This is a genomic window from Herbaspirillum sp. CF444 (genome assembly GCF_000282135.1).
Lineage (GTDB): Bacteria > Pseudomonadota > Gammaproteobacteria > Burkholderiales > Burkholderiaceae_D > Herbaspirillum.
In genome coordinates, this window is record NZ_AKJW01000088.1 from 56,298 (window position 1) to 113,968 (window position 57,671).

Sequence of the window (57,671 nt, forward strand, 5' to 3'; positions counted from 1 at the left end):
CCATGCGCTGGTGCACGGCATCACGCAATGGATCGTCGAAGACACCGAAGAAGCGCGCCAGAATCTGTTGAAGAGCGGCGGCCGTCCGATCCACGTGATCGAAGGCCCGCTGATGGACGGCATGAACGTGGTCGGCGATCTGTTCGGCCAGGGCAAGATGTTCCTGCCGCAGGTGGTGAAGTCGGCGCGCGTGATGAAGCAGGCCGTGGCGCATCTGATTCCCTTCATCGAAGAAGAGAAGCGTCTGATTGAACAGGAAACCGGCGTGGTCGCCAAGCCCAAGGGCAAGATCGTCATTGCGACGGTCAAGGGCGACGTCCACGACATCGGCAAGAACATCGTCTCGGTGGTCCTGCAATGCAACAATTTCGAAGTCGTCAACATGGGTGTGATGGTGCCGTGCTCGCAAATCCTGGCCAAGGCCAAGGAAGAGAACGCCGACATCATCGGCCTGTCCGGCCTGATTACGCCGTCGTTGGAAGAGATGGCCTACGTCGCCAAGGAAATGCAACGCGACAGCTACTTCAGCGGCGTCAAGATGCCTTTGCTGATCGGCGGCGCCACCACTTCGCGCGCACACACTGCGGTCAAGATCGCGCCGAACTATTCCGGTCCGGTGGTCTATGTGCCGGACGCTTCGCGCGCCGTGTCGGTGGCGCAGTCGCTGCTGACGCCCGAGAGCAAGGATCAATACATCGCCGACATCGCGACCGACTACGAACGTATCCGCGAGCAGCACGCCAACAAGAAGGCGGTGCCGCTGGTACCGATCGCGGCGGCGCGCGACAACAAGATGCAGCTGGAATTCGCACCGGTCAAACCGAAGTTCATCGGCCGTCGGGTGTTCAGGAACGTGGACCTGGCGACGCTGGCCAAATACATCGACTGGGGCCCGTTCTTCCAGACCTGGGATCTGGCCGGTCCGTATCCGGCGATTCTGAAAGACGAAGTCGTGGGTGAAGCCGCCACCAAGGTATTCGAAGAAGCGCAGGCGCTGTTGAAGAAAGTCATCGACGGCCGCTGGCTCACCGCCAACGGCATCGTCTCGCTGTTGCCGGCCAATACCGTCAACGATGACGACATCGAGATCTATACCGACGACACGCGCACGCAAGTAGCATTGACTTACTACGGCGTGCGCCAGCAGACCGAGAAGCCGGTGATCGACGGCGTGGCGCGTCCGAACCAGTGCCTGGCCGACTTCATCGCGCCGAAGGAATCCGGCATCGCCGACTACATCGGCATGTTCGCGGTGACTTCCGGTCTCGGTATCGAGAAGTACGAGAAGCGTTTTGAAGATGCGCACGACGACTATTCCTCGATCATGCTGAAGGCGCTGGCCGATCGCCTGGCCGAAGCCTTCGCCGAATATCTGCACGAGCGCGTGCGTACCGATCTGTGGGGCTATGTGTCGCAGGAGTCGTTGACTGCCGAAGAGCTGATCAAGGAAAAATACGTCGGTATCCGTCCTGCCGCCGGCTATCCGGCGTGCCCGGAACACACGGTCAAGGCCGAGGCCTTCAAGGTCATGCAGTGCGACGAGATCGGCATGAGCGTCACCGAGTCGTATGCGATGTTCCCTGGCGCATCGGTGTCGGGCTTCTACTTCGCGCATCCGGAATCGAAGTACTTCGTGGTCGGCAAGATCGGCGACGATCAGGTGACCGACATGGCCGAGCGCCGCGGCGTCGCCAAGGAAGACGTGGAACGCTGGCTGGCGCCGAACTTGTCCTGATGGCTGTTGTTACGTACTCTTTTATTTAATTTTCTATTTCGTTTCCTCATTTTCTTTTCTTGCGCCATGATCGATTCCGCCGACAACGTCACCCACATGTTGCCCGTCACCGGGCCGATGCGCCTGAATTTTCATACCGATCAGCCGGATGCGGCACGCGTTTTCGTCGCCGATCTGAATCAGGACTTGCTGGGCGACTGGATCGTCACGCTGAGCTGGACCGGCAAGCCGCAAGTCCGCGGCGGCGGCCGTGTCACGGTGGTCAACGATCAGGAAGCCGGCTTCAAGATGATCCAGAAGATCGCGCAGAAGAAAGAAAAAAGCGGCTATCGGCTGGTATGAGCGCCACAAGAATGCACGTCGGAAATACACCGTCATTCAGCTAAAAACGCGCAGGAATATTCCTGCGCGTTTTCGCTTTCGGGGCCTTGGCAGCACCCTTGTTCGTCTCGTGTTAGGCTGTCCCCCGCCGTGTTCTGACGAAAGCGTTGTCGTATTGATCAATATCGCATTGCTCATCCCGCGCTGACCGCTTCATCATCTCCACGGCAGGAGACCAGGACAATCAACGAGACGGAGAACCCGCGCGTGACTTTCACCCCAACTGCACCACACAATCATCCACCGTCGGAAACCGACTCCTCCTACGCCGTCGTGCGCCTGCTGATCACGCTGGTGCTGATGGTCATCGGCGCCAGCGGCATGTATGTCGTGGCCGTCGTGCTGCCGGCCGTGCAGGCGGAATTCGGCGTCGCACGCGGCGTGGCGTCGATGCCTTATACCTTGTCGATGATCGGCTTCGGCATCGGCGGCATGCTCATGGGCAAACTGGCGGATCGTTTCGGCGTGATGATCCCCTTGCTGGTGGGCGCAGTCTGTCTGGGACTCGGTTTCATCCTCGCGGCCATGGCGCCGAACATTATTGTCTTCACATTGGCGCATGGTTTGCTGATCGGTTTATGCGGCAGCTCGGCGACGTTTTCGCCGTTGATCGCCGACACCTCGCTGTGGTTCGTGCGCCGTCGCGGCATCGCCGTGGCAGTCTGCGCCAGCGGCAACTATCTGGGCGGCGCCATCTGGCCGCCTGTCGTGCAGCACTTTGTCGAGACGGTCGGCTGGCGTCAGACGTATATTGGCTTGGGTATCGTCTGCTTCATCGTCATGGGCGGCCTGGCCTTGCTGATGCGTCGTCGTCCGCCGATTGCTACGATGGCGGTAGCGCGCGGTGCTGTCGATCTGTCGTCCGAGCGGCCCTTCGGTTTGACCATGGGCAAAGCGCAGCTATTGCTGTGCGTGGCCGGCGTGGCCTGTTGCGTGGCGATGGCGATGCCGCAGGTGCATATCGTCGCGTACTGCGGCGACCTTGGCTACGGCGCGGCGCGCGGCGCGCAAATGCTGTCGCTGATGCTGGCCTGCGGCGTGGTCAGCCGTCTGATCTCGGGGCTGATCTGCGATCGCATCGGCGGCCTGCGCACGCTGTTGCTGGGTTCGGCCTTGCAGGGCATTGCCTTGCTGCTGTTCCTGCCTTTCGACGGATTGGCGTCGCTGTATGTCATCTCGGCACTGTTCGGCCTGTTCCAGGGCGGCATCGTGCCGTCCTACGCGATCATCGTGCGCGAATACTTCCCGGCGCGTGAAGCCGGCGGCCGGGTGGGCGCCGTCATCATGTGCACCATGCTCGGCATGGCGCTGGGAGGCTGGATGTCGGGACAGATTTTCGATCTGACCGGCTCTTACCACGCCGCCTTCCTCAACGGCATTCTCTGGAATTTGCTCAACTTCAGTATCGGTTTCTTCTTGCTGAGGCGGACATTGCGCAAGAATGACGACAGCAGCGGCAGTCTGCAAGGCGCAAGCGCATGAGGATCAGGCGAGAAACATGCGTTTGATTTAGCGGCGCGCCTGCATTACGCTATCGGCATTGCAGGCAACCGCCTGCGAGCGTTTGCCTTTCTCTGCTGGTCTTCGCGCCGGAAAGCTCCTTCATGCTGATCATTTTTCTCAAGGCCGTCCTGCTGATTCCGGTGACCTTGCTGCCGATCCTTAATCCTTTCGGCATTGCGCCGGTCTTCGCCAATCTGCTCGGCGATGTGCCGCGCCAGGTGGAGAAGCGCGTTGCGCGCCAGGTCGCCATCAATTGCTGGTTCCTGCTGGTCGGCGCCATTTTCATCGGCTCGCATGTGCTGACTTTCTTCGGCATCTCCTTGCCTATCGTGCGAATCGGCGGCGGACTTTTGGTGGCGGTGTCGGGCTGGCGCCTGCTGAGCGACAACGAGCATGAATCGTCGATCAAGACGCAGGTCGCCAAAACCTATGACGACGAATCCAATGAAGAACTCAAGGCGCGCAGTTTTTATCCGATCAGCTTCCCGCTGACGGTCGGCCCCGGCACGATTGCGGCTTCGATCACCCTGGGTGCGAACACGCCGGCGCGGCTGGTGGACTGGGTCATGTCGATCGGCAGCGCTGCGCTGGGATCGGCGCTGACGGTGCTGGTGGTGTATCTGTGTTACCGCTCGGCCAACAAGATCGTGAGTTTGCTGGGACGGTTGGGCACCATGGTGGTGCTGCGTTTGTCCGCCTTCATCCTGTTGTGCATCGGGATACAGATTTTCTGGTCCGGTTTCACCGGCCTGCTGGTCGAAACCGGCTTGCTGCCGCCCTGAACAAATCCAAGAATCTCAGTGCAGCAGGCCGCGCTCGCCGAGCAAGTCTTGCACCAGTTCCAGACGCAGCACCGGATTGTCGAGCGCGAGCAGGTTTTGTTTTTGTTCCACGCTCATCGGCAGCATCTCGCTCCAGCGATTGGCGACCCAGCCGCAATCGTCGAGCCGGTAAGGCGATGCGACCGGGATGTCGCTTTCCGGAATCGAATGATTCTTCAGCGACGCCAGCAGGTTCATCAAGGCCGTCACGGTGTTTTGCAATTCTTCCGGCACGGCCACGGTCTGGTCTTTTTCCAGCGGTTCGACCTGGGCCATCCACAGACCGTGCTTGAGCTGTTCCTTGGAGGTCACGCGAAAACGCGTGGTGCCGCTGCAGGAAATACGCAACAGGCCCTGCACCGGCGCCGACCATTCATTGATATGCGCCAGCGTGCCGACGGAGACGAAGGTTTCCACCTGGCCGGGCCGGCGTACTTCATTGCCCGACGTCAGCGCGACGACGCCGAACGAGGTGCCGTTGGCGATGCACTTGTTGATCATGTCCAGATAGCGCACTTCAAAGATCTGCAGTGGAAGACGACCGTCCGGAAAGAGCGCAGAGCCCAGCGGAAAAAGCGGGATGGTGTTCATGAACTGGATTTGCCGGATGATGTTCAAAAGCGCACCTAAGTTCGCAAGACATAACGGTTGTCGCTGATGCATTCATAGCGCTGCACGATGTAGCCGTTGTCGTCGACGCTTTCCAGGTAGACGTCGAACTGCCACAGCCGCGCCATGTGACGCAGGACTTCATTGGTGCTGTCGCCCAGCGAGCGGCCGTCGCTGCGGAAGTGGCGCAAGGTCAGGCTGCGGTTGCCGCGCGTATTGACCGACCACACCTGGATATTGGGTTCGCGATGGTTGATGTCGTACTGGCGCGACAAGGCTTGCCGCACATATTGATAGCCGCTTTGATTGTGAATCGCCGAGACTTCCAGCTCGCTGCGGCTCTCATCGTCGAGCACGGCGAACATGCGCATGTCGCGCATCAGCTTGGGCGACAGGTATTGCGCGACGAAGCTTTCGTCCTTGAAGTTGCGCATGACGTAGTGCAGCGTGTCCAGCCAGTTGCTGCCGGCCATGTCGGGAAACCATTCCTTGTCTTCGTCGGTCGGGTTTTCGCAGATGCGGCGGATATCGCTCATCATCGAAAAGCCCAGCGCATACGGATTGATGCCGTTGTAATACGGCTTGGTGATCGGCGGCTGGAACACCACGTTGCTGTGCGAGTGCAGGAATTCCATCATGAAGCTGTCGGTCAGCTTGCCCTGGTCGTACATGGTGTTGAGCAGGGTGTAATGCCAGAACGTCGCCCAGCCTTCGTTCATGACCTGGGTTTGTCGTTGCGGGTAAAAATACTGACCGACCTTGCGCACGATGCGGATGACCTCACGCTCCCACGATTCCAGCAGCGGCGCATTCTTTTCGGCGAAATACAGCAGGTTCTCCTGCGGTTCCGGCGGAAAGCGTTCTTCGACCTGGGCGGCGGCGGTTTCCTTCTTCGCCGGCAAGGTACGCCACAATTCATTGACCTGGGATTGCGCATAGGCTTCGCGTTCTTGCTGCTGGGCGCGCTCTTGCGCCAGCGACAGCCGTTGCGGGCGCTTGTAGCGGTCGACGCCGTAATTCATCAACGCATGGCAGGAATCGAGCAACTCCTCGACGCGGTCGAAACCATGGCGTTCTTCGCATTCGGCGATATAGCTCTTGGCGTAGACCAGGTAATCGATGATGGCGCTGGCGTCGGTCCACAGCTGGAACAGATAGTTGCCCTTGAAAAACGAATTGTGCCCATACGCCGCGTGCGCCACCACCAGCGCCTGCATGGTCATCGTGTTCTCTTCCATCAGATAGGCGATGCAGGGATTGGAATTGATCACGATTTCGTAAGCAAGACCCATCTGGCCGCGCTTGTAGTCGCGTTCCGTGGCGAGGAAGTGCTTGCCGAACGACCAGTGGCGATAGTTGACCGGCATGCCGGAGGAAGCGTAAGCGTCCATCATCTGCTCGGCCGAGATGATTTCCAGCTGGATCGGATAGATATCCAGTTTGTAGCTTGCCGCCACCTTGGCGATTTCTTCGTTGTAGCGCTCGATCAGCTCGAAGCTCCAGTCCGAAGGGCAAGGCAGGGGATCATGTTTGATCGGCGTGTTCAGTCGCGTATTCATGCATGGACCTGCTTTTCAAAAAGTTCGCGGAAGACGGGATAGATTTCAGCAGCCGATTGCACTTTCTTCATCGCAAAATGCGGATGTTCGGCCAACAGTTGCGTGTACTCGGTCCACAGATTCTGTTCCGGTTCGGCCACCTGGATATAGGCGAAGTAGCGGCACATCGGCAGGATGGCTTCTTCCAGGATGCTCCGGCATTTCGGCGAATCGTCGTTCCAGTTGTCGCCGTCGGATGCCTGGGCGCCGTAGATATTCCATTCGCTGGCCGGGTAGCGCGTCTTGATGATGTCCTGCATCAGTTCCAGTGCGCTCGACACCACGGTGCCGCCGCTTTCCTGCGAATGGAAGAAAGTGTCCTCATCGACCTCGTCGGCACGCGTGTGATGGCGGATGAAGACGACTTCGATGTGTTCATAGTTGCGTGTCAGGAACAGGTAAAGCAGGATGAAGAAGCGTTTCGACAGATCCTTGCGCTGTTCGTCCATCGAGCCCGACACGTCCATCACGCAAAACATCACGGCGCGGCTCGACGGTTGCGGCTGGCGCACGCGATTGACGTAGCGCAGATCGAACGGATCGATGAAAGGGATGCGCCAGATGCGGCCCTTGAGGTGATGGATTTCTTCTTCCAGCAGCAGGATTTCCGGGCGCTTGTCGGCGGGATCCTTTTGCAGGTCGCACAGTTGTTCTTCCAGTTCGCGCAGTTTGGCGACAAGGGGGCCGCCCAGCGCAATGCGCCGGCCCAGCGAGCTGCGCAGCGAACGCACGATGTCGATGTTGTTGGGCGAACCGTCGACCGAATAACCGGCGCGCATGTTCTTCCAGTTGGGGATCGACATCAGATTGGTCTGGATCAGGCGCGGCAATTCCAGGTCTTCGAAGAAGTACTGCATGAATTCTTCGCGCGACAACTCGAAGGTGAAGTCGTCCTGGCCCTCGCCCTCATTGCTGGCGGTGCTGCCGCCATCGCCGGAACCGCCGCTGCGGCGCGGAATGCGGTCGCCTTGCAGATAGTCCTGATTGCCCGGATGCACGATTTCGCGCTTGCCGCCGCGGCCGTGGTGGAAGGCCGGTTCGGAAATATCCTTGCGCGGAATGCTGATGCTCTTGGAGTTTTCGATATCCTTGATACTGCGGTCGCGCACCGCTTCGGTAACGGAACGACGGATATCGCTGCGGAAGCGGCGTAGAAACCGCTCCCGGTTGGCGATGCTTTTGTTCTTGCCAGCTAGCCTACGGTCGATGATCTGATGCAACAAATCCGTTCTCCTGCTGGTGGTACAGCCGGGCGGGTTGCTGTTAGCTGACGCGTTCTGTCATCGGCAACCCGCGTTTCCTGGTTCAAGAGGATTTGCGCACGCGCAAATACCATTCGCACAGCAAGCGCACCTGCTTCGGCGTGTAGCCCTTGCTGACCATGCGGTTGACGAAATCTTCGTGCTTTTGCATTTCTTCGGTCGAACCCTTGGCGTTGAAGGAAATCACCGGCAGCAGATCCTCGGTGTTGGAGAACATCTTCTTCTCGATCACCACGCGCAGTTTTTCGTAACTGGTCCACAGCGGATTCTTGCCGCCGTTGTTGACGCGTGCGCGCAGGACGAAATTGACGATTTCGTTGCGGAAATCCTTCGGATTGCTGATGCCGGCCGGTTTCTCGATCTTTTCCAGTTCCGCATTCAGGGAGGCGCGATCGAAACTCTCTCCCGTGTCGTGGTCGCGGAACTCCTGGTCCTGGATCCAGAAGTCGGCGTAGGTGACGTAACGGTCGAATACGTTCTGGCCGTATTCGGAATACGACTCCAGATAGGCGGTCTGGATTTCCTTGCCGATGAATTCGGCATAGCGCGAGGCCAGCGTGTCCTTGACGAAGGACAGGTATTTTTGCTCCTGCTCGGGCGGGAACTGCTCGCGCTCGATCTGTTGCTCCAGCACGTACATCAGATGCACCGGATTGGCGGCGACTTCGGTGGTGTCGAAGTTGAACACGCGCGAGAGGATCTTGAACGCGAAGCGCGTCGAGATGCCGGTCATGCCTTCGTCGACGCCGGCGTAGTCGCGGTATTCCTGATACGACTTGGCCTTGGGGTCGGTGTCTTTGAGGTTCTCGCCGTCATACACCTGCATCTTGGAAATCAGGCTGGAGTTTTCCGGCTCGCCCAGGCGCGTGAGGATGGAGAATTGCGCCATCATCTTCAGCGTGCCCGGCGCGCAGATGGCCTTGGCCAGCGAGGAGGTGCGGATCAGTTTTTCGTAGATGCGGATTTCTTCCGATACGCGCAGGCAATACGGCACCTTGACGATGTAGATACGGTCGAGCAGCGCTTCGTTGTTCTTGTTGTTGCGGAAGGCTTTCCACTCCGATTCGTTGGAGTGGGCCAGGATGACGCCGTCGAACGGAATCGCGCCGAAGCCTTCGGTGCCCTTGAAGTTGCCTTCCTGGGTCGCGGTCAGAAGTGGGTGCAGGACCTTGATCGGCGCCTTGAACATTTCGACGAATTCCAGCAAGCCCTGGTTTGACAGGCACAGGCCGCCGGAGTAGCTGTAGGCGTCGGCGTCGTCCTGCGAGTATTGCTCGAGCTTGCGGATGTCGACCTTGCCGACCAGCGTGGAAATATCCTGGTTGTTTTCGTCGCCCGGCTCGGTCTTGGAAATCGCGATCTGGCGCAGGATCGACGGATAGCGCTTGACCACGCGGAACTGGCGGATGTCGCCGTTGAATTCGTGCAGGCGTTTGACGGCCCACGGGCTCAGGATGGATTTGAGGTAGCGGCGCGGAATGCCGAACTGTTCTTCCAGGATTTGTCCGTCTTCTTCGTAATCGAACAGGCCCAGCGGCGATTCATTGACCGGCGAACCCTTGATCGAATAGAAGGGAATGTGCTCCATGAGCTGTTTCAGGCGTTCGGCGATGGACGACTTGCCGCCGCCGACCGGACCCAGCAGATACAGGATCTGCTTCTTTTCTTCCAGTCCTTGGGCGGCATGGCGGAAGTAGGCAACGACTTGTTCGATGACTTCTTCCGCGCCGTAGAACTCCTTGAAGGCGGGATAGACCTTGATCACCTTGTTGGCGAACAAGCGGGACAAACGGGGATCTTCGCGAGTGTCGACCTTCTCTGGGTCGCCAATCGCCATCAGCATGCGTTCTGCCGCCGATGCATACACAGCCGGATCGTTCTTGCAAAGACTCAGGTATTCTTCGAGCGAAAATTCTTCTTCTCTGGTTTTGTCAAAGCGACTCGCAAAGCTGCTGTAGATATCCATACCACCTCCGTAACTTCAATGAGACAACAAATTGAATACGTGCGTTATGTTCTTAGATTTATCGACCGCGTTTCCTGAGTACTGCTGCTGATCGTTTTCACTATCGTGCGCGCGCCTGAATTTTTCAACGCTGCGGGCTTATTCTAGTTCGACCAGAAAATCAAATTTTCGTTTTTATTCTATTCCTTTTTTACAGAAGCAATGTGCCGCATTTGCTTTCAGCGTACTGCGAAATCATTTTCTTATATTCAAAAGCACCTGCCATTTTTGCAGCCATCTTTTCGATATGCCGCAGCACCTGTTTTTCGTGCGCGATTTGCGTGTTCGTCCCTGTTCTCTAAATGGTTGAGCGAGAGTGTCGGTTGACGTCGACGGCAGATTTGTCCGGCAGGCGCGCAAGCGGATCGGAGCCGGGCTTGCGGGTGGTTTTGCGATCGTTTTCTGCGGGACGTTTCCATGCCCGATGGCGATGCAAGTTTGGTGCCGGGTGGCGAGGAGGGCGGCGGTGCGGCCGGCAGATACGCCTGGCATATTTTCCGGAGTTGCCGCATCGCATGTTTTTATTGTTGCTTTCCTGCCATGTGACCTGCGCACAACGCCGTCGCTGATAGTCTTTGTTTTATGTGTTTTATCTTTTCGATAGCAAAAAGCGCGTTCCCTCAGGGCAGACCCTTGCTTCTTACCATGGACAAGGCGACAACAGGGCTCGCGAGCTTGCCCGTCCGGAAAGGCGAAAGTAGATAAGTCATTGACAAACAAGTGAAAAATGCAGTCTAATTCAGGGTTCACCATCCGTTGAATTGCGTTCGTGCTGTGGCCTTGCGGTTTCGGCTCTCAAATGTCTCTCAGATCCATATAAAGAGACACGCGCAGAAAAACAGAAATTCCGCGGAGATTCCGAAGTATTTTTGCCGATTATTGATTAAGTAAGCGAGTCCAACATGAAACGTACCTACCAACCTTCCGTCGTGCGTCGTAAGCGTACCCACGGTTTCCGCGCCCGCATGGCAACCCGTGGTGGCCGCGCCGTGATCAACGCACGCCGCGCCAAGGGCCGCAAGCGTCTGGCAGCTGTTTAATATCAGCACCATACAACGCCAGAATAGTGCGCTGCTGTTTGTGTGACAGGCGATTCTTCCTATCTCTACTCACGCGATCAGCGAATCGTTAAAACGGATGAGTTTTCATCCGTTTTTCGTTTGCGACCGGTGTATCGTACAGCGCATTTCGTACTGTATGCCCGCAACAACGACTTGCCGCTAGCCCGTCTGGGTGTCGTCGCCGCCAAACGCATGGCGCCGCGCGCGGTCACCCGGAACACGATCAAGCGCGTGACCCGCGAATTGTTCCGGCAAACGGCATTGGCATTGCCCCAGGTAGATTGCATTGTGCGTTTGTCGAAGCCGGTCAACAGCAAGAGCGGACCGGCGACCAACGCAAAACTGAAAGCGGAATTGCGCGAAGAGCTGTCACAGTTGTTCACCTTTTTGCTGAACGCGACAACCTTTGCCGGGAAGCCAGGAAATAAGTGATGAAAACGCCTTTACTCCTGCTGTTACGCGCCTACAAGCTGGGAGTCAGCCCCTATCTCGGGCAGAATTGCCGTTTTTATCCCAGCTGTTCGGACTATGCCGCAGAAGCCATTCGCCGCCACGGCGCATGGAAAGGCAGCGTGCTTGCCGGCAAACGCCTGTGCAAGTGCCATCCCTGGCATCCCGGCGGACTCGACCCCGTGCCTGAGTCCGCCGCTCCAGATTCTTCCTCTCCCACTGCGACCGCTGGCGGTTGCAGCCACTCCTGATTTATTGGTCAATACTCTTATGGATATCAAACGTACCGTCCTGTGGGTTGTGTTCTCGTTTTCCCTGTTGTTGCTCTGGGACAGCTGGCAACGCCATAACGGCAAGCCGTCGATGTTTTTCCCGACCGCTACCCAAGAGGCGACACCGGCAGCGGCCGGCGCTGACCCGTCCAAATCGCCTGTGCCGCAAGCCGTTGCCGGCGCCGCCGGTACTGCTGCAAGCGCGGCCGACGTGGCCGGCGGCCTGCCTGCCGCCAAGGGCGAGACCATCACCATCACGACCGACGTCGTCAAGGCCGACATCGACACCGTCGGCGGCGAACTCAAGCGCCTGGAACTGCTGAAGCACCGCGACACCGTCGACCCGACCAAGAACCTGGTCCTGTTCGACTCCAGCGCTGGTCATACCTATCTGGCCGAGTCCGGCCTGATCGGCGGTCAATTCCCGAACCACAAGTCGATCTTCACCGCCAAGCCGGGTGCACGCGCGCTGGACAACGGCAATGAAGTCCAACTGGTGCTGGAAGCGCAGGAAAACGGCGTCAAGCTGACCAAGACCTACACCTTCAAGCGCGGCGACTACGCCATCGACCTGAAGCACACCGTCACCAACGACAGCGCTGCCGCGATCAATCCTTCGCTGTACCTGCAACTGGTGCGCGACGGCAACAAGCCCGGCGGCGAATCGCATTTCTACAGCACCTTCACCGGTCCTGCGGTCTATACCGATGCCGAAAAATTCCAGAAGCTGACCTTCGAGAAAATCGAAGAAGGCAAGGAACAGCACGCCAACAAGGCCGATAACGGCTGGATCGCGCTGGTGCAGCACTATTTCGTGTCGGCGTTCATTCCGCCTGAAAAAGCGCAGCGCGACATCTTCACCAAGAAGATCGGCACCAACCTGTACGCAGTCGGCAACATCCTGCCGCTGGGCACGGTTGCTCCGGGCGCCAGCGTTACCATGGACGCGCGTCTGTATTCCGGTCCGCAAGAATCTTCCGTGTTGGAAAAGACCACGCCAGGTCTGGAGCTGGTCAAGGACTACGGCTGGCTGACCATCATCGCCAAGCCGATCTTCTGGCTGATGATCCACATCCATGCCTACGTCGGCAACTGGGGCTGGACCATCATCCTGCTGACCATGCTGATCAAGGCGGTGTTCTTCCCGTTGTCGGCCGCCAGCTATCGCAGCATGGCCAAGATGAAGGCCGTCACGCCGAAGATGACCGCGATCCGCGAGCGTCACAAGGGCGATCCGCAAGCCATGAACCGCGAAATGATGTCGCTGTACAAGACCGAGAAGATCAATCCGCTGGGCGGCTGTCTGCCGATCGTGATTCAGATCCCGGTGTTCATTTCGCTGTACTGGGTGCTGTTGGCCAGCGTTGAAATGCGCGGCGCGCCATGGCTGGGCTGGATCCACGATCTGACCGCACCCGACCCGTTCTACATCCTGCCGGTGCTGATGGCCGTGTCGATGTTCATCCAGACCAAGCTCAACCCGACGCCTCCGGATCCGGTGCAAGCCAAGGTCATGATGTTCATGCCTATCGTGTTCTCGGTGATGTTCTTCTTCTTCCCGTCCGGTCTTGTGCTGTACTGGGTCGTGAACAACGTCCTGTCGATCACGCAGCAATGGGTCATCACCAGAAAGCTGCAGGCAGGCAAGGCTTAACGACCTGCTTGTGAGTCACTTGTTAGTCGAAAAAGCCCGTGGCATGATTTTCACGGGCTTTTTTTCGCCTTTGTTTTCCTATTTTTTGAAAAGTAGTGCGCATCATGACTCTCGACACTTCTCCCATCGCCGCCATTGCCACCGCACCGGGACGCGGCGGCATCGGCGTGGTCCGTCTTTCGGGCAAGAATCTGTGGCCGGTGGTTCAGGCCGTCTGCGGCAAGGATGAAACTTCGCTGGCGCCGCGCCATGCCAGCTACCTGCCGTTCAGGCGCGCCGACGGCAGCGCCATCGACCAGGGCCTTGCGATCTATTTCAAGGCACCGCATTCCTACACCGGCGAAGACGTGCTGGAGCTGCAAGGTCACGGCGGACCGGTGGTCATGCAGATGCTGCTGGCGCGCTGCCTTGAAGCCGGCGCCGACATCGGCCTGCGCCTGGCGGAGCCGGGCGAGTTCACGCAGCGCGCCTTCCTCAACGACAAGCTCGATCTGGCGCAGGCCGAAGCGGTTGCCGACTTGATCGAGGCATCGACCGAAGCCGCCGCCAAGTCGGCTTCCGAATCGTTGTCGGGCGCCTTCTCCAAGGTCATTCACGATCTGGTGAACAAGGTCACCAACCTGCGCATGCTGGTGGAAGCGACGCTGGATTTCCCGGAAGAAGAAATCGACTTCCTCGAACAGTCCGACGCCCGCGGCCAGCTTGCCGCGATCCGCGCCACGCTCGACGACGTTTTCATGCACGCTTCGCAAGGCGCCTTGCTGCGCGACGGCCTCAATGTGGTCCTGGCCGGCAAGCCCAACGTCGGCAAGTCGTCGCTGCTCAACGTGCTGGCCGGCTCCGACGTCGCCATCGTCACGCCGATCGCCGGCACCACGCGCGACAAGGTCACCGAAACGATCCAGATCGAAGGCATGCCGCTCAATATCATCGACACCGCCGGCATCCGTGAAGCCGGCGACGACGGCAGCGGCCCCGACGAGGTCGAGCGCATCGGCATCGAGCGCACCTGGGGAGAAGTCGCCAAAGCCGACGTGATCCTGCACATGCTCGACGCCGATCACGGACCGACGCTGGAAGACGAAAAGATCACCGAGCGTTTTCCCGACGGTATTCCCGTCATTCGCATCTGGAACAAGATCGACCGTTCCGGCCACAAGCCGGCGGTCGACCAGATGTCCGACGCTACCCACATTTACCTGTCGGCGACCGATCATCTCGGCATCGAACTGCTGCGCGGCGAACTGCTGCGCATCGCCGGCTGGCAGCAGACGGTGGAGTCGCGCTATCTCGCGCGCGAACGCCATCTGATCGCCCTGAAGGCGGCACGCGAATATCTGGAAAGCGCCGCCATGCATGCTTCGGTCGACAATCAGGCCAGCGATAAATCGCTCGATCTGTTTGCGGAAGAATTGCGCCTGGCGCAGGAACGTTTAAGCAGCATCACCGGCAAGTTCACGCCGGACGATTTGCTGGGGGTGATCTTTTCACGCTTCTGTATCGGTAAATAATACGAGGTGAAATACAAAACGACCTGCGGGGGAGTATGTGAAACAAGATCCTGTAACGGATGTTACAGGGTGTAAAAACGGTAGAAGGGCGGGTGAGGGGGCGGTATCTTGAGCACTCCCTCCCCTCCAATTCATCACCCCCCTGAGGATTGGATTTAACCCGCGAGCCGCAAGGCCCGCGGGTTTTTTTATGCGTTGAAGGTGTGGCTTGCGTATTGTCCGGCGGTTCCGCTTCAGACTTCTTCGGTGCGGTCGTGCGGCGCGGTCTGGACGATTGCCGACGGCGGATACAACTGCATCGCGTTGTGCAATTTGCCGATGGCGCGGCACATGTCTTCAAAGCCGCTGGCTTCCACCTTCGATTTGAATTGATAGATGGTGCCGTCGATCCAGACTTCGCGCTCGGCTTCTCTGAGGATGTTCATGCTATGTCTCCGTCTGTTTCTTATGTGTCGGAATCTTAGCACGGCAAGCTTGAAACGCAAGCCGGTAGCCGGTTGCAGCGCAGTAGTTTCTTGTTGCAATGCCTTGACGATGCTTAGCAGGTTTTATTTGTACAGTCGCATGACGATCAATGTTTCTTGGAGGAAGTTGTCATGCGACGTCTTGGTTTATTCATCGGCGCCATTGCCTTGTTGTTTTCGTTGGGAGGCTGCGTTTGCGCGCCATGGTTGTGCGGCCCCGGCCCGGGCGGCTGGGATGGAGGCGGCGGTCCTCGTGGTGGTGGAGATGGCCCGGGAGGCCGCTAAAGTCGGCCTTCGCGCTGCACCCGGCGAGCGAAACTGCGTAACCCCGGGAGTGTTCCGAGAGCTTGCTCTGCAGGCGAGAAAAACACCTGCTAAGATGCCCGTCTGCTCGTTTTGCAGAGCAACATATCTCACTCATCTGGAGCCACAATGTCGCAAACCAATCCACGCGTTGCCGATCATCCCATCGATCCCCAATTTCTGAACCGCTGGTCGCCGCGCGCTTACACCGGCGCCGATATTTCCGAAGAAACCGTCCTGACCTTTCTGGAAGCAGCGCGCTGGGCGCCGTCGTCCTACAATTCGCAACCGTGGCGTTTCGTCTATGCCCGTCGCGGCACGCCGCAATGGGACGGCCTGCTGGGTTTGCTTAATGAATTCAATCGCGGCTGGGCGGAAAAGGCTTCGGTCCTGATCATCGTGCTGTCCAAGACCACTTTCACGCCGCCGGGTGCAAGCGCGCCGGTGCCTGCAACCACGCATTCCTTCGACACCGGTTCGGCCTGGGCCTACCTGGCGCTGCAAGCCAGCCTGTCGGGATGGCATGCGCACGGCATGGCCGGTTTCGACAAGGACAGGGCGCGCACCGAGCTGGGCGTCCCGGCCGACTTTTCGGTCGAAGCCGCGGTTGCGGTTGGCAAACTGGGGGATAAATCGATCCTGCCGGAAGGCATGCAAGCCCGCGAACTGCCGTCGCCGCGCGAGCCGCTGAGCAAATTGGCATTCGAAGGTAAATTTCAGGGTTAATTTGTAGAAAAGTACTGGAATTCCTGTGAAAGCTCCGCTATAATTGCGGTCTTTCAGCGAGACTGAAAACCAAATCTGGAGTGGTAGTTCAGTTGGTTAGAATACCGGCCTGTCACGCCGGGGGTCGCGGGTTCGAGCCCCGTCCGCTCCGCCAAAACACAAACGCCTGCTTAGTGGAAACTAAGCAGGCGTTTTTGTTTTTAAGCTCCTGATTCCATGCCCGAATCCATGCCCGAAGGGCATGTCTGACATCGGAGCGGAGTGAGCCGCCTGCACGGCTCACGGCGGCGCATTTTCTTATCCTGAAGGGGTTGCTTGCAAGCGAATCCGCGGCCTGCGGAACGTAGGCGAGCCCCTGATGCCCCACAAAAGTAAAAGCCCTGCTTAGTGCAACCAAGCAGGGCTTCTACGTCTTACAAAGAGCTAACGAAGTTTAGCGAACGGTCGAGCCTCACTTCCCCTTCCTCTCCGTAGTCAACTGCTCCACCACATGCCGCGGCGCCTCGGCATAATGCTTGAACTCCATCGTATAAGTCGCGCGCCCCTGCGTGGCCGAACGCAAGGAAGTCGAGTAGCCAAACATTTCCGACAGCGGCACTTCGGCCTTGATGATCTTGCCGCCGCCGCCGGCGATCTCATCCATGCCCTGCACCATGCCGCGACGCGACGACAGATCGCCCATCACGGTGCCGGCGTAGTCTTCCGGCGTTTCCACTTCGACCGCCATCATGGGCTCCAGCAGCACCGGGCTGGCCCGGCGCATGCCTTCCTTGAACGCCATCGAACCGGCCATGCGGAAGGCATTTTCGTTCGAGTCGACGTCATGATAAGAACCGAAGGTCAGCGTCGCGCGGATGTCGACCACCGGATAACCGGCCAGCACGCCGCTGCCCAGCGTTTCCTGAATGCCCTTGTCGACCGCCGGAATGAACTCGCGCGGCACCACGCCGCCCTTGATGGCGTCGACGAACTCGTAGCCCTTGCCGGGCGGCAGCGGCTCCAGCTTCAACACCACGTGGCCGTACTGGCCGCGCCCGCCGGATTGCTTGACGAATTTGCCTTCGACATCTTCCACGGTCGAGCGGATCGCTTCGCGATAAGCCACTTGCGGCTTGCCGACGGTGGCTTCGACGTTGAATTCGCGCTTCATGCGATCGACCAGGATTTCCAGATGCAACTCGCCCATGCCGGAAATAATGGTCTGGCCCGATTCTTCATCGGTGCGCACGCGGAACGACGGATCTTCCTGCGCCAGGCGATTCAGGGCGATGCCCATCTTCTCCTGATCGGCCTTGGTCTTCGGTTCCACCGCCTGCGAAATCACCGGCTCGGGGAAGACCATGCGTTCGAGGATGATCACGTGGTCCGGATCGCTCAGCGTGTCGCCCGTGGTGACGTCCTTCAGCCCGACCGCGGCTGCGATGTCGCCCGCATACACTTCCTTGATTTCCTTGCGTTCGTTCGCATGCATCTGCAGGATGCGGCCCAGGCGTTCCTTCTTGTCCTTGATCGGGTTGTAGACGGTGTCGCCCGAATTGACCGTGCCGGAATACACGCGGAAGAAAATCAGTTGGCCGACGAACGGGTCGGTCATGATCTTGAAGGCCAGCGCCGAGAATTTTTCGTCGTCGGCGGGATGGCGTTCAATCTCGTTGTCGTTCTCGTCGTGACCCTTGATCGCAGGCACGTCGACCGGCGACGGCAAATAATCGATCACGGCGTCGAGCATCGCCTGCACGCCCTTGTTCTTGAACGCGCTGCCGCACAACATCGGCACGATCTCGCCGGCGATGGTGCGCAGGCGCAGGCCGTGTTTGATGTCGGCTTCGGTCAGCGGCGTGCCGCTGAGATATTTCTCCAGCAGTTGTTCATTGGCTTCCGCTGCTTGCTCGATCATCTTGTCATGCCACTCGCGTGCGGTGTCTTCGAGTTCGGTCGGGATAGCCTGATACTCGAACTTGACGCCCTGGCTGGCTTCATCCCAGACGATGGCCTTCATCTTGACGAGGTCGATCACGCCCTGGAAATGATCCTCCGCACCGATCGGAATCTGGATCGGCACGGCGTTGCCCTTAAGACGTTCGCCGATTTGTTTCTGCACGCGGAAAAAGTCCGCGCCGACACGGTCCATCTTGTTGACGAAGGCCATGCGCGGAACGGCGTATTTGTTCGCCTGGCGCCACACGGTCTCGGATTGCGGCTGCACGCCGCCGACCGAGTCGTAGACCATGACTGCGCCGTCGAGCACGCGCATCGAGCGTTCGACCTCGATCGTGAAGTCGACGTGGCCCGGCGTGTCGATGATGTTGATGCGGTGTTCCGGATAGTTGCCGGCCATGCCTTTCCAGAAGGCGGTGGTGGCGGCGGAAGTGATCGTGATGCCGCGTTCCTGTTCCTGCTCCATCCAGTCCATGGTGGCGGCGCCGTCATGGACTTCACCGATCTTGTGGTTGACACCGGTATAAAACAGGATGCGCTCGGTGGTGGTGGTTTTACCGGCATCGATGTGCGCACTGATACCGATGTTTCGGTAATGTTCTATACGGGTCTTGCGGGTCATGACGTTTCCTTTCGCTGCATTTTCACTACGTCGTTGGATGAACCGGTAGAAAGCAATCGCGGCGGAGTCACATTATGCGCATATTTTGGCGCTGCATGTGATCCGACGATACTGGCTGAAAGTTTGGTTGAAGATGCAACTTTCCGTTCTTTCCGGTTCGGCTTCTTGCTTTCTTGACTGTAATTGTCTGCAATTGACTGTTAGACAAGGAAGCTTTCGCATCATCATAGTCAGTATTTATGTAATGCGTGTTACATAATAGTTTTTGACTCAAAATGCTGTCAAGGTATTTTTGTAATTCAAATTAAAGTAAGCTACACTGGTCGCAGAAAATCCACAGCACCGCGATCACGAAGGAGCATTCCGATGCAGCAAACAAGAGGGCGGCCGCGCAGTTTCGACCGAGACGAAGCGCTACGCCTGGCAATGCAGGTATTTTGGAGCAAGGGTTACGAAGGCACGACCATGGCCGATCTGACGACCGCCATCGGCGTCAAGGCGCCCAGTCTGTATGCGGCGTTCGGCGACAAGAATGCGCTGTTCCGCGAAGCTGTCGAGTTTTATTCCACGACCACCGCCGCCGCGCCGATGAACGCCCTGAAAGAAGGCCACGGCGTACGCGAGGACGTGTTCAATATGTTGCACGCGAGTATCGACGCCTTCGCCGGCAAGGGATGCATGGTGGTGACGTCGGCCATCAATTGCGCTCCGGAAAACAGCGCGCACGCCGAAGAGCTGCGCGCGCGCCGCCACAAAAAACGCCAGGCGCTGGACAAGCGCTTCCGCCAGGCGCAAACGCAGGGGGAACTCGCCGCCGATGTCGATATCGATGGCCTCAGCGATTTCTACACTGCCGTTTTGCATGGCCTGTCATTGAGCGCGCGCGACGGCGTCGGTTGCGAACGTCTGGCCAACACGATTTGTCACGCCATGAAAGCGCTCGACGCCGTGTTGATTGTGCCGAAGAAAAAACGTCCCGTGCAATAAAAAACGCCGGAAGATACAAGGATCTGCCGGCGTCTTTTTATGTTGTCGGGCGTGAAGCGATCAGGCCGCCAATGCCGCCGAGCCGTCGTTCTCGCGCAACTGGCCACCCAAGGCATCGACCAGATCGACCAGCATCTTGCTGACCTCGCCGGTCATCAGCATGAAGTCGCCGTCAAAGCGCTCATCATCATTCTTGTTCGTCACATCGTTGTCCTCTTTCAGCACATCAAGCGGTGCAATCTTCTTGACGCTCAGGTTCTCGGTCAGCACGAAAGACACGCGATCATTCCAGGTCAGCGCCAGGCGCGTGCACTGCTTGCCCGATTCGATATGGCGGCGCACGTCGTCCGGCTCCAGCGTGTGACGCACGAAACGCACGGTCGCCTTGCTGTCGCCGCTGGCGCGCAATTCGGTATCCTGATCGACGGTGAAGCCGCTCGGCGCTTCATCCGACGCCAGCCAGTCGGTCATCGACGACAAGGGCGAGCGCACGGTACGCAGCGTTTCAAGCGGAAATTTCGGGATCGCCTTCAACAGCAGTTTCAGGACTTCTTCCGCCTTGCCGGAGCTGCCGGCATCGACGATCAGCCAGCCATTGACCGGGTCGATCCAGGTCCAGGTGCTGCGCACGATGCTGAAGGCGCGCGGCAGCAATTCATCGGTGACCTGTTCCTTCAATTCCTTGGTCTGCTTGCGGCCCGGAGGGAAACCTTGCTGTTCTTCCAGTTCGGCGGCGCGCGCCTTGGTGACCTGGTTGACCACGGTGCTGGGCAGCAGCTTCTTTTCGGTGTCCAGCTTGAGCAGGAACTGGCGGTTGACGACATGCACCAGTTGTTCATTGCCGCGCGGGGAAACCCAGCCTTGCGATTGCATTTCCAGGCTGGGGCAAGCGGCAAACGATTGCGGCGCGAGATAGGATTCGAGCTGTTCGGCGCTGATGGCCCAAGGTGCAGGGAGGCGATAAATCTGAAGGTTCTTAAACCACATGGCGTTCGGGCAAAAGCGTCCATTTTACACGCAGCGGAGAGTTGGATTATCTTTCCTGCGCGATTTCTTGTCGCGCATTCCGGTCAAGTAATAACGTTTTGTTTGCCGCGAGGGAGTAAGGCGATGCGTGACCTGCTCTCCCTCTCCGTCAATGTCCTGTTACTGGACGATATCGCTGTTGACGTCGACCGATCCACCATAGTCATTGAGATAAGTGAAGCGGACTTTGGTGCCTTGCTGGGGCGCCTGGCTCACGTTTTTGAGGACGTAGCGGAATTGGCCATTCGGAGGCATCATGCCGCCTTCTTCATTGACGACCTTCGGTTCGGTCTCGGGCGTATCGCCGGGAGCGACAAAGGCCGCCCGGGTTACGCTGATGTGGTAAGGCGTCGGGTTTTTTCCTTCAAGAACATAAGAATTGCCATCGCGAATCAATTTCCATGTCACTTTCGGCGGAGCGGCGAACAGCGCGTCTTGACTATTAAGATTTTTCGGGCGGAAGAAAATTTTGATGCGCGTACGAAACGCCATCTGTACGTAGTTGGCGTCATTGGGATCGATGCCTTGTGGCCGTGGCGGCACTTCCAAAAGATTGAGATAAAAAATGGATTCGTGATCTTGCGGCAACGGAGCTTTATTGTAGATCATGCGCACGGTCTGGCCTTTGGCCGGATCGATGCGAAACAGCGGCGGCGTGAGCAGGAAAGGGACGTCTTCGGCTGCCGGCGTCGACTTGGGATCGCCTTTGTCAATCCACATTTGAACGAGGCCCGGACTTGCTCCCTCGTTGGTCATGCGCACGGTGACTTCGCGCTCGTCGGAAGGAAAGATTACACGGGTGCCGTTGATGACTACACTGGCCCATGCCGGGATGATCGAGATCGCAGCGATTATGGCGCAGGCGGCACGAAAAAACTTGAAACGGATACGCATATTTCCACCCTGTTGGTGTTGGAGATATTGATGATGAATAGGTACATAGAAGGCAATGAAGCCACGGAAGTGGCTTCATCGAGACTTGCTTGGACTAGCGAGCCGAAAACAGGAGCATCTCTGGTCCGGTATGTTTATTGATACTCAAGGCTGTAAGTCACGGACGTAGTGGTCGCACCGGAAGTCGCACCGCCTTGAGACACATACAGTGCGTAATAGACCGGATTGGCGGTGCCGTCAGCGGCGATAGGGAAGAACGCCGTATTTTGGCCGCCGGTCATTGCACCGATGTTGACCTTGCTGGTGCCTGCGGCATCGTTGAACAGACCGATCTGAACCTTCTGGGCGCCACCGGCAGCGACATTCAGACGACCAGTTGTGTAGTCGACGTTGGCGCCTGGTTCGAAGTAGAGACGAACGCCGCCGGAGGCTGGTGTGCAGTTTGTCAGCGTCAGAGGAACGCGTGTCGAACCGGCTTGGGAGCCGGCAACTGCCAGTGTCGAGGCCGATACCTTAGGCAGTGTCACGGTGAAGGTCGGTTGTCCGCCGTTGATTGTGCAAGTCTGATCGGTAATCTGGCCGCTGAAATTGATGGTGCCGTCGCTGGCGAAGGAAGCCATGGGCGCCAGTGCCGCAGCTGCCAGCAAGGAGGCGAGGATGGTTTTTTTCATGTGGTGTACTCCAAAAGAATGTAAAGACAGTGGGTTGTTGTGATCATCAAGATTTTCGGACGCGCGGAAACTTGTGTGATGCTGCGTTCCTTGCGTTCGGCGGCAATGATGCATTCCATTCCTTGCTCAAACCTCAATCACAGGACGCATGTTAGGGATGGGAAGTTAATAAAAATATAAGAAAATTCTCAAAAGGGGTGGCGTGTGATTTCATGAAACGCCAAGCTGACGATTACCTGACCCGAGAGGGAAAATGACCGAAATTTTTCTGGCTTCGCGCCTCAGGGAAAATTTCTCCTGCACGCCCTGACAGGGCGAAGACGACTTCACCGTGTCGTGTTGCCGAAGGCAAAAAAGAAGGAAGGGACGGCCCGTGTTCCATCGGAAAACGGAAAGCGGCAGTTAAGGTCGGCTTGCCGCAGACACGGATACCAGATTCATTGGATCATTGGAATTCTCGACGAGACAGGAGCGATGCGGAAGGCAAGCATCTCCGCCGCGCGCGAAGCGATGCATGGCAGCAGACTATCGGAATTCTTGCGCCATGCTCAAGCAGGATCGATGGGCGATTGTGCGACGAACAGGTCGCCCTGGATCTCTCCGGGATCTTGCGCTTCGGCGCCGGGGCGCGACAGCGCACCGACCCGGACGCCGAGCAACCTCAGTCTTTGTTCCAGCGGAACGCGGCGTAGACATTCGCCAGCAGCCTGACGAATCGTCGCCGCGGCGGAGGTCGGCTCCGGCAGCGTGACGTCGCGCGTGACGGTGGAAAAATCGGCGTAGCGCAACTTGATGCCGATGGTGCGCCCAAGATATCCCTTGCGGTGCAGGTCGTCGGCGACACGCTCACACAGCGCCGTGAAAATTCCCGACAGCTTCTCCCGGTCATGGCGTGCATGCAGGTCGCGTTCAAAGGTGGTTTCGCGGCTGATCGATTTCGGTTCCGAGCTGGTCGAGACCGGGCGGTCGTCGATGCCCTGCGCGACATTGCCGAGCCAGGCCGAATAGCTGCGACCGAAATGTTCCTGCAGCAGGCCGGCATCGGCCCGGGCAAGATCGCCGACGGTGACGATGCCGAGCGCCGTCAGTTTTTCTGCCGCCTTGGGGCCGATGCCATTGATCTTGCGCGCCGGCAGCGGCCATATCCGCGTCGGCACATCGTCCATCGTGAGGATGGTCAGGCCGTTGGGTTTTTCCAGATCCGAGCAAATCTTTGCCAGCAGTTTGTTGGGCGCGATGCCGATCGAGCACGACAGATTGGTGGCTTCGCGCACCGCTTCCTTGATCCGTGTCGCCAGTGCGCGGGTCTCTTCCGTGTGTTCGCTCAGGTCGATGTATATCCCATATGGCTACTTTATAGATACCAAAGTGAGTGGGAAATCTGGCTAGAGATGGCTACAGAAAAGGACTATCGGGATTTCATGTAGTCGGAATAAGATACAAAATTGGGTAGCAAAGTAAGAAAATCCTCCACAAGCCGTAAAAAACGAGTTGGCCAACCGTTTATCAAACAGACTCATCCGGTAAGTAATAACTATCCGGATGGCTCAGCAACACTTGAATGACACGTGCGTTCTTATTTGCCAGCGCAACGGCTGCCCGGTTATAACCTCGGTGTGCGATCAGCTCTTGTAGCCATCGGCTGCGCGCATCACTTTAGTGCCATACTTTGCGGAGCCGCCGCGATCCTATCCGTGTAACGGAAACACGCGCTTAGCTAGATCAATTCCAAGAATGTCGATATCCATGACAGACATCCACATCTAAATTGGATGAAACGCTAGTTTGATCCTATTGGTGGTGTCGGGGCCATCTCAGGAAATCAACATTTATAACGCGACAATGTTATTCCCCAGTTATTCCGGGGGGGCGGTGGAAGGGTTGAATGAAAGATATGTATCTGGAATTGGACTGTAGGGTATCGAGTCAGCTTGTCAGATTTTCTACAAAAAATCTGCAATATTCCGGCCGTCGCTCTGGTGACGCTGCTGTCACAGCGTCACCAAATCCGTTTGGCACGGTCAGTCCTGATGGTTCTTGCTGTCAGCACGTTCGGCCAGCGCTGTATTGCGTAGGCCGGACAGCGTTGCGCGCGGCGTCAGCATTTCCCGGTCGAGCCGGATCTCGATCAGATATGGCATCGAGGTGGAACTTGAAATATGCAAGGCCTTTTCCAGTGCTGCTTCAAATTGCTCGGTCTTGTCGATGGCGCAACCATCCAGACCAAATGATTTCGCATAGGCCACGAAGTCAGGATTGTTGAGGTCGGTCGCCATGACGCGGCCTGGATAATTCTTTTCCTGGTGCATGCGGATCGTCGCGTACATGCCATTGTTAAAGATCAGGAACACGATCCCCAACCGATGTAAGACCGCGGTTGCCAGCTCTTGCGAAGTCATCAGGAAGCAACCGTCACCGGCCAGGCAAATAACCTGTCGGGCCGGGAAGCATAGCTTGGCGGCGATCGCCGCCGGCACGCCGTAGCCCATGGCGCCGCTAGTCGGTGCCAACTGGCTCTTGGGTTGTGAAAACTGATAATAGCGATGCGCCCAGGCCGTGTAATTGCCGGCGCCGTTGGTCAGAATTGCATCCTGATTCAGAATGCGCTGCATCTGCTTAAATGCCTGCGCGGGATCGAAGTCGGTGCTGCGTTGAGGCGGTTCAATATAGGCTAGATAGTTGTCGCGGGCCTGTTGCTTCCAACCGTGCCAGGCTTGCGCATCCACGGAAGGCAAGCGCACTGCCATACGCGCAAAGGCGTTCATCGCAGACACAATCTTGACGTCGGTCTGATACACGCGTCCGAGCTCTTCCGCCGCCGGCATGACGTGTACCAGTTTCTGTCTTGGCCGCGGGATATCCAGCAACGTATAACCGCTGGTGACCATTTCACCGAGGCGCGAGCCGACCGCAATCAGTAGATCGGACTCGACAATCATTTTTGCCAGCGCCGGATTGACGCCGATGCCGACTTCGCCGACGTAGTTGGGATGACGGTTGTCGAACAGGTCCTGACGACGAAACGAGGCTGCCACGGGAAGGTTGTTCTGGGTGGCAAAGCGTTCCATGTTGCGCATGCCGTCCTGATCCCAATTGGATCCACCTAGGATCAGCATTGGCCGTTGCGCCTGCCGCAGCAGCAGTTGCATCTGCTGCAGAGGATCCGGATCGGGATAGGCCTGTACCGGTTCCACCTTATGGATTTCGCGCGGGAAGGTCGATTCGGTCAGCATATCTTCCGGCAAGGCAATCACCACCGGCCCGGGACGACCTGACATCGCCACCGCAAATGCCCGCGCCACATACTCACCCACGCGCGCTACATCGTCGAGCTGCGTTACCCATTTGGTGAATTGGCCGAACATGCGGCGATAGTCGATTTCCTGAAAGGCTTCGCGTTCGCACATGTCTCGTCCGACCTGACCGACAAACAGAATCATCGGCGTCGAATCCTGGAATGCGGTATGTACACCGATGCTGGCATTGGTGGCGCCGGGGCCGCGCGTGACAAAGCAGATGCCTGGCCTGCCGGTCAGTTTTCCGTAGGCTTCGGCCATGAACGATGCAGATCCTTCATGACGGCAGGAAATCACGCGAATCTCCTGTTGATGGTCGTAGAGGGCGTTGAGAACATCCAGATAGCTTTCTCCCGGAACGCAGAAAGTGGTATCGATTCCTTGCGCCAGTAGTGCATCGACCAGCAACTGGCCGCCGGTTTTCAGTTTTGACATGCTCGTCTCTTGTATGCCGGCGCACCGGCTGCTGTTGAATGATGGATTGAATGAAGTTCGGCGAGTTCGAGGCGTTGCGGGAACGTCGCTGATCACGGCGCGTGCACCCCCGTTGCATTTCGGCTCTCGACAGAATGAGGATACAAGTAGGCTCTGCGCGAGCGATAGGACTAATCCGCAGATTTGCTGTACTTCTTGGAGAAAATGGCGTGTGCGAGGGAGGCGCGGCTCAGGATAGCGGCGCGGAGAATTTCTTCTTGAATTCCCCCGGCGTCATCTGTACGTTTTTCTTGAAGAAACGGCAGAAATAGGCGAAGTCGTCGAAGTTGAGGCGATAGGAAATCTCGGCGATGCTCAGTTCCGACTGTGCCAGCAGGCGCTTGGCTTCCATCAGGATGCGGTCATGGATGAGCTGGGTGGCGGTGCGGCCGGTGGTGATCTTGACGGCGTCATTGAGCTTGCGGTCGGTGACAAATAGGCGCGCGGCATAGTCCTGCACCGAGCCGTATTCCAGATAATGCTGTTCGATTAGAAACTTGAAGCGCTTGGTCAGGCTGTAGCTGCGCGGCAACACTGCCCCGGCGCCATGTGGCTTGTGCAGGCGCCGCAGCTTGGTCAGCAGAATCTGCAGGAAAGAACGCACAACGTCGTAGCGCCAGCGCTGATCTCCTGCATTTTCCTTTTCGATTTCCTTGAGCAGCGGGTACAGCTCGTCATGTTCGGTCGGCGTGAGATAGAGCACCGGGTCGGTATTGGCGATGTGAAAGAATGGGAAATCCGCCAGCTCTTCGATACGCGGAAAAATCTGTAGAAAAAATTCCGGGCTGAAATTGATCGCATAGCCGCTGGCGTCAAATTCCGAATTCCATCCATGAATCTGCCCCGGTGAGATGAAGAAAACTGAGTGTGGAAGAATGCCGTAGTTGTCGAAATCCAGTACGTGATTGCCGCGCGCATTGCTCATCCACAGGATGTGATAGTAGCTGTGACGATGAAGGAACGGGCGCGGCAGTTCGTTGCGGCCCTCCAGCTTTACCAGGTCAAACACAAAATCGGCATGGGCTCCGCTGAAGTCGGAGACTTCGAAATTCGGTGTGTCGTCAGGAAAGTAGATATCTTTCATGGTGTCGCTTCAGGGTTCGCTCGATGCCGGAACAGACATCTCTCCGATAAGAAAACGAAGATGGGACGTAGCTGTGTGAATTCCGGGCGAAAAAAGAAAATGCGTCTCCGGTCTGGCAATGCAATGTCTCCGCTGCTTTGTTTTGATTGATGTCGGTCAGCTTGTTGTGCATAGGGCAGGTTGACGCTTCCATTCTTGGGAGAGATGGTCGCCACACCTGCCGGCAGTCATGGGAACAGCATATACAAGCGGGCGCAAAAAGAAAAGTGCAGTCGCTGCAGGTGTTACATGCACATCTCGGTTTCGGTAGAAAAATCCAATAGAAAAGAAATTTAGTCCTACCGTGCGTTTGCGCGGGCTGGTTAGCATCTGTTTCATGCTGATTCAGGCTGCGCATCCGGCTACTTGCCGATGGCCGGCGCCACGACTGCCATGGGATGCATCCCGTATCCCGCATGAATCGGCCTAGGTGTTCCGCAGTGCCGGTCGCTCCGTTTTTCGTGCGTGGACGGAGGAATGAAGATGCACTAGGCAGCGGGATAGGCCGAGACACAACCGAGGGGGTGCGCCGGACCTTGCGGCAGTCATGCGCTATGCGCTGTCCGGCTCTGCTCACATCAACTCATCGCATCATTCGAAAGGAAATTTATGTTACTCGACGTACGTACCTATACCGCACGCCCAGGCACTTTGAAGAAACATCTGGCGTTGTACGAAGAATATGGCTTCGATATCCAGCGCAAGCACCTGGGTGAGCCGCTGGCATATTTGGTTGCCGAGTCCGGCAAGCTCAATTGCTATACGCATATCTGGGTGTACCAGGATGCTGCCGACCGCAGTGAACGCCGCAACAACCTGCAGGCAGATCCAGCCTGGGCCGTCTATCTGGAGAAGAGCGCGAATGCCGCCTATCTGGTGTCGCAGGAAAACCAGCTGATGACGCCGGCCAAGTTTGCGCCACTGAAATAACGGCACGCGCTATTGCTCGCATGCGATGTCGACCGGTATGAGGCACTTCGTCATTTTCCTATCTATCAAGGACCAGCACAGCCATTGACACGCCCGCGCTTCGACGCAAAAAAAATAAATATCCAAATTGGAGGAGAACCATGTTTCAACAAATTTACGATCCGGTGAACGGATCGCTGTTCGTGTCTGCGCTCTGCGCAATGCTGCCGTTATTATCGATGTTCGTGATGCTCGGCTGGTTGAAAATTTCGCCGCACATCTCAGCTGTCATTTCCTTGCTGATCTGTGCGGTGGTGGCGGGATTTGTCTATGACATGCCATGGGCGACTGTCGCCAATGTCGGCGTCTACGGCGCGGTGTTCAGCGTACTGACCGTATTGTGGATCATCGTCAACGCCATCTGGCTGTACAACCTGACGGTACGCTCTGGTCACTTTGCCGTGCTGCGCGACAGCTTCGCACTGATCAGTGACGATCCGCGTATTCAAGCCATCTTGATCGCATTCAGTTTCGGCGCGCTGATCGAAGCGTTGGCCGGCGCTGGAACGCCGGTAGCGATTGCCGGTGCAATGTTGATAGCAATTGGTCTGCATCCTCTGAAGGCGGCGGTGATTGCACTGGTGGCCGATACCGCGCCGGTCGCGTTTGGGGCGCTGGCGGTGCCGATCACGACGCTGGCGCAGGTAACCGGATTACCGTTTGAGGATCTCGGTCATCATGTAGGGCGCCAGACGCCGGTGGTTGCCGCACTGGTGCCCTTGGTGCTGGTCTGGATCATGGACGGCAAGCGCGGCTTGCGTCAGACCTGGGTGGCAGCGATAGTGGCGGGTGTTGCATTCGGTGCGGCGCAGTGGATCAGCGCTAGCCATTTTTCGGTGGTGCTGGCCGACGTGGTCGGCGCATTGGCCTCCGCAGCCGCGATAGTGGTGTTGTTAAAATTCTGGCAGCCGGAAAAATTACCAGCAGATGCATTTCAGAACGATGTCACCAAAAAGTCGGAACATGTGGCGATCAGCCATTCACGCAGACAGCTTATGCTGGCTTACGCACCGTATCTGCTGATCATCGCGATCTTTACGGTGGCGCAGTTCGGCTTGGTGCAAACATGGCTGAGTACGGGTACCTTCAAGTTCGCATGGCCAGGGCTGTCGATTACGGCGCAGGACGGCAAGGCCATCGGTACTATGTTCACGCTCAATACTTTGTCGGCAGCCGGGTCTCTGCTGCTGCTGGCCGGAGTGATCAGTGCGATGACGCTGAAGATGTCAGCCGGTGCAGCGCTGGAGACTTATGGCAAGACGTTGGTACAGTTGCGTTGGGCAGTACCGACCGTGTTGTGCGTGATGGCGTTGGCGTTCATCATGAATTATTCCGGCCAGACGGCAACGCTGGACGGTGGCTGGCTGGCACCGGATCGGCATTTGCCTTCCTGTCGCCGGTGATCGGCTGGATCGGCGTGGCGGTAACAGGCTCGGATAATTCCGCTAATGCGCTGTTCGGTGCCTTGCAGGTGGCGGCGGCGCATGAGACCGGATTGTCGCCGACCTTGCTGGCGGCGGCCAATGCCTCTGGTGGCGTGCTGGGAAAAATGATTTCGCCGCAAAGTCTGGCAGTGGGAGCTGCGGCGGTCGGCATCATTGGGCAGGAAGGATTGATTTTTCGTAAAGTTGTGGGGTGGAGTCTGTTGTTTCTGCTGCTCATGTCGGTGCTGGTGTATTTGCAATCGACGCCCATGCTGTCGTGGATGTTGTAAGCGCAGTGTTGTAATGAAAGTTGGATTTTGGCGCAGTTGTTTTTAAACAGAGACCGTCGCTGCACAAGCGTGCGGCGGCCTCATCGGATTGGAGCAAGCAATGCAGGACTATCGAAAACTATTTGACCTGAGCGGTAAGACCGCCGTGGTGATTGGCGCCGCTTCCGGGATTGGCAAGGCATCGGCCGAAGCCATCGGCAGCCTCGGCGCGCAAGTCATTTGCGTGGATGCCGATCTGGCCGGCGCCGAAGTTACGGCGCAGGAAATCTCGGCCCTGGGCTTGGCACCGGCAAGTCCATTCAGGGTTGACGCTGCCAGCGGCACGGATATCGAAGCGTTGGCGCAGCATGCGCTGCAACAGCTCGGCAAGATCGACATCGCTGTCAGTACGCCGGCATTGAATATTCGTAAGCTGATCGTCGACTACACCGAAGAGGAATACGATCGCGTGATGAATCTCAACATGAAGGGTGCGTTCAATTTTTTCCGTAGTTTCGGTCGGCCGATGATGAAGCAGGGATACGGCAGCATCATTGCCTGCTCATCAATGCGTGCCGTCACCATCGAACCTGGACTTGGTGTCTACGCCGCATCTAAGGCCGGCATTGCGCAATTGGTGAAAGCCTTCGCAGCCGAGATGGGACCTTACGGCGTGCGTGTGAATGCGATCACGCCCAGCATCATCGAGACCAAGCTGACCGCGCCGCTGAAAGAGCGCGCCGACATTTTCAAGACCTATGCCGGACATACCGTACTGAACCGCTGGGGCCAGCCTTCCGAAGTTGGTGCCGCTGCAGCGTTTCTGGCGTCGGATGCTGCCAGCTATATTTCCGGCAGCTCAATGCTGGTGGATGGCGGTTGGACTGCCATCGACGGGCCGCCGACAGGATTGACGTCGACGCGCCCGTCTGAATAAATGGGAAATGTGGCAGTAAATCTTCATACGTAAAGCCAAAAAGTGGTTTTTCGGCTTACGTTGGGGGGATTATTTCACATACGTATAAAAATTTACTTCAGAGCACTGCGTCTAATCTATTCGCTTCGCTCCATCGAGTATCCGTTGGGAAAGTGTCTGAAGATCTACTGAGATGGCCCCGACACCACCAATAGGATCAAACTAGCGTTTCATCCAATTTAGATGTGGAGGTCTGTCATGGATATCGACATTCTTGGAATTGATCTGGCTAAGCGCGTGTTGCAGTTACACGGAGCGGATCGCGGCGGCCCCGCAAAGTATGGCGCTAAAGTGATGCGCGCAGAGCTGCTGGCTACCGTACGCAAGCTGGCGCCTCGAATTGTAGCCATGGAAGTGCGCAGTTCAGCCCATTGCTGGGGCCGGCGTTTCAAGGAACTAGGTATTGCAATCAGGTTGGTCAGCCCGCAATATGTCAGTCCCTTCGTCAAGACCAACAAGAATGATGCCAACGATGCTGCAGCTATCGTTGAAGCCGTTAGCCGACCGGCCATGCGCTTTGTGCCAGTTGACGGTTGAACAACAGACATGAGTGCCGTTCATCGCGTACGTGAATTGCGGGGCATCAACGTACAGCTTTGATCAACCAGGTCAGAGGCTTACTCGGCGAACGGAGCGTGATCATTGTATAGACGCCTTCAGTTTTCAATAGGCCGATCTCTCGTTTTGCGAAGTTTCTTGGAGTGATGACGAAACTGGTAAGACCGATACCCACAAACTTGCTTTCGATGCGGACTGGCTTCAGGGACAAGCCGATGATTTGCTAAGGAATGGGTGCGCGGATCTCATCAAGGCTGTGGGCACGTATTTGACATTAGCCCATGAGCAAGCCAGATACATACACGCACACTGTCACAAGTTGAAAAAAGAACTTGCAAAAAGTATCGGGTCCATACGTGCATCAAGAACTGATAATCATCTAGCGGTCATCCCTCGGCAAGCGCGAGCAGTAAAGTTATGGTGCAAATTACTCAGGAAAACGGCGATGCTCTATCTTGCGCGAGCATAGACCATCATTCGAACAACTGGTTCACTAAAAAGACCCGATTCAACATCTGCTGAATCGGGTCTTTTTAGTGAATCACTCAGGTTTTCAGCTCATTGGCTTTATCTATCAATTTATCGTCGCAAGGATAATGGAGCCAAGTCTGGTGCTTGAGCAGTGTGCAGCTACACATACTTGACAGTCATTGTTATTAGTTGCAATATGCCACTAAGTTGGTGAGTCATTATCAATGAAATACACCCTATCTGTTGTTACCGTTGATGCTGTTCTGCTGACGCTTTGTCAAGTTTAGGCCATTACCGTCGGATAGCTGCGTAGTGGTCGGTGACGACCCTATGCGAACTCTCGGGACATGAAGCGAGGACGTGTTTGGAGAAATGTTTCACGGCAACATGCATGGTTCGTCGTGCAGCGTCACAAACATTCGTCGAGGTGCCCTGTGTCTGGCTTGTAGCGAGCTGCCTTGACGCGATGCGAGAGAACTGCGCCAAACTCTTCTCGCACCATCAGCAGATCGTCTTGGCGCTGACGCTTGGAGAACTTCATGCAACAGATTCCAACACTTTCCCTCTTTTCCTCCGTTCAATCCAATTTGCCTCTCGTTGAAGCCGATCGCGATCCCGCTGTCTTCGGATCTAGCGTCGGTTCTCCTGCGGGAAGTGCCAAATTGGCCTCTGCCACCCTTGAGACCTTGTTTCAGGGGCTCATTTCGCAAACCACAACAACACTCTTGATCGAAACACTGGATGCCCAGCGTATCGAGTTGGAGACTACGTGTATCGAGCCCTATGGCTCTGATGGTTTGCTATGGCGAGGAATTTCTCCTTTGTTTCCCGGGGTCGAAGCACACCTTTCGATAGTGTCGGACGCTCGTCGGCCCGAACATTGGCAAGTGTCCGGACGTCTTTTTCTGGCCGATGGGACACGGATGTTGATTCAGCCGGGTGGCGAGGGATATGCATACCTGTCGATTATGACGAACCCACGCAGGGAAATGTTTGCTAATGTGCGCCCCATCGTACAGCTTGATGGCGGACACCCGGCAGCTCACCGGCAGTCCAGCGTAGCGTCATCTGATATAGATGCAATGACAGCCATTATCCGGATAATGCCTGCCTATCCCCCCAGTACACTTAAAGTACTTGGCAACGACATGGCAGCCCTGAAGGCGACTATTGGTGACTGGCAGAATTTAACCAACAGGATCATGCAAAACAGTGGCATCAATGCCCGTATAGAAATGTACGATACGCTCTTGGAGTTGCCGGAGCCCAAAACCAACAAGGTGAGTGAACTCCTTGCAGAAACTTTGGCGGCTAGGCCCGGCTTCCCTCCCTATGATAATCGGGGCAAAGGATCGTTGTGGGACATCGTTCGGCAGCATCGTGACAGCAGTCAATCCGATATCGTACTGTTGCTGGCTGCGGACTGGACGGATAATAGTGTCATCGGCGAAGCGGGAAGCATTCCCTTACCGCCTCGTGTCGATAAAGCGGATGACCTTGAACAATGTACGCTGTGTTTCTGCCCTCAGAAAGCCGGTAGCCTAGAAATTGGACAGGTATTCGCCCATGAGCTTGGCCACCTTTTGGGGGGCTCCCATGACCTCGAAACGCTGATGCAAACAGGGATGCATTATGATGACCTTCCCATGTTCGATTATGTCTGCGGCTATCAGGCGGAAGACAGGTCCTTCATGACCATCATGGGTTACCCTCGTGAAGAGGAAGTCTGGATTCCGTATTATTCCGATTCGGATCAGACTTGGCTTAACCCGAAGACCGGCAAGCGCGAACCGGTGGGCATTCCGGTCGGGAAACCCAATGCCGCTGATGCTGCAGCCTTTTTTAGGGAGAGTACCCAGACGGTTGCCCAGTATCGTAATCGCGACAGAGCGCAAGCCGATTCTTATGCTCTTTCAATGGATGTCGAGCCCCCTTTGGGCGGCACCGTCCTACCGTCAACGTGGGGTCCCTATCCTCAGGGCTCGGTGCAAACGGTTCGGGCCCTCCCACGCGCCGGCTATACGTTCGATCAGTGGGAACTGGATGGACATCCCGCCGGTTCGACGCAACCGCTATCCTTTCATATGTACAGTGACCATCGGGTGGTTGCGCATTTCACTGAAAGCGCGACGCGCCCCCGCCTCAGCATTGCTGTTGTTGCTGATGGCCTTCAGGATAAAGTGGCGATGTCAGTCAATGTCATAGACAGGGACCCGAAAAACAATATTTCCGGGCCAAGCTATCCTTTTGGGACGGAGATCCATATCGACTGTAATGCTGGAGCCTCGATTCTGGAGAAATACACTTTTTCCGGCTGGCAAATCAACGGCAATCCGAGTTTGATAAAAGGCTACGAGGGGCATCATTATCTAGGGAGCACAGATGTATATGATTATTTTTTTCGGCTAGTGGTGCGGATGGAGCAGGACATCAAGGCTGAAGCTGTTTTCGAGAAAAAATGATTGTCTGGGCAGCTTCGCTGCCAGGGTGCAGAGAATAGTAATGCTTCCCTTGATCCATATGGGTGACTGGTGCGATTCACGCAACCATACACTGACGACTAATTGGTGGCCCACGTTTAGAACATAATTCTGCTTATGAGGAGCATAAGCAGGAGATTGAAGTGATCGACGTGGCGCTACTAAGAATAATTCGACGCTGACACCTTCTCGAGTAGGTCCCATTGAGGAGGATCGCCAGACGTTTGGGCATCTCACGAAACACCGTCAGACGGTACATTCGTGCTGAAGCCATTGAAACACGTAAGCAACGTCGTACCTTGCTCGCAGCTCCATTTGGAGCTGCGAGCAAGGGGGCGATCGAGGTGCAGCCTTCGCTAGGCGCTGGGAAGGTGGATCAATTGGAGAGGGAGTTCTACGAGCAAATCAATACACAGCGATTCCTCGTGAAGCGATTGTGCATTGTTATCGCATATTCCCAGTATGCCCAAGCGAGTACGTCCCTGGTTGAGGCCAAACCGCTAATCCATGCGGCTCACGTCCCACTTTAATCTTCTTGACGTCTCCGGACGTCGTGTCGAAACGATATACAACGTCATCGAATCGCCCTGACAACCACAAGAATTTTCCATCAGCGCTTACCCCTCCCATATCGGGACTGCCTCCACCGGGAATTGGCCAAGTCTTTATGAGAGTACGAGTCTCATAATCAATCACGGAAACGCTACCTTTGCCACCTTGCTTCCCATGGATATCGTGAGAGCCACGATTGGCAACATATAGGCGGTCACCATCGCGGCTTGGATAAAGGCCGTGGGCACCGACCCCTGTCGAAATGAAGTCTATTTGCTTGAGCGATTCGCCATCAACCACGTGTACGCCATCCGCCATCATGTCTGCGACAAAAAAAGTCTTTCCGTCAGGTGACACACGCACGTCTTGTGGCATACCTGTGCCAGTACAGATTTCAGAAGCCACGACTTTCGAATCGGGGATCTTTTTGGGCTTCTTACTTGGTTGCTCAAAAGATTCCACTGCCGCCAGACGGTCAAAATATTTGCAGAGCTTAAGCGTCCCCACAACTGCTCGGCTATCCATGTCAATTTTGGTGATCGACCCATCGAATTCGCAAGTAAAAAGCACATACCGGCCGTCAATGGAAAAATCTGCGTGATTGATGCCACCGCATTGTGGAGTTGCAATTGAATATTGCAACTTCATTGTATGAGGGTCACGAAAGTCCAAGCGCTTGTGCGCTTCCGCTACTACGATCGCAGATCGTCCGTCCGGAGACCAGTAGAGATTGTAGGGGTCATCGACCATAATCGCTTTTCCAGGTTTGCTCGTTATCGGGTCAATGGGTGTCAAGCTACCGTCCTTTCGACCTTCTGCATTATTGGCAACCCATAACGTGCGCAGGTCCCATGCCGGCACCACATGCTGAGGATTGGCACCCACCATAAACGTGTCAATCACCTTGAGCGTTTCTGGGTCAATCACGGACACTGTGTTGTCAGAGTGATTGGGTACGTAGATTCGCTCCAATGCGTCGGCGACAGTCGGACTCATATGGCTCGGCGCAGTCCCGCGATATAGGTTGCTCTCATTGCTGATGGCCAGCATTTTTGGCATTGCGATACCGTCCAATGGCAATGGTAAATACTGATCGGTCATAGGGGTTTTTTCCATCGCCAACAATGCTGCTGACGCAGACAAAACAAATAGGATAGAAATAGCTGTTACTAACTTCATACGCATGCATGGGTCCTTGGTTTTAGATCAAAACGGATTTTGCAAAGAGATGGGTTGATCACCGTTGCCGATTTTGTGCTGCACGAATTGCCATGACAGTTTGGGACACGATTAAATCGACTCCGATTTTCCCCAACCTGAGGGTCGCTGCTCGCGGGTCGCCGACGATGCCACTGTTTGGTTCTTTGCGCGGATCGCGCAACAGTTCGCCCGTTCTGACAAGCGAGGCATCAGTGGCTATCATCAAAGATGTATCGGCGGCTCCAGCATGACGGCCGATTTTCTCTTCGCTCAAGCCTTGTTCACGCAGCACTTGTACATAGTTGATGTTTGCAGCCTGATAATAATCGGCAATGAAGTGCACGCGAGTAGGGGTGGCTGCCCACTCCCGATTCAGGTGGCTTGCCACTTCCTTGAGCAGATGCTGATATCCGCCGTGATCGCCTATCAATACAATATTGATGAAGCCATGTTGCTTGAGGCTTCGCGCAGCACCATCCAGAATGGCTTTAAAGGCGTCGGGAGACACCGAAATCGTGCCTGGAAAACGCATGTGCCCCACTGGAGGGGAAATGCTGCCTTCAGGCGCATAAGCTACAACCGGAGCAACTAAGGTATTACCCAAGTCTGAGGCAATCTTGTCTGCAAGCACCTTGACACGAGCATTGTGCTTCCCCAGCCCCATATGCGGACCGCTTTGTTCGGTACCGCCGACCGGAATGATCACGGTTGTCTTACCTGCTTGCAAGGCATCTCGAACTTCAGTCCAAGTTAAATCTTCAAGAAATACGCTGCTAGATGCGGGCCACGCAACAGGAATGAAGGCAACCAGCCAGAGCACAAGAAAAATACCGACGAGCCTGACTTGCCGCATTAGTGGGGAATAACATGGATTGGCTTTCATTAATTCCGTCTTATGTCTTTAATGTTGCGAGCAACATCCCATTTATTAAAAGAGGTTTTATTTATTCGCGTTGTATCAGCGATCAAATTGACCGCTATTGCAAGGCCGCCGATTAAGGATGTCCTTGATCTGAGGCTGGATTGAGTCCTCGCCTAGTTTTCATCACTGCAGATCAAATTGACTAGTGACATTACAATTTCTTTTGCATTAGGAATCTATAGGCAGGGTCTTAAAAATGCGGAGAGCGGCAAATTTTATTAAGGTCGTTTTTTCGCAATTTGACGATGCTTAGAAATGCTCTCCTTCTCGGGCTGGACTGAGATCTTGAGCGCCTCTCGTCTATGTATTCAGAAATCGATATATTTGATTGGCAGTAAGACGTTTGAACAGAACGTCGTGAAACTGGAGCCTGAAAAGCACGATCCACAAAATACCTGAGCTTAGTGGCTTCATGATTAGTGGTGTCGATCGATGAGGATGAATCAATGGCAGGGTAATTAACTCAGGCCGCAGCATCTCACTGCTGCGTAGGATTTTGGCGGCCGCAGATGTTGCGAACGTCCACCTTGTACAGATTCCATTCGCTGCGTCGAGGCTTCGCGACCTGAGGTCGCACCCGACGCGCTTCACTATGCCTCTTCACTTGCTTCGTCAGGACTGCGTATTCCAGTGAATTTAGTCATGTAGCTCAACAAGATGGGCGGACACTCGGTGTTTAGGCATCGGCCACGTTTTGCTGATGTTGTGCAAGACTAGGTAGAGGAATTTGACTAGTGCCTTGTCGCTCGGAAGAGGTCCACGAATTTTTGTCTGTTTGCACAGATTCATGTTGACTGATTTGATGGCATTGGTCGTGCAGATATCCGGCGGAGCCAGTTTCTGCGCCAGGATTACCCGATAGACGTAGATACTCGCCATCTCATGTTTGTTCAAATTCATCGGGCCGGATTTCGGCTTCTTCGGCAGTCGGGGACTTTCGAACATCGCTTTCGGAGGCATAATTCAAGCTGTTTCGAACCATATGAACGATGTACAGTTGAATGGTAGTTCGCGAAATAGCTTCGATATGACATCCGGGAATTCGTTATATCGTTAATGGAGCACAGTTACTCCCCATTAAATCCCGGAGCACAAATATTCATAAATCATGAACTCTGTTGATTTTTTGTTCGGAGTCATATCGCAATAGCGAGGCCCAGATAAATAAGAATATCAATAGAATCTCAATGCGAGAAACGCTTTGGCGAGGATATGATTAGTGCACAATGCCCTATTACATGCTCTTCATTATTCGAAGGATGCGCCGTAGGGATCGTAGTCCCCTTAAATTTTTTTGAGCTTGCCCGTCTGTCGTTGTGCCGATGTTATTTTTTAGGCGACACCATTCCGATTTACGGACGATGACAAATGGTTCACCATAGTAGGGGCTTATCAGCACTTCCTCTTTCTCTGCCAAGCGCAAGACGTCCATAAGATTTTCAGCAAGATATGTCACACTAAAACAATACATATTTGAATCCTAATATTTAAATTATCAAAGGTAGTGATGAACTTTGGAAAAAGATGTAGGACTTGTCTGAGTTTGTGGTTGATCGCATATATGCGTCAGGGCAATCGAATCAAATCTGAGCAGATATCCTGAGGATGCGAGTACGATAAGCATCACTGGTAGCGGTCTTGAGTCGCCGGCATCTTGATGCCGGCTTTAGTGTTGGTATCTCTCACGCAAGAGATTCAAGGTGATGTGATGCAGAATAGCGAGGTTCTGTGTCTCTGACGCGGCACAAGTCTTCGACGACGGCGATATCCAATACCCCATGCATGATGTTCTTGATGCGTCCGTGCGAAATCACGGCGTGGGCGAGGCGTTGGGCGTAGGTTGCTGAGGTAGTAGCGCTGTTCGGTGGGGATATGTCCTTAGCTCTTACGAGTGGCTTCGATCAGGACCGCCGAATGCAATCCCGGCCAGCCGTACTGCGTCTTAGTGGCATGTGGGCTGGCGAAATCGCAGGTCACGCATCTCCTGGTTTCAATGTAACCGTGACCCCTGTCGATCTAGGTGTGTTCGCTGTAGCAGGCAATTGATCCGGTGTCTTCTCCGGAAGGCGCAATGTTACCTCGAACATTTGCTAGGACGACTGCACCATATCCATATTGTCTTGATTGTCCGCATGTAGTCGGCTTGGTAGTCGACGATCTTTTGCGCATATCACCCTGTCCCTCTCCATGGCATCGATGGTGGCGCCTGTCACCAGCAAGGTGTCGAGCAACATAAGCGATTCGGTGTCGGATCTGATACATCGACTCAAGAAGAAGTGCGGTTGCCTCAAGAGGATGATTCCTCTCTCTATTTCGTCCAAGTCTCATATGTTAGTACATTGTGGGGCTTGTATTCTTAATTAACAGATTTTACTGATAGCTATATTGTGAACTATTGCCCATTCAGATCTGTTTCGATATGGAATCTTAAAAGGAGTGGAAATGTCATCTCATGGCGATTCAATTTTGACTTGTTGTCAGAGCGAGAAATTCTCCGGAGTCAAACGAACCCACTGCTTTGATTCAGGAGCCTTCGAGTTGAGCATTATCCATCTTCTTCAGGCAAGTGGCATTGAGACTGATGACTCTCACATGAAAAATACAGCTCGCCGCGTAACCGAGCTATGGAAGAACCGCTTGCTGGATGGATACAATGTGGATCCATTTGATGCATTAGGAGCGGGTTTTGATGATGATTGCCGTGACGTGGTCATTGTGCGAAATATCGCTATACATGGAATCTGTCCGCATCATTTACTCCCTTTTCGTGGAGTGGCACATGTCGCTTATTTACCTAATGGTCGATTGCATGGTTTCGGGCGAATCACTCGAATGGTTGATGCCATTAGTCACAGATTTACATACCAAGAATGGATGACTAAGGCTATCGTTACTTGCCTCATGGATTTTGGAAAAGCTCGAGGAGCAGCATGCATCGTCGAGGCTGAACAACTTTGTTTGTTGATGGGGGAGAACAGGCGAGGAGATGAAAGTGTTGTTACTCATTCGTATGCGGGAGAATTTGAAAAAAATGAAGTCGTTCGTGCTGAATTCCAGCGTTCAATCAAACGGTAACACGCTGGTTGTGGAATGTTCCATCGCTTGGTTGCATTCGTTTCGCCGTCTCAAATCGTTATGAAAAACTCGCCGTTCTATAGTGGGAACTTTTTTAAATCATTAATCTAATTTCGCAACTGCCTCTTAGTACAACGTACGTTGTTCGGGCAGGCCTGTGATCTATTCCGACGCATGGGGATAAACTGGATTTTCCCGATAGAACATACATGATGTCTCTATCGGAGATCGTTGATTTGCATAAATTTGTTCTTTGATGGGCAGTTGCAAAAAGTTGTTCATCTTTTGCGTGCGAGAACTATAGTGGATTCAATACTTCACGCATAGAGTGATCATGGAATCCTTCAACGATGAAAATGCACACCTTTTTTATTGTGTTGTCGATGGGGCTTTGGTTGACACGTCAAGATGGGCTACCCCAGACGAGGGGGGCATTGCTTAATGAAAAGGAACAGCGATATTTTTTAAGAAGAAAAGCGATCGAATTGTATTTGGCACGGACTGGCAGCATTTAAACAGGGAGCCACATTAAATGTTTAGGAAAAACCTAAAGAATTATCTGGCGGGTGGCTGTATTATTCCACTTAGCACAAGCATGGCCGCGACACGAGAACCCACAACGGAGTTTCCGCTTGTCCAGAAAGAGAATGGCTGGTTTCATCAAGATGGTCGGGCGGCACAGCTATTTAATCTGGACTGGAAAGCTTCGACCGATGATCCCGGGAAGATGGCACTGAGCTATATCCGGCAGCATGCAAAATTACTTGGAATATCTGATAGCCAGGTCAAACAGTTGTCGGTTTCTTCCATCAGGAAAATGGCAGATATCGCCATTGTACGGTTCAGACAAAACATACAAGGTGTACCTGTTTTCGCATCAGATATTGCTGTTTCCCTGATGCCTGACGGGAAAATTATTTACGTTGCCAGTACGGTGGTGCCACTGACTGAAGATAACTTGGTTACCACGTTCCGTGCGGAAATCAGCAAAACCGAGGCTGTCCAGGCAGCTCAGACTTGGCTTGGCAGGCCGCTGACTCATACACAGATTCAAAGAAACGTGTACGTTGATGAGCATAAACAGCCACACAGTGCGTGGAATATTGTCGCAACAGATAAAGGCGGGGATGAATGGAATGTTGTAGTAAACCAAGCGGACGGCACCATTTTGGATGCTAGGAAAATTTCTCTGGAATTCGGTAGCAGCCAAGGGTATGTGTACAAACCGGACCCATTGACTTCAGCACACGCAAAATATGGAGACCCCGGATATATCAATGATCACGGAAAAGACACGCCGCAATTAAAAGCCGCACGTGTACTGGTTGATTTGTCGGATATAACTCAAAATGGGGACGGCAAATGGCAGCTTGTGGGGCCGCGAGCACACTGCATCACGCAAAGTTATCAGCACATTGCGGACTATAACAGCTGCCCTGTACAAACTAATACATTGTTTGATTACACCCGGGATAGTCGCTATTTTGCCGCTATTAACGCTTATTACCATATTGACCGTGTGATGAATTATGTAAATACGGAACTACAGCTTCCACTTTATCCTCTCCAATACACCGGTGGAGTGAAGTATGACCCGCACGGCTGGCGGGAGGATGGTAACGATTATTCAGGCCTTCCCCCCGGGGAAGACTGGATTGAGCCACGTTCCCGGTATCTGTTAGCCTCAGGGATTATCGAATATGGTGGCGGATCAAATAATCACGGAGGGAGCAACATTGATGATCCGGGCGTTCCCGCAGGGGCTTATACAGCCATGCCGGATATGGCGGAAGACGCAGCAGTGATTGTCCATGAGCTGGGGCACGGATTGCATGACTGGGCCACAAATCATCATCTCTCTAATGAGGAAGGTTTGAGCGAGGGAGTGGGTGATTATTTTGCCGGAGGCTATATCCGGGATATGGGTTATTCGGGGTATAACAAGCTTCAGCCTTGGGCCGGGGCAACAAATCCTGACAATATTCGAGTATTTGACTGGTACATTGGGCATCAGTATCCGAAGGATATTTCAAATTCTCCACATAATGCCGGGCAATACTGGAGTTCATGCAACATGGCAGCCCGAACATCTTTAGGGGGAAAGCTGATGGACAAAGCCATGCTGGTTGGTCTGGCCATGACAGGCCATGAAACAAATCAGGCGCAGGCAGCCCAGGCTGTCCTGATTGCTGCGCAGACACTTGGGTTCACTGCTGCACAAATGGATACACTATTCAAAGCATATACCCACACATGTACCTACCCAGTGAAAAAACCAGGCTAAAAGTACCTTTAGCCTAAAATGCTGCGTAGGGCCGCATTTCAGAATTAAGATAGAGGCGGCTCGAAACATATCGCAGATCATCCGGTCAATCGGGTTGATGCTTGGAATCCCGGTCGACCCTCAATATCAGCAGCAAATCTTGCTCATTAAAAAGCCCCGACATGCGGGGCTGAAATTTGACCAACACCACGGCCATCAAACAATACGACGGCCTCAAGCATCGCGGTGATGAATCTGATGTTCGCCATCTAGCACACATTTTACGACTGGGATTGCTACTAGGAGGCCATATCATGCCGCGGGCCACGCGAGCTGTCCACGACTTGGCGCGCAAACGTATGCAACTGGTGCATAGATCGTCTCAATCGAAACCTGTATGGCACAACAAACCGGCGGTCAACTCTCCAGTAACGACGTCAAGCAGTTGATTGATGCCATGTCACTTGGCTTGCCTGAATTGATGAGACTGAAAGCCAATCTGGCGATAATGTAGGCGCTGCAAGTGCAAATCGATGTCATCGAAACCGCATTATCGAAACACTGCCGTCGCAATCCTGAACATCGCCTCCTTAAAACCGTATCCGGTATCGGACCGATCCTGGCAACCGTGATCCTTCTTGAAACCGGGTGAGTATGGGGGACTGCTGGATTCACGCAGCCATACATTGAAGCAGAGGGCACGAAATCAATCGGCGGACTATCGACGATGATTGAGTGAAACTGGAATAGCACGAAAAGATTTATGAGACGTACGTTCGAACCCTTTACAGGGGACGGCTAATGGGTGACCCACTTATGGAATGAGCAGGTAACAGGTACATGAGATTTCTTCCTTTATTTTTTCTTTTCATCACACCGCTGGTTCAGGCGCTTACCCTCAGTAATGAGATTTGGCGGATCGATATCGATCCGCAAACACTTGCCGTCGATGCCAGGCTGCCTTCAGGAAAAATATTGCCGCTGTCAGCGGCGGGCCAAGCTCGCAGCGTTGCATGGCTTGAACAAGCTGATTCAGATACAAGCGGGCAGTGGCAATGGAATGGAGACACCAAGGTCAGTGCGCAGTTGAACGATGGCACGTTGGTATTGCGATTTAGCCGCAGCGCGCCCGGTCAGTTGCAGTGGCCGACGTTGCCTTCGGGCGCTCAAACGCTCTTGCTGCCCATTCATGAGGGCTATGCCGTTCCGGCGCAACATCCAGAATGGCGGCAGGCGCTGACAAAAGAATACAGCGGGATCAATACGACCGAAGATCTGAGTTTGCCGGTGGTCGGTTTTGATTACGGCGGCTATGTGATTTCCCTACTGTTTGCCAATCCCTTCAATAACACACTGGATTTTTTCCCTGACGCCAAGGGCATCGGCATGACGGCGACGCATCAGTTCACCCGTCTCGATCTGAGCCGACCGTACGAGGTACGGATCGCGCTCAATGACGCCGATTGGCTTGCGCCCGCCAAACAATATCGACAGTGGTTGCAAGCGCGGGGCGAATTTGTTTCTCTCAAATCCAAGCTGGCGGCGGTGGAGGATGGTGTTCGTCTGATTGGCGCCAGCCATGTGTATTTGTGGGGCGAGCGGCTCATCGTGCAGCAGGATGTGAAAGATTGGCGCGCGCTGCAACGTGCCATCCCCGCCGATTGGTTGAAGGGCGAAGCCGCAAAGGCTGTGCGCGTCGCCGATCTGGGCAGCAATGTCTACTTGCAGAGGGTGCTGATCAACGGCGTCAACGAGGCGCTGATCCACCTGGCACCCGGAGAGGAAGCGGCCCGGTTCGAACAGCGCAAGAAGATTATCCTCGATACGCTGGGGAGCGCGCTGAATCCGCCGGCGAGCTGGGGCGACGGCAGTTCGCCAAAAATGATCGAACGGTTGAGAAAGGCGGGATTGGACAGGCTATGGCTGGGCTTGCCGCAATGGACAGCCGCTTTTGTCAGTCCGGAAGGCGTCGTCGCCGCGCGGCAAGCCGGTTACCTGATCGGACCGTACGATTCCTACGATACTGCGCTGCCGGCCAGCAATGGCGATCCAATCTGGCTATCGGCCCAATTGGGGGCGGACGCATATCTACGCTGCGGCATCATGCTGGAAAACGGCAAGCGTAAACCAGGTTTCCAGGGCAAGGGCGTCTACACCAATCCGGCCTGCGTGCGGCCGCTACTGGAGCGGCGCATCTCTATGCTGCAAGCCCTTAGTCATTACAACAGCTGGTTTCTGGATGTGGACGGCACCGGCATGGTGTTCGACGATTACGATCCGGCCAAGCCAACTTCGCAGGTGCTGGATGCTCGAAACCGTATTGCCGGCATGGAGTGGATCGCCCAATCGCAAGGTCTTGTCGTAGGCTCGGAAACAGGAAGCGCCGTGGTCAATTCCAGCATCGCTTTTGCACATGGCATGCAGACCTCCGGATTCGGCTGGCGTGATGCTGATATGCGCAAAGACCGGCAATCGCCCTACTATTTGGGGGCGTGGTTTCCGCAAGACGAGCCAGCGTTTTTCTTTAAGACAAGCTCGATCAAGCCGCAGTATCAGACGCTATATTTCGATCCCACCACGCGCTTGCCGCTGTTTCAGGCGGCGTTTCACGACAGCATCGTCACCACGTACCACTGGACAGTGGACAGCCTCAAATTCAAGGAGACCCGTGTGACGACCGAGCTGTTGCAGCAACTTTACAATGTACCGCCATTGCTCAATATAAGTCTGGGTACTGCGGATCGTCGCATCGCCTATCTGCAATCCATCGATGCCTTTTTCCGTCCACTGCACGAGCGGCTTTTCGATCAGAAACTGACAGGTTTCCGTTGGCTCGACACGGATGGTCGTTTGCAGGAAACCCGGTTTGCAGATGGCACCCGCATCCTTGCCAATTTCGGCAAGCTGCCGATGTGGTCGGGCGGTCTTGAAATCACCGCATTGAGCGTTGTGGCAATTCTTCCAGATGGCAAGACAATACGCTTTCAATCGACGGCCAACTTGAAATAAAACGTAATCCGGCAGGCATCATTGGCTTTCTCTCTGAGTTGTGTGTGGGGGGGGGCAAGAAAGATCATGAGCGAACCCGAGTGTACGCGCCGATCGACAACATTAAGCAGAACTTGCGCCGAGAGTGGCGTCATTTCACCCATCCCAAAATGGTCCAGAGAGCTGTCGGAATTCATTTGACTCTGAACTTTCCTATTCAGTCTACCTATTTCCATAAGCCAGCTCTTAAATTCGGGACTAGAAAGAGATCTTGTTTTAGCCCTATCCGGACTCAGCCACTGCGATTTCTGTATTGCCTTATCGAACACATGGGCCAGATATTTAACTTGGAGTAATGGTATGGACGCCCTCTCTCGACGGTGCGGGGTTTAAAGTTGAGGTTTCTCAACTGCGTAGAGGAGTAGTCCACCATGGAAGCGCAAACGATAGGCATTGATCTGGCGAAGAATGTTTTTCAGGCGCACGGTGTGGATCGGCATGGCCATCTTGTGTTGCGAAAACACTGAGACGGGTTGAGATGACGGTATTTTTCGCTAATTTGCTGCCGGCATTGATTGGTATGGAAGCTTGTGGTGGCGCATATTACTGGGCACGTAAATTGGCTGCCTTTGGGCATAAGGTTTGGCTGATTCCCGCTGAATTCGTCAAGCCCTATGTCAAGAGCAACAAGAGCGATGTGCGTGATGCCGAAGCTATTTGTGAAGCGGTAGCGCGACCCAATATGAGATTCGTTGCGGTGAAGTTAATCGAACAGCAGGCCATACTTTCGTTGCATCGAGCGAGGGAGCGGTTAAGGTGCGCACCGCACAAGCGAATCAACTCTGGGGTCTGCTAGCAGAGTATGGGATGATTCTTCCGCAAGGGAGCCGCAATCTTGAGAAGATGCTGCCCTCAATGTTGGCGGAGGCTCACTTCCGCTTCCTGAATTTCTTATCAATACGCTCCAAGCGCTGCTAGATAACTTTCGTCGACTTAACCGTCTTGCTCAAGATATCGAGAACGAAATCCGGCGTTGGCATGTGGCCAACGAAGCAAGCCGAAGACTTGAGCACATACCAGGAATTGGTCCGCTTACAGCCATGGCATTAGTTGCCGGGAGATGCTCGGACTTTCCAGAGTGCTCTACCCTGCGGGATTTCAACTAGGTGACCTCCGCGAGGCCTCGGACAAATCATTCTTGAGAAGCCGGGTCGGCGGTCACGCTGGCTTTCAACTGCTCAAGGGGGGTGCAATCAATTCTCGGCGTAAGGGTCATCGTGAAACTGCCGGTAGTCGGGGTCACATAGACGGACATCAAAGACGTGTAGACCCCTGGTTGCTTGGAGTCCTGAAAAAATGGCGTGAGGCTTCCAATTTGTTTGGCTGCCGTCGGCGGATTTGCGCTGATCGCCAGACTCAATCTCTGCTCCATCCCGGAAACAGCCTGATCGTACTTATTTTTGATGACAAGAGTCAGTTTAACGCCATCCGTCTCCTTAAGAGTTGCTGGGGTTACCGTAAATGTGGTGTGTGCAAGGTCAAGAATTTGCCCCACATTATCGGACGGCTGCATCGCACGCACGGTAACCAGCGTTTTCAAATCGCCAACAGCCGAGCTGTTCCCCAGAGCGTTTAACAAAGTCGGCCGAATGGTCACCGGCGTAGTCGCGCACATGTGTGCACGGAGCTCGGAAGCATACACACCAGGCTGCCTCTCTTCGATGGGGCTTTCCGAAAATTGGTCAAACGTTTGTTCCGTGCCTCGATATGGTGTCGACAGCCCATAGCCAAGATACTTTGCTAAGCCGGTCAATGGCTGTCCGGCCGCGTTCTTAGCAGTCAATACCAACTGGCTGCTGCTTACCCCGTTGCCTTCGATCTCTGCTGGCGCGCTCGTGAGATGGCTTTGTACCTCATCGATGATAAGATTTTTGTCAATCTGATCCTTCGGGTTGAAACTAAACTGTGCACTACCAGCATTGCTCGCCGGTAATGCGACCTGGACTATAGGCACTACGATGGAGCGTCCGCTAGACAAGTAAAATTGTTGCTGAGCGACTTTCGCTCCAGCCAACCCCCGGTTAGAAGGTTCGGCCACATAAAAGAAGGCTTGGATCGGCATCACCTTCGGGTCATTGTCCCAATGATCCAGCACGATCTCGTTTTCTGCCTTGACATAGGTTGCTTGCTGACTCAAGGGAACGCTATCAATAGTTTGGTTCCGTGCACCGATCAGTGCTTGGAACAGCGCGATTTCATTCCTTTGAAAGGTAAAACCACACGAATGCGCTGAGGACGCTGGGCGATCTCCGGCCGGGACATCATCGTGCAGAAACTTCTTGACCCAGTCGCCTGCTGTCTTAATCGGAGGGGTTAGGGTATCGCACAATGCACTGGCCGCGCCTCCCTCGCTGTTTTGTCCACACATGTCAGGACGATTGACAGTATCTCCGTCGAAGGGAAAGCCACAAAGCACCTTTGCCTTGTTTTTGCCCAGTGGTGTTTTCTCCGGCGGATAGAAAATAATTCCCATGCTGGATGCAAAGGCAAGCTCAGTAAAGTTTGAATCTTTTCTCAAAAAGGAGAATGACATTCCTCTGTTAGTTTTAGATTCCCATATTGTGTGAGACGAGCTGCCGGGTACGGCCGTACCGCGGATTAAAACTCCGGAACATTGGATCCCACTCTTGCCATCAGTCTGATCACCACAGTAAGCGGGCGTATCGTTGTACGCCCGGGTCATTTCGCAGGCAGCTACCTCGCCTGGCGAACCGGTGCAAGTAGTGTTGTCGGCGGCGACTTGCAGGCTCAAGGTTGCCAACACGACGACAATGAATGTGTGATACAGGCTCATGGTTTTAGGGGGCCTTTTGTGGTCAATGAATACGGTCGGTCGCGTGCTTGCTACCTATCCTTCCCTCTGAACGGTCAACGCCGATCCTTTCGGCATCGCCATAATCTGTGACTTCTACGAATACCTGTCTAACATGGTTTGCACGGCAAGAAATAGGTTGCGATCCTACGCCCCCCTTCAGATCATTGAAGTGCATAGTCATGCAGATTTGAGATTTACTTAAACTAGATGTCTTTTTAACAAAATAACGAAGCAGAAAAACCAACAATCAGATACTTCGCCGCACCAGCGAAATTTCTTGATTGTTCTTGTGCTTATGAATAGCGTGGGGTAAGTTAATAATGATCTAGAAAACGGCATCCGGTCAAGCTCGGAGCGACTTCTTGCTTCATCATGTAAGTCAAACTACATTTCCATTACTATATTTTTAGCGATGGAGTGGCGGGAAGATTTCTCAATCAGCATTGCCATCCTCAGCTTAGTGTCGAAATAGTTCTAAGGTGTGTTGACCTTGAGCAAGGCTTGGCCTCGAAGGGCTGTTAGCTTCGGCTGGTCGCGTGCCGAGGTATGGCAATGCGGATTTCGAGGAGGTCTTCAACGACAGCACTATTGCGTCCGCCCATCAACATGCCGCCGACGCACCCGGAAAATACGACCAAGCGTCGGGGGCGATCACGGGGGAACTGAGTACGAAGATTCACATCATATTCATTTTAAAAAAATCCAATACAAAATATGTACCTAACTAAATACATCGTAATTTTATTGGCATTTTCACTAGGATCAACTGCCTCGCATGCCGATGATGTGGATCCTGATAATTTATGGAAAATTGTCAGCTTACGTTGTGTCCCTGATCAGAAAGAGTTCGGTTCCCCAGCTCCGTGTGAGACGGTTGACCCAAGCAATGGTTATGTCATTCTTAGAGACGTAAGCGCCGAAAAGCCGACCAATCGGCTATTAATACCGACTATGCGCATAGTAGGGCTTGGAGGTATTGGCAAAGAAGGGGCTATAAATTATTGGAGATTCGGCTGGCAAGCACGTCGGAGCGTGCTCAGTCGTGATTATGTCGGCATGGCAGTTAACTCTGATATCAGGAGAAGTCAAGCCCAGCTACATATTCATATAGATTGTCTATCTAAATATGTCGTTGATGAACTAAAAAAATGGGAAGCCAATGCAAAGAATACGGCCACTAGGACGTGGCAGAGACCATTCGACGAAAAAAGTGGTGACCTTGCACCATATCGTACCATGCGCATCGAGAGCGACGACTTATCCGACGTTGATCCATCCAAGCTTGTCTATGACTCGCTTGGAGCCGACAAGGCATCAATGCCGTTGCACACGATTGTCGTTGCGGGTGTCTCCGCTTCAGATCGTTTCAAGGCAGGTTTTTACATTCTTGACAGCGTCGCCTCTGAGACACCATCAAATCACGGTTCCGGTGAGCGGCTGCTGGACCACAAGTGCGCGATCGCGGCTTCGTTACGTTAAGCCGTTCGGGGCGAACCGAGCGGAGGCCGCTTATATGGTTATCACGGCCATATGAACGACCGAGAAAAACATTAAACAACGAAACACTGGCTCAACGGTTTTATCAATCTTTTGCATCCACCGGTTGAACCCGCCGCCAGGAGCAGACGTCGGGAACAAAGAAAAGGCTCGCTCATACGCGGGCTTTTTTATATTAAATTTAGAAGAGAATGCCTATAGATCTGATCGTTATCGGTGGCAGCATTGATGCGACTGAGTGGTAACTTTGAGATGCGAACAGGTGGAAAGTGACTCATACGATCTGTTGGAAATGTTGATGCGAATACTCACACAAGCAGTATTGCCTCATTCGGACCACGGATCGCTCAACACACCGGTGAAGATTTCCAGCGTTTGCTTGATGCCAGCGGTATCATTTTGAGTAGACGATGCTATTGCACTCGTGACGCAGGCATTCAAATTGTTGGCTACCTTCGCTCAGTACAATTTGAAAATCTACTAAGCGTTTAGCGTATGTGTCCGTGACAGCGGGGAAGTGCTGAATGCTTAGCTGATTCCGCGCAGTTTCATGCAGGTCTCACACATCCATATTTTTTTGCCGTTGCGATTGAGGTAGGACCCAGCAGCGGCATCGGCGTACCCTTGATGGTATCTGCAAAATAATTTCTTGGTCAATCGATTTACATTGGATGTTAGCTGATATTTTTCATTGGCGTTCGTCATGTTGGGCAATTTCATGGCAGGCCGATCAATGATGCATGCTATTCAAAAGATTTAATACGGATTTTGTGTTCGAATCGATTTCTTTCAAGGCGCCCAGCCAATGGCTGATAACGCGTTTGACACTCGGTTCTGGTTGCGTATCGCGCCATACTGACAATATCCGATGGTATCCAATCATATCTGCTCGTTGCACGCAATAAGCGATAGTCAACTGCGTCTTCTCGAGATCGCTGAGTATTCTTGGAAACTTTCCGGCGCGCTCCAACAATGCAATTTTCTCGACTGTGTTTTCTTGAATATCCTGTAGATGAGCGGTAATCAACGGAAGCCCCATTGGATTGGGATGGGTATTGACCTTGACGTCTTCTGCATCACTATTTCCAATTTTTACTTTCAAAATGTCGTACTTATCACAAGAAATCAGGCGTGCCGATGGGATATTCGTTTTCGTCCAGGGGAATAAATCATTCTTTTGTGTCACGAGCATGCGTAGCTTATTTTTAAAGCCATGCTCTAGTCCCGGAGGTGTATCTGCACCTTCCATTTCCCAGATGTGGTTCATGAGATTTTCACGCTCTTCTGGATCGGAAAATAGGCTGAGATTCCAGGCAAGACAGCAGACCATTGCTATTTTTTTTCTCGCTTCCAGATCCTTAATAAATAGAAGATGAGGAAGTGCGAAGGTAGAAAAACAAGATGCTACCGAGGACTGTTTGATTTTCATGTGCGTACACTCGTGTGAAAATAAATTTCTGGTTTTTTACCCCCTTCAAGCTTTCGTCGAACGGCGTAAGTGCGGTCAAGAAAATCTCCGACTTTGTCACCACTCGCAATGATTGGGGTAATGAAAATCAATTTTTGTTTTGATCGTTCCTGCTTAAATGCTGCGCATGAGATGTGGAAAAACCTTAGTTCAAATGAGGGGCATGTTTTGCCTGAATGCGAAGCTGACCATGCCAGGTCCGAACGGTATAAGTTGGTCTGGATAATGTCTCTGGAAGTAATCCCGAAACTCCGTTTCTGGTCTCAGACCTTCAAAATGCTCTCGAATGTGCAGCGCGTTAGGATGAAAGCGAAGAACATTCCTTCCTGGAAAAGTGTCGCTCGTACTCGGTATGGGGAGTCCACGCTTCAAAACCCATCCTGCGCGGTATGGCGTGTGTCCCAGAACGGTATCTTGCATCCATCGAAGCGTATCCGTTTGTATCTCGGACAGAGGAGTCAGATAGGTTCTGAACCGTAGCACTCCCGGTGTGATCTGAAGGGGGGCGCCATTCCTCTGCCTTACTGTCAGGGTGTCTCCTTGCAGTGTCTCTCGGTACATGACTTCTTCAATGGACGCTTCATAGTCATGAACGAGGTCACGCATTCGTGTGGATGACCGGGCCACCTGCTGGAGACTGACCCCATCCAGATGGGCGGCAATCTGGCAAAACATTTCGGGGGGGAGGTTCTCCAACGTGGAGGCAGGATGGGCGATGTTCTCGGCCATGGTGGCACCGGCGGCAAGTGCACCTCTGCCGCTCAGGCCAGTATGCGTGAGCATGCTTAGACGGGTCCTGAGTCCTGCTGTTGCCCTGTATGTGCCAGAAACCAAGCCATGCGTCAGGCCTACCGCTCCGGTTCCCATCGACACCCACCCCAGGATCGCTGACGCTTGCGGATCCACATCTTCGCTTGCCCCACTGGCAATGGCGCTCACATCTGCAAGCACACCAGTTATTCCTACCGCCAGTGAGACCGCCGAGGTCGATTCGATGGCGGCCATGATGCTACCAGTGGCCGCCATCGAGGCTCCCGTCGTCACAATCGTCAGCGCCAGTCCGGCAATGCCCATACCGATACCCAGCCACGCCTGCCAGCTCAGGTGCCCCGATGGGTCCGCATAATTGACTGGATCGCCTGCGCAATACGCATACGCATTGATGCCTCCGGCCCCAAACGGACTCCACGCATCCGGACTGTTGAATCGCATCAGCATCGGGTTATATGCCCGATAGCCATTACCCAGGTGATAAGTGCCACTCACCGGATCCCGACGCTGGCCGTTATAGCCCAACAGAACATCTGTTATTTCATCCTCCGTTTGTTTGGTACTTGCAATTATTCAATACATGGATATTTTTTGTGTCAAAAGGAAATAAATAAAGACGGTATGGTTTTGATTGTCGCTACTTTTAGATTTGACTGACAAATGCACTCAACATCTTTAAATTGGCTGTAACGCCGGGTAGGTAAAGAGAAAAAAATGCGTAGCGTTCAAGCCGAAATGGCTCAGAACCGCAACTTGAAAGCCTCCAAAGCGATAGGCCAATCCGTAACCGACACCAGCGAGGCTCGCCAGTGCAACCAATTGCCAACCGCCTGTTGCATGTGACAACCCGAATAAGAATGCCGCGACACCAATCGCCAACGCATCTTTATATGGGTATTGCTTCAGCATGCGACTTATGCCACCTTGCAAGTAGCCGCGGAAAAACGCTTCTTCGGCAAAAGAGACGAGTAACAGATTGTTGAGCGCCCATAACCAGCTGACCGCAGGAAATTTGGGTTCCCATGCGACCACCCCCAGCGCTATCGCTAGCGCCATGCAGGCCACTGTCGTGATCAGCGTAGTACTTACGCCTGCGATGAGCGTTGTCCGCAGGTCGCGCAACGACCGAATCCAGGGAAACAGCAGCACCAGCCAGAAGCCGACCAGAGGCTTGTCCAAGTTGAGGTACATAGTAAAAGGGGCGGCATCCGCTGTGATACGTTCTGGCCCAAAAACCTTGGGGTTGTGAAAGCCTGGAAATAAATGAAGGCTGAGTGCAAGAGCGAGCCCAATAAATAGGGCGTGTCCAAAATATTGCCAAGGCCGAGGACGCTGCTCTGTGACTGCGGTGGCTGCCAATAGCAACAAAATGATGGGAATGGCTGCCGCTATGCTGAGTTGCCCATGCAGCAGCGCGACACCATAAGCTGTCAGCAGCAGCGCCAGACTTAAAAACCAGAAATTGCCTAACAATGTCACGAAAGCTGCAAGAAAAATAGCGGACCACTGCATTGCAAACATAGTTTTCTTTCTCCATAAAAAATAGAAAATCCGTTTTAAGCTATCGGTCGCGCTCGGCACGAAGCTGGCATTTGTGTGAACTCACTAAGGAGCTGCTGATCGCCATCGTCCGAAGCCGTCGCTGGAGCTAATCCGCGCCAATGGCACCGCGCGGAACGCGCCTGTCGGCTCATTATCTAGTTTCACCCATGCGAATTTTTCGCCATTGCCAACATGCCGACGGATGGCTGCAACGAAGCCGACTAGGATGTCATCATCAAGGGTGTTGAATGTGATGCGGTCCATGATCTCGGGTGGTTGCATCACAAAGTCTCGCTGTGCTGACACCTGTGTGTTCGAGTTGAGCGAAGTGGCGAATTTTTGTTTTGCTCTCATGAGTTTTTCTCCTTTGCGGCCATGACATAACGCATGTAAAAGTAATCGACGGCAAGCATGCAGCCATAAAGCCTTTGCGTTCTACCGAAGGCTCTTCAGCTATTGTGTGACTCGATTACACAACCCACGCAGCAGTGCGCATCCTTAAAGTGGATCAAGCCCTTGGCATCATGAAAGGAAGGCCATGGATGCTTTACCAGAATGTGTTTCGAATACATATTTGCCTGGCTAGGTGTTCAAGGTCTCTTCTCGTTGCAATTCGTCTCACTTACGACACTTGCGATCGGTCAGCGTCACCGCAATGCTGATTCAGTCTTTTTGCTTGTTGACCAGATGCTTGCCGCGGCCAATCTTCAGTGTCTTCGATACGAAATTGCGCAAGCGGTTGTCAAATACACCGATAAATCGTTTCAGCTTTTCTTCAGGACGGCCGGAAAATGACGTGACGTGGAAATAGTCCGATTCGTCGGGCGAGATGGCGGAGAAATAATAATTGGACACGCAGCAGCGCGGGCGATTGGCTTTGACCGGGCTGACCGAGTGCCAGCTGAGCTTGTTCGTTTCCATCACGACCAGACGATTGAAGTGCGATGTCAAGGTCTTGGGGACGGTTCTGTCTTCATTCCACAGCTCGAAATTCCCGCCATTTTCCAACGCCCAGTCAGGCGACACGTAATAGAGCAGGTTCAGGCGACGATACCGTTCCCGATTGGCGTCATGGCTGTTGTCGATATGCGGATTCAGATAGTCGCCTTCGAACATCATCGACAAGCCGCCGGCGTACAACTTTGGATCGGGTTCGATTTTCGTCAGGCCGACGATGTCGGAGACCAGATCAACGATCTGCGAATCCTGAAAAGCGTAAGTAATGTCCGCCAGGATCTGGTCGTACGCATCCAGATTGGCGGACGTTCTTTTCTTCTCGCGAAACGACTCGCGATTGAAGAAGCCGTCGCCATTTTTCGGGAATGCCTGATAGATGCTATTGCACAAATCCGGCGGCAACAGATTGTCGATGACGAAGTGTCTGGTCGTCGTGCCTTCGGGATGCTGCCATTGCTGCTGAATGCTGTCCCGGTTCTCGTTGAGCTTATTGACAAGCAACGTGACAAAGGTGTTTTTATCCGACATGAATTCTCTTCCCAGTTCCTATTTCGGTTTCAAATGATACCTTTCATACAGCTGACTGTACAGGGTATGAAAGCCCAGCAAAGGCCCTGTCCGCGCGTCTGTACGACGAAGGACGAGTACTCTTCGGACAAAAAAATGCCACCCGTTTGCGCGGGTGGCATGCACGGTGAAGCCTTGTGGTTACTTGCTGCCTGACGACGACGCCACCGTCGTCTCATTCAAGCCGCCGCCCAACGCACGATACAAATCAATCGCGTTATTGAGACGCAACTGACGCGCCTGGATCAGCGCCTGCTGCGCCGAGAACAGATCGCGTTGCGCATCGAGCTGGTCCAGCGAGGAAGCGATGCCGTTCTTGTAGCGCAGGTCGGTCAGGTTCAGACGTTCCTGCTGCGCCTTGAGGAAGGCTTCCTGGGCTTCGATCTGCTCATCCAGCGTTCCACGCGCCACCAGGGCATCGGCGACTTCGCGGAAGGCCGTCTGGATGGTCTTCTCGTAGGTCGCGATCGCTTGGTTCTTGCGCACTTCCGCCAGATCCAGGTTGGCGCTGTTGCGGCCGAAGTCGAAGATCGGCAAGCTCAGTTGCGGTCCATAGGACCATGCGCCCGAACCGGACTCAAACAAGCCGCCCAGCGAACTGCTGGCGCTGCCGAAGGAGCCGGTCAGGCTGATCTTCGGGAAGAAGGCCGCGCGCGCAGCGCCGATGTTGGCGTTGGCGGCCAGCAGCTTCTGTTCTGCCGAGCGGATATCCGGACGACGGGCCAGCAGGTCTGAAGGCACGCCGGCAGGGATGTCGGTAACGATGTTCTGCAGCGACAGATCCTGGCCCGCAGGCAAGTCCTTGACGTTGGTGCCGACCAGCAGCGTCAGTGCATTCTCCGCCTGCGCACGTTGGCGCAGCAGCGTCGCCACCGAGGCGCGGGCGGATTGCACCAGCGTGTCCGACAAGCGCAGGTCCAGCGCCGACGAAGCGCCGACGTCGAAGCGCTTCTTCGCCAGATCGAGGTTGGTCTGGCGGCTTTCCAGCGTTTGTTGCGCCAGTTTCAGTTGCTCTGCATACGAACGTTCCGACAGGTAAGCCTGCGCCACTTGCGACACCAGGCTGATCTGCGCCGATTGCTTGGCTTCTTCGGTCGACAGGTAGGTCGACAGCGCTGCGTCCTTCAGGCTGCGTACACGGCCGAAGAAATCCAGTTCATACGCAGGAATGGCGAGGCCGACTTGGTAGCTCTTGGTGATCATCGGCGCGCCGGTGGTCGACTGGCTGGCCGACAAACGGGTGCGTGATTCGCTGCCGGTGGCATTCAGGGTGGGCAGCAGGTCGGCGCGCGTGATCTGGTATTGCGCGCGTGCTTCTTCGATGTTCAGCACGGCGGTACGCAGGTCCCGGTTGTTTTCCAGTGCGGCCGCAATCAGCGCCTGCAGGCGCTGGTCGGGGAAGAACTGGCGCCAGCCCAGGGTGGCCGCGTCATAGGCGGCCTGGCCCTTGGCGTCGGCCGGATAGCTGCCTGCGACCGGCGCTTGCGGACGCTCGTAGGTCGGCGCCATCGTGCAGCCGGACAGGACGCCGACGACCAGCAGTGCTGCGCTAATCTGACTCAGTTGCATTGAGCGCAGGGTTGGAAACTTAAACATTCTCGTCCTCCACATCGATTTTGTGATGGGCAGCGTCCAGCTTGCGTTGGCGTTCGCTGCCTTTGAAGATTTTGCGCACGACGACGAAGAAGACCGGAACCAGGAACACGGCCAGCACGGTCGCCGTGATCATCCCGCCCATCACGCCGGTACCGATGGCGCGTTGGCTGGCGGAGCCGGCGCCGCTGGCGATGGCCAACGGCAGCACGCCGAGGATGAACGCCAGCGAGGTCATGATGATCGGGCGGAACCGCAGGTGAACTGCTTCCAGCGTCGCTTCGATCAGGCCCATGCCTTGCGCTTGCAAGTCTTTGGCGAACTCGATGATCAGAATCGCGTTCTTCGCCGACAGACCGACCACCGCAATCATGCCGACCTTGAAGTACACGTCGTTAGGCATGGCGCGCAGCGTCACGCCCAGCAGCGCGCCGAGAATACCCAGCGGCACCACCAGCATCACCGCCAGCGGGATCGAGGTGCTTTCGTACAAGGCCGCCAGCACCAGGAACACGGCGATCAGCGACAGCGCATACAGCGCAGGCGCCTGCGAACCGGAGGTCTTTTCTTCCAGCGACTGGCCGGTCCATTCGAAACCGAAGCCGGGAGGCAGCTTGGCGACGAAGGATTCCATCTCCGACATGGCTTCGCCGGTACTGCGGCCGGGTGCTGCGCCGCCGGCGATCTTCATTGCCGGATAGCCGTTGTAGCGGATCAGCTGCACGGGGCCGTTGATCCACTTCGACGTGGTGAAGGCCGAGAACGGCACCATGGTTCCGCCATTGTTGCGGGCGTACAGGCCGGCCAGATCTTCCGGTTGCAGGCGGCGTTTGGCGTCGGCCTGGACGATCACGCGCTGTTGACGACC

The 57,671-nt window shown here is 54.7% G+C and carries 42 protein-coding genes, 1 tRNA gene and 5 pseudogenes (2 of these 48 cut by a window edge); 23 read left to right on the forward strand and 25 right to left on the reverse strand.

Annotation, left to right across the window (positions count from 1 at the left end; genetic code table 11):
* From metH to PMI16_RS20615, 4 genes are all read left to right on the forward strand, one after another.
* Window positions 1-1,735, forward strand: partial view of a methionine synthase gene (gene metH / locus PMI16_RS20600; protein WP_007883154.1) — the 3' end only. Its footprint begins 2,012 nt before the window's first position; 1,735 of the gene's 3,747 nt are visible here — the last part of the coding sequence; its start codon lies beyond the left edge, outside the window; the stop codon is at window positions 1,733-1,735.
* A 66-nt stretch (window positions 1,736-1,801) separates the two neighbouring features.
* Complete coding sequence (locus PMI16_RS20605) at window positions 1,802-2,077, forward strand: hypothetical protein (protein ID WP_007883155.1); 276 nt, start codon at window positions 1,802-1,804, stop codon at window positions 2,075-2,077.
* Window positions 2,078-2,323: 246 nt separating this feature from the next.
* The gene (locus PMI16_RS20610) at window positions 2,324-3,598 is read left to right on the forward strand and encodes an MFS transporter (protein WP_007883157.1); all 1,275 of its coding nucleotides are present in this window, start codon (window positions 2,324-2,326) and stop codon (window positions 3,596-3,598) included.
* Between the two features lie 122 nt (window positions 3,599-3,720).
* On the forward strand, window positions 3,721-4,401 hold the full coding sequence (locus PMI16_RS20615; protein ID WP_007883165.1) for a MarC family protein: 681 nt from the start codon (window positions 3,721-3,723) through the stop codon (window positions 4,399-4,401).
* A 15-nt stretch (window positions 4,402-4,416) separates the two neighbouring features.
* Here the strand turns inward: PMI16_RS20615 and PMI16_RS20620 are convergent, their stop codons facing one another.
* The 4 genes from PMI16_RS20620 to PMI16_RS20635 all read right to left on the reverse strand — a co-directional run bounded on the left by PMI16_RS20620 (window position 4,417) and on the right by PMI16_RS20635 (window position 9,875).
* On the reverse strand, window positions 4,417-5,031 hold the full coding sequence (locus PMI16_RS20620) for an LON peptidase substrate-binding domain-containing protein (protein ID WP_007883171.1): 615 nt from the start codon (window positions 5,029-5,031) through the stop codon (window positions 4,417-4,419).
* Between the two features lie 35 nt (window positions 5,032-5,066).
* Entirely contained in the window at window positions 5,067-6,608 is a 1,542-nt protein-coding gene (locus PMI16_RS20625; protein ID WP_007883173.1) for a SpoVR family protein, read from the reverse strand.
* Window positions 6,605-7,870 carry a YeaH/YhbH family protein gene (locus PMI16_RS20630; RefSeq protein WP_007883174.1) on the reverse strand — a complete coding sequence of 422 codons (1,266 nt, stop codon included), beginning with the start codon at window positions 7,868-7,870 and terminating at the stop codon, window positions 6,605-6,607. Before PMI16_RS20630 ends, PMI16_RS20625 begins: the two co-directional genes overlap by 4 nt.
* Before the next feature lie 82 nt (window positions 7,871-7,952).
* Window positions 7,953-9,875, reverse strand: a complete 1,923-nt coding sequence (locus PMI16_RS20635; RefSeq protein ID WP_007883175.1) for a PrkA family serine protein kinase — start codon at window positions 9,873-9,875, stop codon at window positions 7,953-7,955.
* Window positions 9,876-10,816: 941 nt separating this feature from the next.
* On the opposite strand from PMI16_RS20635, the gene rpmH reads away from it, so the two are divergent.
* From rpmH to mnmE, 5 genes are all read left to right on the forward strand, one after another.
* Window positions 10,817-10,954: a 50S ribosomal protein L34 gene (gene rpmH, locus PMI16_RS25460; RefSeq protein WP_006461360.1), complete on the forward strand. Its 138-nt coding sequence runs from the start codon at window positions 10,817-10,819 to the stop codon at window positions 10,952-10,954.
* Window positions 10,955-10,996: 42 nt separating this feature from the next.
* Window positions 10,997-11,407, forward strand: a complete 411-nt coding sequence (rnpA, locus tag PMI16_RS20645) for a ribonuclease P protein component (protein WP_157212729.1) — start codon at window positions 10,997-10,999, stop codon at window positions 11,405-11,407.
* Window positions 11,407-11,676 (forward strand): membrane protein insertion efficiency factor YidD, encoded by a 270-nt coding sequence (gene yidD, locus PMI16_RS25465; protein ID WP_007883181.1) that lies wholly within the window; start codon window positions 11,407-11,409, stop codon window positions 11,674-11,676. Before rnpA ends, yidD begins: the two co-directional genes overlap by 1 nt.
* Window positions 11,677-11,695: 19 nt before the next feature.
* Window positions 11,696-13,351, forward strand: coding sequence for a membrane protein insertase YidC (gene yidC, locus PMI16_RS20650; protein ID WP_007883182.1), 1,656 nt, complete (start codon window positions 11,696-11,698; stop codon window positions 13,349-13,351).
* A 104-nt stretch (window positions 13,352-13,455) separates the two neighbouring features.
* Window positions 13,456-14,862, forward strand: coding sequence for a tRNA uridine-5-carboxymethylaminomethyl(34) synthesis GTPase MnmE (mnmE, locus tag PMI16_RS20655; RefSeq protein WP_007883183.1), 1,407 nt, complete (start codon window positions 13,456-13,458; stop codon window positions 14,860-14,862).
* A 233-nt stretch (window positions 14,863-15,095) separates the two neighbouring features.
* Here mnmE and PMI16_RS20660 read toward each other — a convergent pair whose 3' ends face one another.
* On the reverse strand, window positions 15,096-15,287 hold the full coding sequence (locus PMI16_RS20660; protein ID WP_007883184.1) for a hypothetical protein: 192 nt from the start codon (window positions 15,285-15,287) through the stop codon (window positions 15,096-15,098).
* Window positions 15,288-15,758: 471 nt separating this feature from the next.
* Here PMI16_RS20660 and PMI16_RS20665 point away from each other — a divergent pair, with 471 nt between their 5' ends.
* Together PMI16_RS20665 and PMI16_RS20670 are read left to right on the forward strand one after the other, a co-directional pair.
* Entirely contained in the window at window positions 15,759-16,355 is a 597-nt protein-coding gene (locus PMI16_RS20665) for a nitroreductase family protein (RefSeq protein ID WP_007883185.1), read from the forward strand.
* Window positions 16,356-16,432: 77 nt separating this feature from the next.
* Window positions 16,433-16,509: transfer RNA gene (locus PMI16_RS20670), tRNA-Asp, on the forward strand.
* Between the two features lie 297 nt (window positions 16,510-16,806).
* Here the strand turns inward: PMI16_RS20670 and fusA are convergent.
* Window positions 16,807-18,915, reverse strand: a complete 2,109-nt coding sequence (gene fusA, locus PMI16_RS20675) for an elongation factor G (RefSeq protein ID WP_007883186.1) — start codon at window positions 18,913-18,915, stop codon at window positions 16,807-16,809.
* Window positions 18,916-19,281: 366 nt separating this feature from the next.
* Between fusA and PMI16_RS20680 the strand changes: the two genes are divergently transcribed.
* Window positions 19,282-19,902, forward strand: coding sequence for a TetR/AcrR family transcriptional regulator (locus PMI16_RS20680; protein ID WP_007883188.1), 621 nt, complete (start codon window positions 19,282-19,284; stop codon window positions 19,900-19,902).
* 60 nt (window positions 19,903-19,962) lie between these two features.
* Here PMI16_RS20680 and PMI16_RS20685 read toward each other — a convergent pair whose 3' ends face one another.
* From PMI16_RS20685 to PMI16_RS20710, 7 genes and pseudogenes are all read right to left on the reverse strand, one after another.
* Entirely contained in the window at window positions 19,963-20,889 is a 927-nt protein-coding gene (locus PMI16_RS20685; RefSeq protein WP_007883190.1) for a recombination-associated protein RdgC, read from the reverse strand.
* 159 nt (window positions 20,890-21,048) lie between these two features.
* Entirely contained in the window at window positions 21,049-21,822 is a 774-nt protein-coding gene (locus PMI16_RS20690; protein WP_007883192.1) for a fimbrial biogenesis chaperone, read from the reverse strand.
* Between the two features lie 134 nt (window positions 21,823-21,956).
* Window positions 21,957-22,493 carry a fimbrial protein gene (locus PMI16_RS20695; RefSeq protein WP_007883195.1) on the reverse strand — a complete coding sequence of 179 codons (537 nt, stop codon included), beginning with the start codon at window positions 22,491-22,493 and terminating at the stop codon, window positions 21,957-21,959.
* Between the two features lie 548 nt (window positions 22,494-23,041).
* Window positions 23,042-23,833 (reverse strand): annotated as a pseudogene (locus PMI16_RS20700) (DNA polymerase IV); the annotation flags it as partial.
* Window positions 23,834-23,999: 166 nt separating this feature from the next.
* Window positions 24,000-24,149 (reverse strand): annotated as a pseudogene (locus tag PMI16_RS26075) (IS110 family transposase); the annotation flags it as partial.
* Window positions 24,150-24,514: 365 nt separating this feature from the next.
* Window positions 24,515-26,224: a thiamine pyrophosphate-binding protein gene (locus PMI16_RS20705; RefSeq protein WP_007883200.1), complete on the reverse strand. Its 1,710-nt coding sequence runs from the start codon at window positions 26,222-26,224 to the stop codon at window positions 24,515-24,517.
* A gap of 229 nt (window positions 26,225-26,453) precedes the next feature.
* Complete coding sequence (locus tag PMI16_RS20710) at window positions 26,454-27,347, reverse strand: helix-turn-helix domain-containing protein (RefSeq protein ID WP_007883201.1); 894 nt, start codon at window positions 27,345-27,347, stop codon at window positions 26,454-26,456.
* Between the two features lie 648 nt (window positions 27,348-27,995).
* Between PMI16_RS20710 and PMI16_RS20715 the strand changes: the two genes are divergently transcribed.
* The 5 genes and pseudogenes from PMI16_RS20715 to PMI16_RS20730 all read left to right on the forward strand — a co-directional run.
* The gene (locus PMI16_RS20715) at window positions 27,996-28,316 is read left to right on the forward strand and encodes an NIPSNAP family protein (protein WP_007883204.1); all 321 of its coding nucleotides are present in this window, start codon (window positions 27,996-27,998) and stop codon (window positions 28,314-28,316) included.
* A 140-nt stretch (window positions 28,317-28,456) separates the two neighbouring features.
* Window positions 28,457-29,758 carry an L-lactate permease gene (locus tag PMI16_RS20720; RefSeq protein ID WP_007883205.1) on the forward strand — a complete coding sequence of 434 codons (1,302 nt, stop codon included), beginning with the start codon at window positions 28,457-28,459 and terminating at the stop codon, window positions 29,756-29,758.
* Window positions 29,755-30,069, forward strand: coding sequence for an L-lactate permease (locus PMI16_RS26700; RefSeq protein WP_007883216.1), 315 nt, complete (start codon window positions 29,755-29,757; stop codon window positions 30,067-30,069). The genes PMI16_RS20720 and PMI16_RS26700 overlap by 4 nt, the downstream gene beginning before the upstream one ends.
* Window positions 30,070-30,169: 100 nt before the next feature.
* Entirely contained in the window at window positions 30,170-30,985 is an 816-nt protein-coding gene (locus PMI16_RS20725; protein WP_007883218.1) for an SDR family NAD(P)-dependent oxidoreductase, read from the forward strand.
* A gap of 237 nt (window positions 30,986-31,222) precedes the next feature.
* Window positions 31,223-31,767, forward strand: a pseudogene (locus tag PMI16_RS20730) (IS110 family transposase); the annotation flags it as partial.
* Window positions 31,768-32,462: 695 nt separating this feature from the next.
* Here the strand turns inward: PMI16_RS20730 and PMI16_RS26705 are convergent.
* Window positions 32,463-32,594, reverse strand: a complete 132-nt coding sequence (locus PMI16_RS26705) for a hypothetical protein (protein ID WP_272942504.1) — start codon at window positions 32,592-32,594, stop codon at window positions 32,463-32,465.
* Here PMI16_RS26705 and PMI16_RS20735 point away from each other — a divergent pair.
* Window positions 32,593-34,515 carry an InlB B-repeat-containing protein gene (locus tag PMI16_RS20735; protein WP_034381550.1) on the forward strand — a complete coding sequence of 641 codons (1,923 nt, stop codon included), beginning with the start codon at window positions 32,593-32,595 and terminating at the stop codon, window positions 34,513-34,515. The two genes, PMI16_RS26705 and PMI16_RS20735, sit on opposite strands and share 2 nt — an antisense overlap.
* A 462-nt stretch (window positions 34,516-34,977) precedes the next feature.
* Here the strand turns inward: PMI16_RS20735 and PMI16_RS20740 are convergent, their stop codons facing one another.
* From PMI16_RS20740 to PMI16_RS25065, 3 genes and pseudogenes are all read right to left on the reverse strand, one after another.
* The gene (locus PMI16_RS20740) at window positions 34,978-36,270 is read right to left on the reverse strand and encodes a YncE family protein (RefSeq protein ID WP_007883225.1); all 1,293 of its coding nucleotides are present in this window, start codon (window positions 36,268-36,270) and stop codon (window positions 34,978-34,980) included.
* 52 nt (window positions 36,271-36,322) lie between these two features.
* Window positions 36,323-37,168: a creatininase family protein gene (locus PMI16_RS20745; RefSeq protein ID WP_007883227.1), complete on the reverse strand. Its 846-nt coding sequence runs from the start codon at window positions 37,166-37,168 to the stop codon at window positions 36,323-36,325.
* Between the two features lie 717 nt (window positions 37,169-37,885).
* A pseudogene (locus PMI16_RS25065) lies at window positions 37,886-38,234 on the reverse strand (transposase); the annotation flags it as partial.
* Between the two features lie 1,415 nt (window positions 38,235-39,649).
* Here PMI16_RS25065 and folE point away from each other — a divergent pair.
* From folE to PMI16_RS25070, 4 genes and pseudogenes are all read left to right on the forward strand, one after another.
* Complete coding sequence (gene folE, locus PMI16_RS25470) at window positions 39,650-40,282, forward strand: GTP cyclohydrolase I FolE (RefSeq protein ID WP_007883233.1); 633 nt, start codon at window positions 39,650-39,652, stop codon at window positions 40,280-40,282.
* Between the two features lie 532 nt (window positions 40,283-40,814).
* On the forward strand, window positions 40,815-42,566 hold the full coding sequence (locus tag PMI16_RS20770; RefSeq protein WP_007883234.1) for a zinc metalloprotease (elastase): 1,752 nt from the start codon (window positions 40,815-40,817) through the stop codon (window positions 42,564-42,566).
* An 819-nt stretch (window positions 42,567-43,385) separates the two neighbouring features.
* Window positions 43,386-45,554, forward strand: a complete 2,169-nt coding sequence (locus PMI16_RS20775) for a glycoside hydrolase (RefSeq protein ID WP_007883235.1) — start codon at window positions 43,386-43,388, stop codon at window positions 45,552-45,554.
* 410 nt (window positions 45,555-45,964) lie between these two features.
* Window positions 45,965-46,422: pseudogene (locus tag PMI16_RS25070) on the forward strand (IS110 family transposase); the annotation flags it as partial.
* Window positions 46,423-46,725: 303 nt separating this feature from the next.
* On the opposite strand, the gene PMI16_RS20785 reads toward PMI16_RS25070, so the two are convergent.
* Complete coding sequence (locus PMI16_RS20785; protein ID WP_007883239.1) at window positions 46,726-48,387, reverse strand: Ig-like domain-containing protein; 1,662 nt, start codon at window positions 48,385-48,387, stop codon at window positions 46,726-46,728.
* Between the two features lie 735 nt (window positions 48,388-49,122).
* Here PMI16_RS20785 and PMI16_RS25475 point away from each other — a divergent pair.
* Window positions 49,123-49,887: a CDP-diacylglycerol diphosphatase gene (locus PMI16_RS25475; RefSeq protein WP_007883241.1), complete on the forward strand. Its 765-nt coding sequence runs from the start codon at window positions 49,123-49,125 to the stop codon at window positions 49,885-49,887.
* 748 nt (window positions 49,888-50,635) lie between these two features.
* Here PMI16_RS25475 and PMI16_RS20795 read toward each other — a convergent pair.
* From PMI16_RS20795 to PMI16_RS20825, 7 genes are all read right to left on the reverse strand, one after another.
* A complete protein-coding gene (locus PMI16_RS20795) occupies window positions 50,636-51,334 on the reverse strand; it encodes a hypothetical protein (protein WP_007883246.1) in 699 nt (232 codons plus the stop codon).
* A 189-nt stretch (window positions 51,335-51,523) separates the two neighbouring features.
* Entirely contained in the window at window positions 51,524-52,669 is a 1,146-nt protein-coding gene (locus PMI16_RS20800) for an RHS repeat-associated core domain-containing protein (protein ID WP_237719911.1), read from the reverse strand.
* A gap of 150 nt (window positions 52,670-52,819) precedes the next feature.
* Window positions 52,820-53,665: a CPBP family intramembrane glutamic endopeptidase gene (locus PMI16_RS20805; RefSeq protein ID WP_007883248.1), complete on the reverse strand. Its 846-nt coding sequence runs from the start codon at window positions 53,663-53,665 to the stop codon at window positions 52,820-52,822.
* Between the two features lie 84 nt (window positions 53,666-53,749).
* Window positions 53,750-54,040, reverse strand: a complete 291-nt coding sequence (locus PMI16_RS20810) for a hypothetical protein (RefSeq protein WP_007883250.1) — start codon at window positions 54,038-54,040, stop codon at window positions 53,750-53,752.
* 309 nt (window positions 54,041-54,349) lie between these two features.
* Window positions 54,350-55,171, reverse strand: a complete 822-nt coding sequence (locus PMI16_RS20815) for a 2OG-Fe(II) oxygenase (protein ID WP_007883251.1) — start codon at window positions 55,169-55,171, stop codon at window positions 54,350-54,352.
* 180 nt (window positions 55,172-55,351) lie between these two features.
* A complete protein-coding gene (adeC, locus tag PMI16_RS20820; RefSeq protein WP_007883252.1) occupies window positions 55,352-56,806 on the reverse strand; it encodes an AdeC/AdeK/OprM family multidrug efflux complex outer membrane factor in 1,455 nt (484 codons plus the stop codon).
* On the reverse strand, window positions 56,799-57,671 hold the 3' portion of the coding sequence (locus PMI16_RS20825) for an efflux RND transporter permease subunit (RefSeq protein WP_007883253.1). The gene runs 2,280 nt beyond the window's last position; only the last 873 of its 3,153 coding nucleotides appear in the window; the start codon falls outside the window, past its right edge; it ends in the stop codon at window positions 56,799-56,801. The genes adeC and PMI16_RS20825 overlap by 8 nt, the downstream gene beginning before the upstream one ends.

Coding starts and splice junctions, on each gene's coding strand:
- PMI16_RS20605 (WP_007883155.1), top strand. CDS start 1,802: ATGATCGATTCCGCCGACAACGTCACCCACATGTTGCCCGTCACCGGG.
- PMI16_RS20615 (WP_007883165.1), top strand. CDS start 3,721: ATGCTGATCATTTTTCTCAAGGCCGTCCTGCTGATTCCGGTGACCTTG.
- PMI16_RS20620 (WP_007883171.1), bottom strand. CDS start 5,031: ATGAACACCATCCCGCTTTTTCCGCTGGGCTCTGCGCTCTTTCCGGAC.
- PMI16_RS20625 (WP_007883173.1), bottom strand. CDS start 6,608: ATGAATACGCGACTGAACACGCCGATCAAACATGATCCCCTGCCTTGC.
- PMI16_RS20635 (WP_007883175.1), bottom strand. CDS start 9,875: ATGGATATCTACAGCAGCTTTGCGAGTCGCTTTGACAAAACCAGAGAA.
- rpmH (WP_006461360.1), top strand. CDS start 10,817: ATGAAACGTACCTACCAACCTTCCGTCGTGCGTCGTAAGCGTACCCAC.
- yidD (WP_007883181.1), top strand. CDS start 11,407: ATGAAAACGCCTTTACTCCTGCTGTTACGCGCCTACAAGCTGGGAGTC.
- yidC (WP_007883182.1), top strand. CDS start 11,696: ATGGATATCAAACGTACCGTCCTGTGGGTTGTGTTCTCGTTTTCCCTG.
- mnmE (WP_007883183.1), top strand. CDS start 13,456: ATGACTCTCGACACTTCTCCCATCGCCGCCATTGCCACCGCACCGGGA.
- PMI16_RS20660 (WP_007883184.1), bottom strand. CDS start 15,287: ATGAACATCCTCAGAGAAGCCGAGCGCGAAGTCTGGATCGACGGCACC.
- PMI16_RS20665 (WP_007883185.1), top strand. CDS start 15,759: ATGTCGCAAACCAATCCACGCGTTGCCGATCATCCCATCGATCCCCAA.
- fusA (WP_007883186.1), bottom strand. CDS start 18,915: ATGACCCGCAAGACCCGTATAGAACATTACCGAAACATCGGTATCAGT.
- PMI16_RS20680 (WP_007883188.1), top strand. CDS start 19,282: ATGCAGCAAACAAGAGGGCGGCCGCGCAGTTTCGACCGAGACGAAGCG.
- PMI16_RS20685 (WP_007883190.1), bottom strand. CDS start 20,889: ATGTGGTTTAAGAACCTTCAGATTTATCGCCTCCCTGCACCTTGGGCC.
- PMI16_RS20690 (WP_007883192.1), bottom strand. CDS start 21,822: ATGCGTATCCGTTTCAAGTTTTTTCGTGCCGCCTGCGCCATAATCGCT.
- PMI16_RS20695 (WP_007883195.1), bottom strand. CDS start 22,493: ATGAAAAAAACCATCCTCGCCTCCTTGCTGGCAGCTGCGGCACTGGCG.
- PMI16_RS20705 (WP_007883200.1), bottom strand. CDS start 26,224: ATGTCAAAACTGAAAACCGGCGGCCAGTTGCTGGTCGATGCACTACTG.
- PMI16_RS20710 (WP_007883201.1), bottom strand. CDS start 27,347: ATGAAAGATATCTACTTTCCTGACGACACACCGAATTTCGAAGTCTCC.
- PMI16_RS20715 (WP_007883204.1), top strand. CDS start 27,996: ATGTTACTCGACGTACGTACCTATACCGCACGCCCAGGCACTTTGAAG.
- PMI16_RS20720 (WP_007883205.1), top strand. CDS start 28,457: ATGTTTCAACAAATTTACGATCCGGTGAACGGATCGCTGTTCGTGTCT.
- PMI16_RS20725 (WP_007883218.1), top strand. CDS start 30,170: ATGCAGGACTATCGAAAACTATTTGACCTGAGCGGTAAGACCGCCGTG.
- PMI16_RS20735 (WP_034381550.1), top strand. CDS start 32,593: ATGCAACAGATTCCAACACTTTCCCTCTTTTCCTCCGTTCAATCCAAT.
- PMI16_RS26705 (WP_272942504.1), bottom strand. CDS start 32,594: ATGAAGTTCTCCAAGCGTCAGCGCCAAGACGATCTGCTGATGGTGCGA.
- PMI16_RS20740 (WP_007883225.1), bottom strand. CDS start 36,270: ATGCGTATGAAGTTAGTAACAGCTATTTCTATCCTATTTGTTTTGTCT.
- PMI16_RS20745 (WP_007883227.1), bottom strand. CDS start 37,168: ATGAAAGCCAATCCATGTTATTCCCCACTAATGCGGCAAGTCAGGCTC.
- folE (WP_007883233.1), top strand. CDS start 39,650: ATGTCATCTCATGGCGATTCAATTTTGACTTGTTGTCAGAGCGAGAAA.
- PMI16_RS20770 (WP_007883234.1), top strand. CDS start 40,815: ATGTTTAGGAAAAACCTAAAGAATTATCTGGCGGGTGGCTGTATTATT.
- PMI16_RS20775 (WP_007883235.1), top strand. CDS start 43,386: ATGAGATTTCTTCCTTTATTTTTTCTTTTCATCACACCGCTGGTTCAG.
- PMI16_RS20785 (WP_007883239.1), bottom strand. CDS start 48,387: ATGAGCCTGTATCACACATTCATTGTCGTCGTGTTGGCAACCTTGAGC.
- PMI16_RS25475 (WP_007883241.1), top strand. CDS start 49,123: ATGTACCTAACTAAATACATCGTAATTTTATTGGCATTTTCACTAGGA.
- PMI16_RS20795 (WP_007883246.1), bottom strand. CDS start 51,334: ATGAAAATCAAACAGTCCTCGGTAGCATCTTGTTTTTCTACCTTCGCA.
- PMI16_RS20805 (WP_007883248.1), bottom strand. CDS start 53,665: ATGTTTGCAATGCAGTGGTCCGCTATTTTTCTTGCAGCTTTCGTGACA.
- PMI16_RS20810 (WP_007883250.1), bottom strand. CDS start 54,040: ATGAGAGCAAAACAAAAATTCGCCACTTCGCTCAACTCGAACACACAG.
- PMI16_RS20815 (WP_007883251.1), bottom strand. CDS start 55,171: ATGTCGGATAAAAACACCTTTGTCACGTTGCTTGTCAATAAGCTCAAC.
- adeC (WP_007883252.1), bottom strand. CDS start 56,806: ATGTTTAAGTTTCCAACCCTGCGCTCAATGCAACTGAGTCAGATTAGC.